Source organism: Streptomyces sp. NPDC050546, from assembly GCF_044457425.1.
In the GTDB taxonomy this organism is placed as follows: Bacteria; Actinomycetota; Actinomycetes; order Streptomycetales; family Streptomycetaceae; genus Streptomyces.
Window position 1 is genome coordinate 57,308 of record NZ_JBITGX010000015.1, and the last position, 57,384, is coordinate 114,691.

Genomic DNA, 57,384 nt, shown 5'->3' on the forward strand with positions numbered 1-57,384 from the left:
CGCCGCGGTGTTGTCCACGGCGACCCTGTTCATGGGCTACGGCCCGCACGTCGTACGCCAGCTCGTCACCCTCCGGCGGCTGCCCCCGGCACCGCCGGACACCCTGGTGCGCGCCATCGCGATCGTGCTGGGCGCGGTCCCCGAGATGCTGCCGCCCGACTACGAGGTGCTGCGCAGGCTCTGCGACAGCGAGCAGCCGCTGCTCGCCGGCATCGCCGAGTGTGTCGCCACCTACGTCTGGGAGTACGAGCACGACATCGACCGCGCGCACGCCTCGGCGCGGCGGATCATCGCCGCACTCGGGCCGGTCGACAACCCGTTCCTGCACGTCATGGGCCACGCCAGGCTGGGCGAGCTGTGCCTGAGGACGGAGCAGGGCGAGGCCGCGTACGAGCATCTCAAGGCGGCGCTGGAGGCACTGCCGCGGCTCGGTGACGAACACGACTCCATCGGCGTACGCAGTGGCCTCGTCCTCGCCTGCCTGCACCGCGGCGATCCCGACGAGGCCGAGTACTGGCTACGGCAGGCGGAGGGCCACAACGCCCCGCTGCAGGACGACTTCCACAGCCCCGGCCTCGGCGGGCGCGCCGAGATCGCGCTCGCCCGCGGGCTGACGGAGGTCGGGCTCGGCCTGTGGCGCAGCGCAGTGGAGGCGATGGCCGAGGTCGGGCCGGTGGACGGCGGCGATCCCTTCCTCGACCGGTGGGTGCTGCAGATCCGGTCGGCAGCGGTGACGGCGCACGCACACGTGGGCCGTCTGGAGCTGGTCGCGGAGGTCGTCGACGGGCTGCGGCAGGAGCTGCGGACCATGCTCGACGGTCCGGCCGGCTCGCCCATGGAGCTTCAATACGGGACGGCGCTGCACGCCCTCGGCATGGCAGGGCTCGCGTCCGGCGACTCCTCGGCCGTACGGATGATCGCGCTGGCCGAACGGCTGCGGGTGCTGCGCGACTACCAGCCCACGATGTCGGCGGCCCGGGCCCGGCGGGCGGCCGAGAAGGCCGACAGGGCGGCCTACGCCGACGCGGTGTCGGAGTACGCCGCCCTGGAGCGGAACGAGTTGCGGGATGCGGCCCGCGCTGTCATGGCGGTCGCCGCTACTTCGGGTCGCGGTTGAACTGCGCCGTCGACCAGCGGTAGCCGAGTGCGCTCAGGCCGACGCACCAGGCGACGGCGATCCAGCCGTTGTTGCCGATCTCGGTACCGAGGAGCAGACCGCGCAGGGTTTCGATGGCGGGGGTGAAGGGCTGGTACTCGGCGATCGGCTGGAACCAGCCCGGCATGGTGTCAGCCGGGATGAAGGCGCTGGAGATGAGCGGGAGAAGGATCAGCGGCATGGCCATGTTGCTGGCCGCCTCGGGGTTGGGACTGGCCATGCCCATGCCGACGGCGATCCAGGTGAGGGCGAGGGAGAACAGGGCGAGCAGGCCGAACGCCGCGAGCCATTCCAGCGGGGTGGCGTCGGTGGAGCGGAAACCCATCGCGACGGCGACGACACTGACCAGGACCAGGCTGGCGAGCACCTGCAGCACGCTGCCGACGACGTGCCCGATGAGCAGAGAGCCCCGGTAGATCGCCATCGTCCGGAAGCGGGCGATGAGGCCCTCGGTCATGTCCATGGAGACGGCGATCGCGGCCCCGATCACCGTGCTGCCGATGGTCATCATCAGCAGGCCCGGGACGATGTAGGCGATGTAGTCGGAGCGGTCGGCGCCGCTGCCACCGATGCCCGCGCTCATCACGTCGCCGAAGATGTAGACGAAGAGCAGCAGCAGCATGATCGGCGTGAGCAGCAGGTTCAGCGTCATCGACGGATAGCGGCGGGCGTGCAGCAGGTTGCGGCGCAGCATCGTGGACGAGTCGCGGACGGCGAGGGAGAGGGAGCTCATCGGACGTTCTCCTTGGGCTGGCTGGGCTGACTGGGGACGGTGGTGGGGCCGGTCAGGGCGAAGAACACGTCGTCGAGGTCGGGGGTGTGCACGGTCAGCTCGTCCGCCTCGACACCGGCCGTGTCGAGCCAGTCGAGGATGGAGCGCAACTCGCGCTGGCTGCCGTCGCTCGGAATCTGCAGCGCCAGTGCCTCGTCGTCGCGGGTGACCTCGCGCAGCGCGGCGGCGGCCGACCGGTAGACGTCCGGGTCGGTGAAGCGCAGCCGCACATGCCCGCCGGGGATGAGCCGCTTGAGTTCCTCGGCGCTGCCCTCGGCGGCGATCCCGCCGTCGTTCAGCACCGCGATGCGGTCGGCGAGTTCGTCGGCTTCCTCCAGGTACTGGGTGGTGAGGAAGACGGTCGCCCCGTCGGAGACCAGCTCGCGGATGATGCCCCACATGGTGTGACGGGAGCGGGGGTCGAGTCCGGTGGTGGGCTCGTCGAGGAAGATGATCCGCGGGTTCCCGACCAGGGTCATGGCGATGTCGAGGCGGCGCTTCATGCCGCCGGAGTAGGTGGAGGCGGGCTTCTTCGCGGCGTCGGTGAGGTCGAATCGCTCCAGCAGCTCGGCGGCCACCCGCCGTCCCTCCTGCCTGGACAGGTGGTGGAGGTCCGCCATGAGGAGCATGTTCTCCTCGCCGGTGATCAGCCCGTCGACGGCGGAGAACTGCCCGGTGACACCGATCGCGGCCCGCACGGCCTGCGGGGCGGCGGCCAGGTCGTGTCCGCCCACCCGCAGTTCACCGGCGTCGGCGGTGATGAGGGTGGAGAGGATCTTGACGGCGGTGGTCTTGCCGGCGCCGTTCGGACCGAGCAGGGAGAAGACCGTGCCGGCCGGCACCGCCAGGTCGATGCCGTCGAGGACCGTCTTGTCCCCGTAGGCCTTGCGCAGTCCCTTGGCCGAGATGGCGAGGGAGCGCGATGTCGTTGTGGTCATGCCGCAGAGCTTGCGGCAGGGCGCATTCAGCGCGGTTTCACCATGGTTTCAGCGCCCTGGAACCGGGCGGGGCGGGAAACGGGGCCGACGGGAAACGGGGCCGACGGGAAACGGGGCCGGCGGGAATTCTCGAACCTCATCCGTCACTCGCGTTTCAGGCATCGGTGTTTCGGACAACTCCTGCCGCCCGACAGCGGCTTCAACGCGGCGTTCCCGTGTCCGAGCCCTTGCCGTGTCCGGGGCCGTACGCGTCCGGAATCGCTCGCGTTCGATTCCCGTGCCGGGTCGTTAGGCCGTGCACCGCCGAGCCACCCAGGCGCGGCATCGACCCTGAGGAGGCATGCAGGTGACTGTGACCGACACCTCGACCGACAACGCGAAGACGCCGCCCCCTCCACCGCCGGCCACCATCAGCTTCGAGGGGAAGTTCGGCAAGAACCCGCTGGCGGACGCCGGTTTCGGCGCGATGTGCCGTCGGCTGCCCTCCGTGCTCGTACACACCGCCCGGATGGCCTGGGCCGTCGACAGGCCCGCCGTCCTCCTGCTCCTCGCCTGCCAGTTGCTCACCGGCACCGCGGCCGCCGTCGTTCTGGCCTTCACCGCACTGGCGATGACCCACATCCTCGGCGCCGGGACCGTGTCCGAACGCCTGCACGCGGCGCTGCCCGCCCTGATCGTCGTGACGGCGGCCGCCGCCATCGGCCGCGTCAGCAGTGCCCTGTCCTCGTACGCCGACGGAAGGATCACCCCGCTGCTGATGACCGAGGCGGACATCGCGCTCGTGACCGCCGTGTGCCGAGTGGAGTCGAGCGCCTACGGCGAGGACGGCTTCGCCGACCGGCAGGAGGCCGCCGAGATCGGCGTCACCCGCACCCGGCTGATGGTCCAGGACGCCCAGCGCTTCATGTCGGCCCTGATCCGTATGATCGCCGCGAGCGGCGTGGTCACGACACTGCACCCGCTGCTGCTTCCCCTGCTCCTGCTGGCCGTCCTCCCGGCCGGCGCCGGAGCCGTCCTGTCCGCACGCGTCGACTACGAGACCCACTACCTCAACCTCGGCGACCGCAACGTGCGCTCCATGATGCGCTGGTGGGCCACCTACTCCCGCTTCGGCGACGAGGTCCGCGCCAACGGCATGACCGGCTACCTCACCTACTGGTACCGCGCCCTGTCCGACCGGATCGACCGGCGCACCCTGACCGCCGCGCCGCGCATGCTGCACATCTCCCTGGGCGCCGGCGCCCTGGGCGGGACCTTCCTGCTGTGCACCTGGTCCGCCCTCGCCTGGCTGGCCGCCACCGGCCGTGTCGCCCTGCCCGTCGCGGCCACCGCGGTGATCGCCGTCCAGACCACACTGGCCGCCCTGTCCCAGTTCGTCATCCACGGCGCCGCCCTGTTCCACACCTCGCTCTACCTCGCCGACATGCGCTCCTTCCTCGACATGGCGCAGGAACGCGCCCCCAGGCGCGGGGGAGCTGCCATCCCGGAACGCGTGGACCGGATCCGCCTCGACGACGTCGTCTTCCAGTACCCGGGCAAGGAGGAACCCGCCGTGGCGGGCGTGTCGCTCACGCTGCGCCGCGGCGAGATCCTGGCCGTCGTCGGCGAGAACGGCTCGGGCAAGTCGACCCTGACCAAACTCCTCACCGGCATCCTGCTCGCCGACAAGGGCCGCGTCCTGTGGGACGACGTCGACCTCGCCCAGGCCGATCCGGACGCCGTGTGGAACCGCACCGCGCTCGTCCCGCAGAACTTCGCCTGCTGGCCCCTGCGCGCCCGCGAGAACATCACCCTGGGCCAGCCACGGACGCATGACGACGGACCGGTGTGGGATGTCGTCGACGCCGTCGGCATGCGCGAGGCGATCGAGAAACTGCCCCGGGGACTCGACACCCTTCTCGCCAAGGAACTGTGGGGCGGTGCCGAGCTGTCCGGCGGGCAGTGGCAGCGCCTGGCGTGCGGCCGCGTGCTCTACCGGCGGACCCCGCTGCTGATCCTGGACGAACCGACCTCGCAGATGGACGCCCGCGGCGAGCACGCCATCTTCCTGGAGATCAAGCGCGTCGCCGCCGAGCGCATGACGATCGTCGTCACCCACCAACTCGAGAACACCAGGCTCGCCGACCGCATCCTCGTCATGGACCGGGGCCGTGTCATCGAACAGGGCACGTACGAGGACCTGGCGAACGCCGGAGGACTCTTCGCGGAACTCCTCTCCCTGTCGCAGGACCGGTGAGGCCCTCCGCCTTCACGCCCTCACGGCCGGGCCGCCGGTTCGGTGGCGGGTGAGGCCGTGGCGGGGCGCCTGCCGACGGCGGGAGCGAGGACGATCGCCACGGCGGTGAAGGCGAGGACGACGATCATGGCGACGCGCAGCCCGTAGTGCTCGCCGAGGAAACCGAGACACGGGGGCCCGACGAGGAACGCGACATAGCCGATCATCGCCACGAGGCTGACACGCGCGGCCGAGTCGGGCCCCGAGTCCCCGGCCGCCGAGAGGGTGACCGGGAAGCCGAGCGAGGCTCCCAGGCCCCAGAGGAGCACGGCGGCCCCCGCGAGGACGGCCGAGTCGGCGAAGACGACGACGGCGATACCCAGAGTCGCGCAGACGGCGCTGGCCCGGACGACGGGGGCGCGGCCGAGCCGGTCGATGAGGAGTCCGCCGCCGAAACGGCCGATGGTCATGGCGGCGGCGAAGCCCGTGTAGACGGCTGACCCCAGGGCGGGATCCATGCCGTGGCCGTCGACCATGAGCAGGGGCAGCCAGTCGTTGGCGGAGCCCTCGGCCAGCGCCATGGCGAGGATGACACCGCCGATCAGCAGCAGCCGCGGGTCCTTCCAGACCCGCACCTCGGCCGGTGCGGAGCCGGCGTCAGGCCGCGAGCCGCCGTCGTCCCGGGTCTTGCCGACCGCGTGGGGGATGGCACGGAAGGCATGGGCGAACATGACCGCCGTGACGGCGGCCATACCGGTCAGGTGCCACTGCACCGGCCACGAGACAGCGGTGCACAGAATGCCGAAGGCGGCCCCCACGACAGTGCCCAGGCTGAAGAACCCATGGAGCGTGGGCAGTACGGTCCGCCCCGTGATCCGCTCGACGTCGGCGCCGTCGATGTTGATCGCCACCTCCCCACCGCCCATTCCGGCCCCGAAGAGGAACAGCCCGGCGGTGGTCGCGGGCGCGGAGGACAGCATCGTCCCACCGCCTATGACCGCCATGCTCAGAATGACCAGCAGCGTCGCGACGCCCATGACGGGCCGGGTGCCGAACCTGGCCACCAGCGTTCCGGAACTGAGAATGCCGATCATCGAGCCGACCGAGAGCCCGAACAGGACGATGCCCATCTGCGCCGTCGAGACGTCGAGCTGGTCCCGGATGTCGGGCGTCCGGGTCACCCACGAGGAGATCGACAGTCCGGGTATGAGGAAGAAGAGGAACAGCGCCGCTCGGCGGCGGCGGGTGGCCGGGTCCATCAAGAAGCTCGCTCTTTCACGCGTGTCGGAGAACTGGTCACAGGATCGCCGCGAGCGCGTCCAGTGACGCCAGGTGGTCGTCGCCCACCGGGGTGAGGACGGCGCTGGTGACGCCCGCGTCGAACAACTCCCTGACCCTGGACCGGGCCTGCCCCGGGGTGCCGGCGACGGCGAGTTGCCCCACCCAGTCGTCCGGCAGGGCGCGGGCGAAGTCCTGGGGGCTGTCGCAGCGGGACCGCAGGGCGACGAGTTCGTCGTAGAAGGGGAGCGGGGCGATGTGGGGCCGCCAGTCCGGTTCTCCCACCACTTCGAGGGCGGGGCGGACCGCTGCCAGGGCGACGGCGGGGTCCTCGTCGACCGCCGCGACGTTGTAGGCGACCAGACGGTGTGCGCGAGTCGGGGCGATGTGCTGGAGGGCCTCTCGAACATAGGCGGGGGTGACCGGCTCCGCGAGGAGAGTGCCGTCGGCCACGTCACCGGAGACGGCCAGGGACTTGGGGCCGCGCACCCCGGCCAGGACGACGGGGGCCGTGACCGGTGTCGCGGTCTCGTGCAGGTGTGTGCCGTCGATGCGGACGTACTGCCCGTCGTGGTGCACGGGCCTGCCGCTCAGGACCGCCTTCAGGACGGTGATGTACTCGCTCAGGAGCGTGAGGGGGCTCTTGGGCCATGCCCCGACGCCGCGCATCCACGCGGGCATGCCGTGGCCGACGGCGATGTCCACGCGATCGGGATGCAGTTGGACGAGAGTCGCGATCTCCATCGCGGCGAAGGCGGCATTGCGGGCGGCGGCCGGCAGCAGCCCGACTCCGACGCGGATCCGCGTCGTGGCGGCGAGGACGGTGGCCGCCTGCACCAGCCCGCCCCGGTAGCCGAGGTCCTCCACCACCCACAGCTCGTCGAAGCCGTGCTCCTCCGCCCGCCGGGCGAAGGTGACGATGTCCCGTGCCGGGATGTCGCGGGGCAAGAGGGCGCCGATCGCGCCGTCCCGATTCGTCATGGTGATCTCATCCTCCGCAGGTTCACGTCGTCATCGTCCAGCGGCCGACCAGGGACATGCCGGGAGTCCGATCGTAGTCATTGGGTGATACACCGGGTGCGCGGACGGATCGCTTTCCACGCACAAAGATGCGCCAGGTCGTCGTTGACCGGCACTCCGGGCCAGGGCCAGGGTGAAAGGGACATCAATTCCGGTCACCTTTTTCCGGTCACCGAATGGCGTGCGGGAGGCCGCGATGCTCCAGACAGAAACCCGGGAAGACACCGGGCTCGGGGAAGGCCTCTTCTTCCAGCGCTGCCTCTGGTGCGGCACTCCCGCCTACCGGCGCTCGTACTGCCGTGCGTGCGGCGCCGCGGCCTTCGGCCGGGAACGCAGCGCGGGTGCCGGAGTGGTGGTCCGCCGTAACGGCCAGGTCCAGCAGAACACCTGGTTCGTCGCGATGGACGAGGGCTTCAACCTGCTCTGCCAGGTGACCGGCACGGCACCGGTCGTCGTGGCGGTGGGCGCCCGGGTGACTGTCGTACGAGCCGTCGCTCCCCACGGCCAGGGCCTGCCCGTGGTCGAAGTCGTCCACCCGGAAACGCCTTCGCGCCATGGGTGGTGACAGGTACACCGCTCCCGCGGAGCCATGGACCGGCGGGACGATCAGAGAGGAGGGTGCGTGAGCACCCAGGACAACATGCCGGACGGACGGGGCGCACTGGGCGGGGTGCGCATCGCCGACTTCTCCCGGGTTCTCGCGGGGCCCTACGCCACCATGCTCCTCGCCGACCTGGGCGCCGACGTGGTCAAGATCGAGCGGCCGGGCACCGGGGACGACACCCGGGCCTGGCAGCCGCCGGCGGACCACGACGGCACGTCGACCTATTTCCTGAGCGTGAACCGGAACAAGCGGTCGGTCGTTCTGGACCTGGCCACGGAGTCCGGCCGCGAACAGGCGCGGACCCTGGTCGCCGAGTGCGACGTGGTCGTGGAGAACTTCCGGCCCGGCACGATGGAACGGCTCGGGCTGGGTCATCGTGAACTCCGGGCCCTGCACCCGGGGTTGGTCTACTGCTCGATCAGCGGTTTCGGCAGCGGCGCGGGCGCGGCGATCCCCGGTTACGACCTGCTCGTGCAGGCCGTCGGCGGGCTGATGAGCGTGACCGGGGAGGCGTCGGGTGAGCCGGTGAAGGCAGGTGTGGCCCTGGTCGACGTGATCACCGGACTGCACGCCTCGCTCGGCATCCTCGCGGCTCTCCGGCACCGGGACGCCACCGGGCAGGGCCAGCACGTGGAGGTGAACCTCCTCAGTTCGCTGCTGTCGGCCATGGTCAACCAGGCATCGGCCTTCGCGGTCGCCGGTGTGGTTCCGGGCCGTATGGGCAACGCGCACCCGAGCATCGCCCCGTACGAGACCTTCCCGACCGCCGATCGCCCGATCGCGATCGCGGTGGGCAACGACAAGCAGTTCGCGGCCCTCGCCGACCTCGTGGGGGATCCCGGTCTCGCGCTCGACGAACGCTTCCGCGCCAACGCCGACCGCGTCGCCCACCGCGGCGAACTGCGGGGCGTCCTGACGGAACGACTGGGCGCCGCAGGCGCGGACCACTGGTCGGCGGTCCTGCTGGCCGCGGGCGTGCCCGCAGGCCCCGTCAACACCCTCGACGAGGCATTCGACTTCGCCCGGAAGCTCGGCCTCCCCGGCATCGTCGACCTCCCGGCCGCACTCGCCGATGAGGCAAGCGGCCCCTTCCGGCAGGTCGCCGGCCCCATCGCGCTGAGCGCCACACCCGCGACGTACCGCCTGCCGCCACCGAGCCTGGGCCAGCACACGACGGAGCTTCTCCCTCCGCGCTGACCATCCCTCCCACCCCTCACCTCCGAACCCACCACCGCTACCACCAGGAGCACACGATGAGCGGCGCCAAGCCGATGAAGGACCCCCTCGACCTGCTCGACATCGCCTCCGTCCTCTCCGACGAGGAACGTGAGATCCAGTCCACCGTCGCCAGGTTCCTCGCCGACCGGGTGCGCCCGCACATCGGGGAGTGGTTCGAGAACGCGCACTTCGCCCGCGAACTCGCCCCCGAACTGGGCAAGCTCGGCGTTCTCGGCATGCATCTCGAAGGGTACGGCTGCGCCGGGACGAACGCCGTCAGCTACGGCCTCGCCTGTCTGGAGCTGGAGGCGGCCGACTCCGGCTTCCGCAGCTTCGTCTCCGTACAGGGCTCGCTGTCGATGTTCTCCATCTGGAAGTGGGGTTCGCAGGAGCAGAAGCAGGAGTGGCTGCCCCGGCTTGCCGCCGGTGAGGCGATCGGCTGCTTCGGCCTCACCGAGCCCGACTTCGGCAGCAACCCGTCCGGAATGCGCACCCGGGCCGTCCGCGACGGCGACGACTGGATCCTGAACGGCTCCAAGATGTGGATCACCAACGGCGGCATCGCCGACGTGGCCACCGTCTGGGCACAGACCGAGGACGGAATCCGCGGTTTCCTCGTACCGCGCGGCACCCCCGGCTTCACCACACAGGACATCAAGCAGAAGATGTCGCTGCGCGCCTCGATCACCTCGGAGCTGTACTTCGACCAGGTACGGCTGCCCGACTCCGCGCGACTGCCGCTCGCGGAGGGCCTGCGCGGCCCGCTGTCCTGCCTGAACGAGGCCCGCTTCGGCATCCTCTTCGGCGCGGTCGGCGCGGCCCGTGACTCGATCCAGACGGCCATCGACTACGCCGACTCCCGGGTGCAGTTCGACAAGCCGATCAGCGCCTTCCAGCTCACCCAGAGGAAGCTCGCCGACATGACCGTGTCCCTGGGCAATTCCGCGCTGCTCGCCCTGCATCTGGGCCGGCTCAAGGACCAGGGCCGTATCCGGCCGGAGCAGATCAGCGTGGGCAAGCTCAGCAACGTCCGGGAAGCCATCGCCATCGCGCGGGAGTGCCGCACCGTCCTCGGCGCCAACGGCATCTCCCTGGAGTACTCACCGCTGCGCCACGCCAACAACCTCGAGTCCGTCCTCACCTACGAGGGCACCAGCGAGATGCACACGCTCGTCGTGGGCCAGGCGATCACCGGCTACCCGGCGTTCCGCTGACCACCGCAGACCGAAGGAAGACGACCGTGAACATCGTCGTACTCGTCAAGCAGGTCCCGGACACCGCAGCCGAGCGCACCCTGGCCGGAACCGGCCACCTCCTCGACCGCGAGAGCGCCGATCTCGTCCTGGACGAGATCAACGAGCGTGCCGCGGAGGCGGCCCTGACGCTGAAGGAGACGGTCGGTGCCGAGGTCACCGTCGTCTCCATGGGGCCCGAATCGGCGCTGGACGCCCTCCGCAAGGTCCTGGCGATGGGTGCCGATCGAGGGATCCACATCTGCGACGACAGGCTTGCCGGTGCCGATGTCGTGACCACCGCGAAGGTCCTGGCAGCCGCCGTGCGGACGGTGGAGGACGCCGACCTGGTGCTCGCGGGCAACGCCACGACCGACGGACAGGCGAGCGCGGTCCCGGCCATCGTGGCGGAACTGCTCGGCGTGCCGCAGCTGACGCATGCGCGGGAGCTGACCGTGGAGCCGGGGCGGGTGTGCGCGGAGCGCGAGACGGAACACGGCGAGGCGACGCTGGACGCACCACTGCCGGCGCTGGTCAGCGTCACCGAGAAGATCAACGAACCGCGCTACCCCTCCTTCAAGGGGATCATGGCCGCCAAGAAGAAGCCCGTGAGGACGGTCGACCTCGACGACCTGTTCCCCGACGCGGACACCGGGTTCCTCGTGACCCGCACCCGGGTGGTGGACGCCGTCCCGCGTCCCGCCCGGGCAGCCGGAGTACGCGTCACCGACGACGGCTCGGCCGGCCGGCGACTGGCCGGATACCTCATCGCCCAGAAGCTCGTCTGAACCGCCCGACCCTCGTCTGAACCGCCCGACCAAGGAGCAGCCGCCCATGCCCGATGTCCTCGTCCTCGTCGACCACGACGGGAAACGTGTCCGCAGAACCACGCACGAACTCCTCGCAGCCGCACGGCGACTGGGCGACCCGGCCGCGGTGGTCGTGGGCACCCCCGGCACCGCGGCACGCCTCCGGGAGGACCTCGCCCGGCACGGCGCCACCAGCGTCTACGCCGCCGAATCCCCCGAAGCCGACCGGTTTCTCGCCACACCGGCCGTCGACGCCCTGGAGCTCGCGGCCGGGGACGCCTCCCCTGCCGCCGTTCTGGTCTCCGCGACGACGGAGGGCAGGGAAGTGGCCGGGCGTCTCGCCGCTCGGCTCGACGCCGGGCTGCTGATCGACGTGTCCGGCGTCGACCCGTCCGGCGTGGTGACCCAGGTCGTCTTCGGCGGGTCGTACACCGTGCGCGCACAGGTCACGCACGGCATGCCGGTGATGGCCCTGCGGCCGGGTTCCTTCGAACCGCAGGAGCGTCCCGAGCTGCCGGAGGAGCGTCAGCTCGCTCTGCCACCCGTCGACCCGGCGGCATCCGCCCGCGTCACCGCTCGTCGCGCGGCGCCCGGGGGCGACCGCCCGGCCCTCACCGAGGCGGACGTCGTCGTCTCCGGCGGACGCGGGGTCGGAGGAGCGGACGGCTTCAAGGTGGTGGAGGAACTGGCCGACGCCCTGGGAGGCGCGGTGGGTGCCTCACGGGCCGCGGTGGACGCCGGCTACTACCCCCACCAGTACCAAGTGGGGCAGACCGGCAAGTCCGTCTCCCCTCAGCTGTACATCGCCCTGGGCATCTCCGGGGCCATTCAGCACCTCGCGGGGATGCAGACCTCCAAGACGATCGTCGCCGTCAACAAGGACCCCGAGGCCCCGATTCTCGGCCTGGCCGACTTCGGCGTGGTGGGCGATCTGTTCGCGGTGGCCCCCGTGCTCACCCAGGAGATGGCGGCCCGCCGCGCGGGCCGCTGAGTCCCCGGAATTCCGGGGCAAAAGCTCCCGGCCCCCTCCGTCACATGAACGGAGGGGGCCGGGAGCTTCTCGCATGCCGGACCTCGGACCGTGAGGCGGCCTCTGATGCTTCGTCACGCGGCTCGGTAGCTGAAGAATCCCTGCCCCGACTTGCGGCCCAGCAGACCCGACTCGACCATGCGGCGCAGCAGCGGGGGAGGGGCGTACAGCGGCTCCCGGTACTCCTCGTACAGGGCCTCGCCGATCGCCGCCACGGTGTCAAGGCCTATGAGGTCGGCCAGGCGCAGCGGGCCCATGGGGTGGGCGCAGCCGGCGGTCATCCCGGTGTCGATGTCCTCCGCCGTCGCCGTACCGGAGCCGACCATCCGCACGGCCGCCAGCAGGTAGGGAACCAGCAGCGAGTTGACCACGAAACCGGCGCGGTCCTGCGCGACGATCGTCCTCTTGCCCAGGATCTCGCTCGCGAAGGCACGTACCCGCAGCTCGGTGTCCTTCGAGGTGTGCAGCGAGGGCACGACCTCGACCAGTGGCATGACCGGGACCGGGTTGAAGAAGTGCAGGCCGACCACTGTCGCAGGGCGTCCGGCCGCCGCCGCGAGCCGGGCGATGGGGATCGAGGAGGTGTTGCTGGCCAGGACGGCAGCCGGGTCCCTGACCACCTCGCCCAGCCGCCGGAACAGTTCCGTCTTCGCCCGCTCGTCCTCGACGGCGGCCTCGATGACCAGCTCCGCACCGCCCAGGAGGGAGAGGTCGTCGGTGACCGAGATCCCGGCCAGGGCGTGTGCGCGGTCCTCGGGTGCGAGGGCACCGCGCTTCTCCGCCTTCAGCAGGGAGTCCGCCACGCCCGCCAGGCCGGCCCGGGCCCTGTCCTCGGTCAGGTCGCACAACGTGACGCGCAGCCCGGCCCGGGCACACACCTCGGTGATGCCCTGGCCCATCTGGCCCGCGCCCACGACGCCCACATGCTTGATCGCTGTCATCTCATTCTCCGCCTGTCCTCCGTCGTCGGGCGGCCGATCGACGCCGCCACGATGTGTGCCGCGGTGTCGAGCGTAGGCCGGGTAGACCCCCTCTGACCTGCTCGAACAGTGCGTCATCCACGTACAAACGTGCGCCGGTTCGAAGGCGGGATCGGCGTTTCAGGCCGCGGCCGTCGCGGCGGCCGCCTCCCTCAGCCGGCGGATCACGCCGCGCACCGCGGGCGAGGTCTCCCTCTTGCGGTAGGCCCCGACCAGCCGGGTGGTCAGCGCCACGTCCGCCAGGGGCCGGTACGCCACTCCCGGAATCCGCACGCGGCGCAGCGAATCGGGGACCAGGGCCACCGCGAGACCGCCGCCCACCAGTGTCAGAGCCGCGATGTAGTCCCGCACCGGGGGAGCGCACCGCGGACCGAACCCGCCCTGCTCCGCCACGTCGAGGATCTGGTCACGGCAGCCGTACTCCTCGTCGAAGTGCGGGGCCACGAAGCACTCGTCGCGCAGCTTCGCCGCCGGCACCGCGTCGTACGCGGCCAACGGCGCGGCGGCCGGCAGCGCCAGGACCACCTGCTCCGTGAGCAGGCAGGTGGCCGTGACGTCGGGTGGGTACTCCGGCCGCCAGCGCAGAAAGCCGACGTCGATGTCCCCGCAGGCCAGCGCCTCCAGTTGGGCAGGCGTCTCCAACTCACGCACCTGTACCGTCAGTTCGGTACCGGGAGCCGCGCAGCGGGTGAGGACGTCGGTCAGCACCCCGGAGAACGCTGCCGAGGCGACGTAGGCGATCTGCGCGTGCCCCAGCTCCCCACGGCCCGCGCGCCGGCCCACCGCCTCGGCCCGTGCCGCCTGGGCCAGGGTCGACCGGGCTTCCTCGAGGAAGAGCCGCCCGGCGCTGGTCAGGGCAGGGCGTGTACGCCGTCCGCGGTCGATGAGCCGCACGCCCAGGTGTGACTCCAGCGCTCTGATCTGGGCGCTGAGCGCGGACGGCGCGAGGTGCAGCCGGTCCGAGGCCCGTGCGAAGTGCAGTTCCTCCGCGACGACGACGAACGATTCCAGCCAGCGCAGTTCCACCGGTACCTCCTCCGTCCTGCCGGGACACCCCGCGGCGGCGTCAGGGCAGAACAGGTCCGCCGCGGGGTGAGTATGGGGGATCGGCGCCTCAGGGGATCACGACGTAGTTGCTGAATCCGCCGTCGAAGTCCGTGGCGCGTCCCGAGATCGCCTCGTTGACCTCGGACAGCGGGAAGGGCTTGGTGATCAGGTACGACAGGTCGAGCGCTCCGGTCGCCACCATGTCGGCGACCTCCTGGCCCTGCGCGGTGGTGAACCAGTTGGAGCCGATCAGCTGCACCTGCTCGTCCATCAGCCACTTCACGTCCACGGGCAGCCGGTCGGCCACACCGCCGACGTTGACCACCCTGCCGCCGCGGCGGACGCCCTGCATGGAGTCGAGCATCGTCTCCACAGGGGCCTTGGCACCGAGCGCGCTGATGACGAAGTCGGCCCCCTCGCCGCCGGTGCGGGACCTGGCCCACTCACCGGTGGACCCCTCGCCCAGCCGCATCACCTCGATCCGGTCCGGGGCCAACTCCACGACCCGCTTGAGGAGTTCCTCGTTGCGGCCGGTGCCGAGGACCCTGGAGACACCCGAGGCCAGCGCGAGCAGGGCGGAGGCGACGCCGAGCGTGCCGGTGATCCCGTCGATCAGCGCGACCTGACCCGGGCCGGCCGCGGCGTGCCTCAGAGCGCCGTAGGAGGTGCCGATGTAGCCGAGCTTGCCGGCCTGCTCGAACGTCATGGTGTCGGGGATGTTGACGATCGAGTACTGCGGAGCCGTCATGTACTCGGCGAAGCCACCGTACGGGTAGAGGTCGAAGATCCGCTGACCGTCGCGGGACGTGCTGAAGTAGCCGTTCAGAGTGAAGTAGCGGCACCGGCTGAGTTCACCGCCGCGGCACACCTGACAGCTCCCGCAGGACCGCAGAGGACTCACATAGACCCTGTCCCCGGGCTTGGTGTTGAGGACGGCCTCACCGACCGCCTCGACCACACCCGCGGGATCCAGCCCGAAGATCGCGGGCAGCTGGGGCAACGGCTGGTGCGGATACCAGGTCGGCCAGTTGTTGATCACGTTGGCCATGTTCGGCACGATTCCGCATGCCTTGACCCGCACCAGCACATCGGTCGGCCTCGGGGTGGGCACGTCGAGCGTGTCCACTCTCATCGGCTCACCGAGCCGGTGCAGTCGTGCGGCGAGCATTTTCGCCATTGAAATACTCCTGAGAAGACGGGCCGTACGGTGCCGAATTACCGGGAACGGGGGAAAGGATTCGGGTAGTTGTCCTCGAGGTCGATGTCCAGCAGACCCATGATGCGGACGCCGGAGTTGTACCAGGCGATGGACAGCGAGAGTTCGACCATCTGCCGGTCGGTCAGATGAGCGGCCGCGGCGCGCCAGGTCTCCTCCGAGACGTCGACCTGGAGCGTGGACTCCCTGGCGAGCCGCATGACCGCCCGCTCCGTCTCGTCGAACAGGCCGGAGGACTCGAAGTCGGCCACCGCCGCGAGCTGTTCGCCGGTCAGCCCGGCCTTGAGCCCGTGCGACTGGTGGTGGGCCACCTCGTACGCGGACCGGGTCGCGTGGCCCACGGTCAGAATGGCCAGCTCGCGCAGCCTCGGGCTGAGGTCGGCGGCGCGCAGCGAGTTGGCGTAGGTCAGGAAGGCGTCCAGCTGAGCCGGCGCATGGGTCAGGGCGAGGAAGATGTTCGCCGTCGGTACCTTGCGTTCGGCTTCCAGCCGGTCGTACAGGGGCTTCTGCGACTCGTCCGCGTCCTCGCGGCGCAGATAGGAAACTCGTGCCATGTCGTCTCCTCGGGGGACGGGAAGGTCAGTGCGGGGACTGCTCGAGCAGGAAGCGCTCGAGCGTCAGCGGATTCGGGGGGTCGGCGGGCGGGGTCTGCCGCACCCCCGCGAAGGGCGACGCCTCGAAGTACCACTTCTCCAGCGCCGGGAACCCCCAGCGGACGTTCGTGCTGAGCGATCCCGCGTCCCACCGCACGGGCTCGATCTCGGTGTCGATCGTCTGGTAGTGGGCGTTGAAGACCTCCACCCGGTGCCCGTCGGGGTCACGGAGGTAGGTGAAGAGCATCCCGCCCGGACCGTGCCGCCCCGGGCCCCGCTCGACGCCCTCGCCGTAGCCGAGGATGCCCGCCCAGTCGCAGGCGGTGAAGATGTCACGGCTCTCGGAGACGGTGTAGGCGAAGTGATGGAGCGCGGGGCCGGTGTTCTCCACGAGCGCCAGGTCCAGGGTGGTGCCCTTGCGGTACATGAACGAGCTGAGCAGCTTGTCGCCGTGTGCCAGGTACTCGGAGTTCCGGAATCCGAGCTCTCCGTAGAACGCGGTCAGCTCGTAGGTGTTCGGCGCGAAGGTCTGGAAGTGGTCCAGCCGCTGGGCGTGGGCTCCCCGGTAGTGCTCGAAGTCGATGTGCAGTCTCGGCCGGGTCTCCATGTGCGCGCAGAGTTCGAGCGGGGTGCCGAAAGGGTCGGCGACATGCAGCGTGCGGCCCTGGTAGGGGAGGTCGACCCACTCCGCGGGCAGACCCCGGTCGCGGAACCACGTGTAGGCGATGTCGAGATCCTCGTCGAAGAAGACGCGGAAACCGATCCTCCGGCAGGCGCCGGCCTCCTCCTCGTCCAGCTCCAGTACGAGGCTGTGGTGGCATGCCTCGGCGAGACCGCGGAGGTGGCAGGTGCGCTCGTCCTCGTCGCTGACGACGAGCCCGAGGGCCTTCACGTAGAAATTCCGGCTCTCGGCGAGGTCGGCGACGGTGAGACGCACATGGGAGGCGCGGGTGATGTTGAAACTCGGGCGCAGATTGACGGGTGGCAGCATGCTGGTCTCCGTGCTCCGATCAGCTCTTCATTTCGATGACTTTAATACTTCTGGGCGGTTTTACGGTTTGGTCGTGGAAGGCCCGGAACCGGAGAATGTGAAAGCGGACCAACCACTGAATTCCGCGGATTCGCCGAGGGACTCCTCGATGCGCAGCACCTCGTTCCACTTGGCCATCCGCTCGGAGCGGGTGAACGAGCCCACCTTCAGCTGGCCGGCGTTCCAGCCGACGCTCAGATGCGCGATGGTGACGTCCTCGGTCTCCCCGGACCGGGCCGAGACGACGGTGCCGAATCCGGCGTCCTTTCCGGCGCGCAGCGCCTGGAACGCCTCCGTGACCGTGCCGGCCTGGTTCGGCTTGACGAGGACGGCGTTCGCCGCCCCGCCGGTGGCCGCCGCCTCCACCCGCTTGGCGTTCGTGACCAGGTAGTCGTCGCCGATCACCTGGCAGCGGTGGCCGTGGCGCCGGGTGAACTCCACCATGCCGTCGGTGTCGTCCTCGCCCACCGGGTCCTCGACGGACAGGATCGGATACTGCTCGATCCAGTCGCCCAGCATGTCGATCAGCGCCGCGGTGTCCAGCGTGCGGTCGTCCAGAGCCAGCGTGTACCGCCCGCCACTGCCGAACTGCGAGGCCGCGACGTCCAGCGAGATGCCGACCTGCGCCAGGGGTTCGAACCCCGCCGCCTCGATCGCCCGGGTGAGCGTCTCGAGTGCCTCCTCGTTGGAGTCGAACGCGGGCCAGTAGCCGCCTTCGTCGGCGACGCCCTGGGCCTTCCCGGCCCCGCGCATGAGGCTTCCTGCCGCCCGGTAGATCTCCGCGGTCCAGTCCAGGGCCTCGGAGAAACTCCGTGCCGCGGGGCACATCACCATGAAGTCCTGGACGTCGACGCGGCGGTCGGCATGGGCGCCGCCGCCGAAGATCTGGATCTCCGGCAGCGGGATGCGGACCGGCCGTTCGCCCGCCAGGTGCCGCCACAGCGGTACGCCCGCCGAGGCGGCGGCGGCGTGCAGCACCGCCATGGACGTGGCGACGATCGCGTTGCCGCCCAGGCGAGAGCGGTCGGGCGTTCCGTCGAGGTCCACCAGCAGCCGGTCGACGGCTTCCTGATCGGCCGCGTCGCGGTCCAGCAGAGCGGGCGTGATCTCGCCGTTCACCGAACCGACCGCGCGGCGCACGTCGAGGCCGCCGAAGCGACTGCCGCCGTCCCGCAGGTCGAGCGCCTCACCCTGCCCCGTCGAGGCGCCTGCCGGTGCGATGGCACGGCCGGTCGCGCCGTCCGCCAGACGCACCTCGACCTCCACCGTCGGACGCCCGCGGGAATCCCACACCCTGCGGCCGTGGAGTTTGGCGATCCGCGCGTCTGTCATGGCGGTGCAACCTTTCGAAGATCGGACGATCGGGGCACCGAGCGGTGCCCGCGCATGCCGTCAGGGGAGGGGGCGCGCCCCGCAGCCGGAGGCGTACGGATTCCGCGCGCAGGAGAAACGGGCGCGGTCCGAGGCCAGGGGCCGGTCTCAGAAGAGGTGCTCCCCGGCCGCGAGTGACCAGGGGGACGAGGAATGCTCATCCGCTGCGGCTCTGATCGTGCTAACGATAGCGCAATCGTGCGCAGTGCCGAGAGTTCTGTCAAGAGGGGCTGGCGCATGGATCTGCGGGTAGGGTGCTCGGCCCCATTCCTCTTGGGGTGACGGCACCTCCGTGCTATCGTTCGCACAACCCGCTGGTGCGACTGTGGCGCTGCGGCAGACACTCCGGCGAGCCCGCGCCGTCCTGGACGGACGGACAGCACAGGCGGCGTGGGCTCGCCGGGCTCGATCGCGGCCGCCACCGAGCACGTCGAAGGCGCCCGGAGCCGATCGCTCCGGGCGCCTCTCGCCATGAGGCCCCGCCCGTGGCGCGGCGTGACGGCGAAGAGCGGCGTGACGACGAAGAGCCGTCTCCGAACTCAGGCGGCCCCGGACCGAGCCTTCCCGCCCGCAGGTGGAGCCGTGCTGCCGCGCAGTACGAGCGAGCCGGGGGAGACCGAGGTGTAGGGGCCGTCGTTGCTCGGCTTGGTCTTGAGGCGGCGCATCATCCACAGCGCGCAGCCGGTGGCCATCTCCTGGATGGGCAGGCCGGTGGTGGTGAGTCCGGGGCCCCACCAGGAGAATCCGGGCTCGTCTCCGAATCCGACCACGGACAGCTCCTCGGGCACCTTCACGCCCTGCCCGGACAGCTCCTCGAGGACGCCCAGGGTGAGCTGGATCGAGCCCAGCACGAGCGCGGTGGGCGTGTCCGGCCCCTGGAGCAGCCGGCGCACCGTTTCGCGGCCGTGCTCCATCGACGACGGCGGTCCCAGTGCCGTGCGCCCCGCATCGTCCGGCAGGCCTCCTTCGCGCAGGGCGCTGCGGAAGCCGCGCAGCCGCTCCGCGCCCGTGGGCAGCTCTTCCGGGCCGCCGAGGTAGGCGATGCGGGTATGTCCCTGGGCCACCAGGTGGGCCGTGGCCCGGCGCAGCGCCTCGTGGTCGTCCACGCCGAACCACTGTGAACCGAGGGACGGGTGGCGGCGCAGGAGCTGCAAGTGAGGCAGGGCACGCAGGAGTTTGACGGACTCGCTGTGCGGGCGGGCGGTGGGCACGATGATGACGCCGGCCACGCGGTTCGCGGACAGCTCCCGCAGATGGCGCAGCTCCGCCGTCCGGTCGTCGTCGGTCTCCGAGAGCATCAGCTGGAAGCCCTCGGCCTCCATGTTCTTGGACAGCTCGTGCGCGATGGTCGAGTAGAAGCTGTTGCGGATGTCCGGGATCACCAGCGCCACCACGTTACTGGACGCTCCGCGCATCATCCGGGCCGCGCGGTTGCCGACGTAGCCCATGTCGGAAGCGGCCTGCCTGACGCGGAACTTCGTCTCCTCGCTGATGCGCGGATCGTCGGCGAGTGCCCGCCCCACCGTCGACACGGAGACTCCGAGGCGCTCGGCGATGTCCCTGGTCGTGATCACGTAAGGAGTCCCCTCGGCTGACTGTCCCGTGCCGTCACTGTGCGTGTGCCAACGATAGCAGTGACACGGTCGTGCTAACGTTAGCATCGCTGGATGGGCCGTGCAGCCGCCCTCGGCTGCCCAGTTGCGGAGGTGTCCGTGCGGATCGTCAGATATGCCGTCGGTGGTGTGCATTACTACGGAGAACTCGAACCCGGTGGCGTCACCATCGCCAGATACGAGGGTGATCCCTTCACCGGGCTTTCCCCCACGGGGCGCATCGACCAGGCCGCCGAGGCCGTCATTCTCCCGCCGGTCGAGCGCCCCCGGATTTTCGGGTTCGCCTACAACTACGCCTCACATGTCGACGAGACCGACCGTGAGATTCCCGAGGTTCCGGTGTGTTTCATGAAGCCGAGCACGGCGGTGGTGGGGCCGGGGGAGGCGATCGTGTATCCGGCCGATGGCGAACTCATCCATTTCGAAGGTGAGTTGGTGGTCGTCATCGGAAAGGAAGCGCGTCATGTGAAACCCTCCGAGGCGCCGGAGTACATCCTCGGCTATACCTGCGGCAACGACGTCAGCGACCGCGTCGTCCAGCGCAAGGAGAGCGCATTCGGAACGCTTCTCATCGGCAAGGGCCAGGACACCTTCGCTCCCCTCGGGCCCGTCATCGCGACCGGACTCGACCCTTCGGCGCTCTCCCTGACCACCCGGGTGAACGGCGCCGTCACGCAGTCCGCGAGCACGGCCGATCTGCTGCTGCCGGTTCCGGGAATCGTCAGCTACCTCAGCCGATATCTGACACTGCTGCCAGGAGACGTGATCATGACCGGCACACCTTCCGGTGTCGGTCCGATACGCCCGGGGGACGAGGTCGAAGTGGAGATCGAGGGCATCGGCGTGCTGCGCAATCCGGTCGTGGCCGAGAGCCGTTGACGGCCGGCCGCAGGCGTCGGCCACGATAGGGCCTGCCCACCGCTCGGCGGTGGGCAGGCCCTCGGTGTGCCGGCGGGTGTGCCGCTAGCGGATCGCGTTGTTGAACCGCGCGGGACGGACGAAGGCCAGTGCGGCGACGCCCGCCAGCGGGAGGACCGTGACCTGGAGCAACCCCGCCCGGCTCCAGCCGAAGGTCTCCACCAGGGCGGCGAAGAGCAGGCCCGAGAAGGCCGCCGGGCCGTAGTAGCTGCTGACGAAGAGCCCCGAGGCGCGTCCGATCTGCGACGGGCGCACGGCCCGCTGCATCGCGCTGTTGGTGTTGGGATAGACGAAGCCCAGTCCGAAGGCGCCCATGAGGAAGGCGAGTACGCACTGCGGCCCCACGGCGGCCCGCGTCTCGTAGATGCACATGCTGATGACCGAGACGGCCAGCAGGCTGAGGATCAGCAGATTGCGCTGGTTCACGCGGTCGCCGAGCCAGCCCCCGAGCACGGCCGTCATGCCCCCGAAGCCGAGGCAGCTCATGGCCAGAGCGGCCTGCCCGGCGGAGTAGTGCAGCGAGCTGATGAGGTAGGTCGGATACAGGCCGAGGAACCCGTAGACGGCCACGCCGCTGACGACGGAGTGGACGGTCAGGGCGATCGTGTTGCGGTTGTAGGCGGAGGCCGGCATGTAGTCGTAGGTCCTGGCGGAGGCGACCCGCTCGACGGAGCGCTCGGTCAGTCCGGCCTTGACGAGGAACAGGGAGGCGGCGGCGATCAGCAGCCCGGCCGTGCCGAACAGGTAGAAGGGCGCGTGCCAGGTGCCGTGCATGCTCATGAGCTCGACGCCGATCAGCGGGGCGATGAACACGCCGACGGAGTAGCCGACGCCGATCACCCCGAAGACGAGGCCGCGCCGGTGGGCGAAGTAGGCGCCCATCGCCGCGAAGATGGCGGCGGACTGCATGCCCTCACCGAAGCCGGAGACGACCCGGTACAGGGTCATGTCGGCGAGCCCGGTCGCCAGCGGTGTGGCCATCGTGCCCAGGGAGTAGATCACGATGCTGACCAGCAGGACCGTCTTGCGGCGGAAGCGGTCCAGGAGATAGCCCGCGGGCAGGCCGGCCAGGGCCATGCCGAGGGTGAAGTTCGTTGCCAGCAGCCCGCCCTGCTCCAGGGAGAACCCGTACTCCGCACGGATGTCGGGCAGCAGGGGCGGAAAGACCTGGCGGTCCATCGCGTTGACCATGTAGGAGAGGACGATCAGCAGAAAGCCGACCCCGGTCATGGCCCGGGAAAGGGGCGGACGGCTGTCTTCCGGTGTTCTGTCGGCGGGGACTGCGTCGAGGTCGGCTTGCGCTGTGTGAGTCATGGCGGCTCCTGAGGAGGAATGTGCCGCGGCAGGGCGCGGCGGACGCATCGCCGGTACGGGGTCCGTACCGGCGGCGGCAACGGAATGCGGTGAGGCGGGAAGCGGTGAGCTGAACACGGACTGCGTCGGCCGGGCGTCGGCGAGCGGCCGCCGGCCGGCGGCAAGGGGGCGATGTGCTGCCGTGCGGATCGGATACCGCATGCGGAATTCAGCCGTATTTCGCCCGTCGGGGACGTCCGTGGCTATGGCGTCTTCGACAGCCGGACTTCGTGCGGACTCTTATGGGGTCACACGGTCGGCATTGGCAGAACCATGGAGGCAAGTCCGTTGCGCGTCAAGATGTCGACGCCGGAATTCTTCGGCCTTCTCCGCTCTTCGCGCTCTTGACGAGTGGAAGTGCGCCAGTGCTATCGTTAGCATCACGTGGCTATGACAGAGTGATGCGACGTGTCCCGGCATCTCGCGACCCCGGGTGCGGCGCCCGAGACCGACCAAAAGTCGGGGGCGCCGGCACCCCACCCCAGCCCGGTGAACCTCTCCTATCTCACCCGCGCACGATTCTGCGAGGACGACCTTCCATGAAACCACCGAGCCGCCCCGGCACCGTGCTGCTCACCGACCACGCCTGGCCCGATGACTCCGTCGAGCGGTCCGTCGTCGAGCGGGCGGGCCACACCCTGGTGACCGGCCCCGCCGAACCCGCCTCCGCCGAGGTGATCGAGGAACTGGTCGCCGAGCACCGCCCCGCGGGCATCCTGACCTGCTGGGCGCCCGTCTCCGCCACCGCGATCGGCACCTCGCCGGAGCTGCGGGTCGTCGCCAGGCTCGGCGTGGGGCTGGACAACATCGCCGTGTCCACGGCCACCGAGCACGGGGTGTGGGTCACCAACGTGCCCGACTACTGCGTGGAGGAGGTCTCCGACCACGCCGTCGGCATGGTGCTCGCCTGGACCCGCGGACTGGCCGCGTTCGACCGGGAGGTCCGCGCGGGCCGCTGGAACCCCGCGAGTGCCCGGCTGCGCCGACTGGCGACGCTGACCTGCGGCGTCGTCGGCTACGGGAGGATCGGGCGGGCCACCACACGCAAGCTCGGCACTTTCGGCTGCCGGATACTGGCCCACGACCCGCACCCGCCGAAGGACGTCCCCGGTGTGGAGATGGTGGCGTTGGACGAACTGCTGCGCCGCAGTGACGTGGTGATCCTCCACCTGCCGCTCACACCGGAGACGTTCCATGTCATCGGAGCCGAACAGCTGGACCTGATGCGGCCGGGCGGTCTGCTGGTCAACGTCAGCCGGGGTGGCCTGGTCGACACGGATGCGGTGATCAAGGCGCTCGACAGCGGGCACCTGGACGGTGCCGCTTTCGACGTCCTGGAGACCGAGCCGCACGTCCCGGCGGGACTGTCGGCACAGCCCGGGGCGCTGCTCACCCCGCACGTCGCCTTCTCCTCCGACGCGTCGGTGACGGAACTGCGCCGCCGCGCCGCCGAGGAAGTCGTGCGCATCCTGGCGGACCAAGCGCCGGCTCACCCCTGCAACACCCCTCATGGCCTGCCCGCCGGTCCGGGTGAACGGCGATGAGCGCGGCTTCGGCGGAGGTCGGTCCTGGCCCCGTGCCCGACACCGCGCTGACGGACTTCCTGAGGGCCGAGGGTCTCGCCGTGCCCGGTGAGACCGCGACCTGGACACCATTGGCCGGCGGTGTCTCCTCCGACCTGTGGCGCGTGGACCTGCCGGGACGTTCCCTCTGCGTCAAACGCGCCCTGGCGAGGCTGAAGGTCGCGGCCGACTGGGAGGCACCGGTGTCGCGCAACGCCTGCGAATGGGCGTGGATGCGGTTCGCGTCCCGGCACCGCCCGGACAGCGTGCCGGAGCTGCTGGCCCACGACCCCGGAGCGGGCCTCTTCGCCATGGCCTACCTGCCCCCCGAGCGGTATCCGGTGTGGAAGGCGCAGTTGCTGTACGGCGAGGTGCGGGTGGCGACCGCTGCGGCGGTCGGGAAGCTGCTCGGCAGCCTGCACGCGGCCAGCGCGGGCGATGCCGCCCTCGCCGAGGAGTTCGCGACCGACGACAACTTCCACGCCCTGCGCATCGAGCCGTACCTGCTGGCCACCGCCGCCGCACACCCCGGCCTCGGCGATGTCCTCCAGGGCCTGGCCGACCGTACCGCCGGCACGCACCTTGTCCTGGTGCACGGAGACGTCAGCCCCAAGAACATCCTCGTCGGCCCGTCGGGGCCCGTGCTGCTGGACGCCGAGTGCGCCTGGTACGGGGACCCGGCCTTCGACCTCGCCTTCTGCGTCAACCACCTGCTCCTGAAGAGCTTGGTGGTACCGGGGGGCCGCGACGACCTCCTGCGGTCGGCTCGCGTGCTGGCCGCCGAGTACGTCGAGCGCGTCGACTGGGAGCCCCGCGCCGCCCTTCAGCAGCGCGCCGCGACCCTGCTGCCGGCGCTGCTGCTCGCGCGGGTGGACGGCAAGTCCCCCGTGGAGTACCTCACCCACGAGGGCCATCGGATGCATGTGCGCGCGGTCGCGTCGACGCTTCTGCGAGCGCCCGTGTCCACGGTCGCGGACGTCGTGGCCGCCTGGGAATCGGCCCTCGCGGCGCAGACCGAACCGGGCACGCGGCCCTGCTGACAACGGAAGCGACGGTCCGGTGACCGGCTCGACGGTCCGCCGGACGTCAGCGAGGAGAGACGTATGCGCAGAGTCGTCACCGGCCACGACGAGAACGGCAGGTCGGTCGTCGTCAGCGACGGCCCGATCCCGCGCAGCCGGGAGTTCACCAGCCTGCCGGGCTGGGTGTCCCGGCTGCCCTGGGCCACCGAACCCGGTCAGCGGCTCAGCAGGACCGGGGAGGACCCCACTCCCGAGGTCACCAGTCTGCTCCCGGCGCCCGGCGGCACGCGGTTCATCGTGCTGACCTTCCCGCCGGAATCGGCGCTGGCCGACCCGGCGTTCGACCCGGCGGCCTTCGATCAGGAGCAGCGGGCCGACTCGCCCGGCATCGCCGAGCTCATCGAACCCGACGGTATGCACGCCACGGCGACCGTGGACTACGGCATCGTGCTGACGGGCGAGATCGTTCTCGAACTGGACGACGGCCGGTGCACGCCGCTCTCGGCCGGGGACATCGTGGTCCAGAACGGCACCCGTCACGCCTGGCGCAACCGCAGTGGGCTGGCGGCAACGATGGCCTTCGTCCTCATCGGCGCGGACGACGGCTGAGCGACCGGCTGGGAGTCGTACCGGCGCGTCAGGGAGCGGCGTCGAGGTCCACCTCGATGTCCTCGGCGTCGGTCCAGAAGCCGTCGTCCGCGTCCTGGAGGCGGGCGGCGGCGTGATTCATGTGGAGGCGTGCGGCCGTACGGGCCGCCTCGGCGTCGCGCGCCTCGACGGCGGCGAGGATGGCGTGGTGCTCCGCCCGGACCGCTTCGATGAAGTCGTTCCGGCGTGCCTCGTTCGCCCGCGTGACGCGGATACCGCTGCGCGACACATCACCCAGGTACCGCAGGGTCGAGACCAGGACCGTGTTCCCGGTCGACTCGGCGATGGACCGGTGGTAGGCGAGGTCCTCGTCCACGCCGTCGCCGCCGGCCGCGACCGCCGAGGCGATCGCGTCCAGGGCCTGACGCATCCGTGCGAGGTCGAGGGGCGTGGCCCGGGTGGCCGCGAGATGGGCCGCCTCCCCCTCCATGGCACGGCGCACCTCCACGATCTGCAGCACCTTCGCCTTGGTGTCGGCGGCCTCCAGATCGAGCGGGCGGGTGCGGCGCGGCAGGACGAACACGCCGATGCCCTGACGCGGTTCGATCAGACCCGCGTTACGCAGCCGCGACAGGGCCTCGCGCACCACCGTGCGGCTGACGCCCAACTGCCTGACCAGCTCGACCTCGGTCGGCAGTCGGTCGCCCTCGGCCAGCCGCCCCGACTCGATCTCCTCCGAGAGGGTCGCGGCGACCTGATCCGCGAGCCGGACGGGACCGCTTACCTTGGAAAACATGGTTTTCAGTCTATAGGCCCGGGTCTGGTCGTTCCGCTGTCCGCTACGCCTTGACCAGGACCGCGTCGGGGTGGCCGGCGAGGTAGTCCCGCACCACCGATTCGAAGCTCGGGTCGGGCTCCAGCCCGAGCGCGGCGGCGCGCGTGTTGTCGAAGACGGAGGGCCACGATCCCACGACGGCCTCCACGTCCGGATCGGGCGCGACGGTCACCAGATCGGCCGCGGCGTCCCCCGCCACGCGCCGCAGCGTGGCCAGCATCTCGGCGACCGAGACCGTGAGCGCGGGGAGGTTGACGGGCAGTCCGCCGTCGAGCCGGCCCCGCCCGCCGCCGCGCTCGGCTTCCGCGACGCGGAGGATCCCCTCGACCGTGCGCCGCGGTGACGCCAGGGCCACCCGCAGGTCGGGGCGTACGGGGCAGATCGCCGGGAGTCCCGCGAGCGGCTCGCGGACGATGCCCGACAGAAAGCCGGAGGCGGCGGCGTTCGGCTTGCCGGGACGTACGGACACCGTCATCAGCCGGGCGACGCGCCCGTCGATGAAGCCCCGGCGTGTGTAGTCCGCGACCAGCTGCTCACAGATGAGCTTCTGGATCCCGTAGCTCGACCGGGGCGTGGGCAGCGTGGACTCGCTGACCACCGGCGGGAGCGGCAGTGCCGGGTCTGAGCCGTAGACCGCGACGCTGCTGGAGAACACCAGGCGCGGTGCCGGTCCGCCGGAGGCCGACTGGGCCCGGGCGGCTTCGAGGAGGGCGCGGGTGGTGTCCAGGTTGGCGCTCATCCCGAGATCGAAGTCGGCCTCGCACTCGGCGGAGACGGCCGCGGCGAGGTGGATCAGCACGTCCACCGGCTCCGCGAACACCTCGTCGAGACACTCGACCAGGTCACCCCGCACGATCTCCACCAGGGGATCAGCGGCCTGCGCCGCCCCGGGCGGGACGAAACGGTCGGTGAGCACCAGTTGATCGATCGGCGTACCACCGAGCGTCCGGGTCCTCAGCAGGGTGTCGGTGATCTCGCGTCCCAGAAAGCCGAAGCCGCCGGTGATGACGATCCTCATGCCTTGTCTCCTCGGTAGTGGTTCAGCCAGCCGAGTCCCTCGCTCGTGCCGGCCCGGGGGATGTACTCGCAGCCGATCCACCCGTCGAAGCCCAGGTCGTCGACGACGCCGAACAGATGCCGGACGTCGAGCTCGCCGCTGTCCGGCTCGTGGCGGTCCGGCACGCCGGCGATCTGCAGATGACCGACCCGGCCGGTCGGCAGGTCGCGGCGCAGCGTCGTCGTGAGATCGCCTTCGACGATCTGGCAGTGGTACAGGTCGAGTTGCACCTTGAGATTCGGAGCGCCCACCTCCTGTACCACCGCGTGGGCCTCCGCCTGCCGGGACAGGAAGTAGCCGGGCATGTCGCGGCCGTTGATCGGCTCGACCAGGATGTCGACGTCCGACTCGGCGGCCCGCTCCGCCGCCCACTCCAGGTTGGCCAGGTAGGTGTCGCGGTGCTGGGCCAGCTCCTTCGGAGTCAGGTCCGGCGGCACGAGACCGGCCATCACGTGCAGCCGCGGGCAGTCCAGTGCGGCTGCGTACTCGAGAGCTTGGGCGATCCCGGAGCGGACCTCCGTCTCGCGGCCGGGCAGTGCCGCGATGCCGCGTTCTCCGGACTCCCATGCCCCGGGAGGTGCGTTGAAGAGCACCTGCTCGAGGCCGTGGTCGTCCAGCCGGCGCCGCAACTCCTTGCTGTCGTGGGCGTAGGGGAAGAGGTATTCGACGGCGGTGAAGCCGTCCGCCGAGGCCGCGGCGAAGCGGTCGGGGAAGTCGTGCTCGGGATACATCATGGACAGGTTCGCTGCGAACCTCGGCATGCTGGCTCCTGTGAGGGGACCGGGAGGACCGGTCAGCGGTTGACGGTCTGCTTGTCGGTGGTGAGCACCGCGGCGGCGCCGACGACGAGACTGAGCGCCAGGACGTACATCGGGAGCGATGTCGAGCCGGTGGCGTCCTTCACCGCGCCGATCATGTAGGGACTGACGAAGCCGGCGAGGTTGCCGACCGAGTTGATCACGGCGAGGCCGACCGCGGCGGCGGTACCGCCGAGGAACGCGGTGGGCAGCGACCAGAACAGCGGCGAGCAGGTCAGCACACCGGCCGCGGCGACGGACAGCGCGACCAGGGACAGTGCGGTGGACCCGGACCAGCCGGCCGCAAGCGAGAAGCCGACGGCGCCCATGAGGCTCGGGACGACCAGGTGCCAGCGCCGCTCGCGGTGCTTGTCCGCCGAACGCCCGAACAGGTTCATCGCGACGAGAGCCGCCAGGAACGGCACCGCGCTGAGCACGCCGATCGCGAGGTTCCCCTCGATGCCCGTGGACTCGATGAACGTGGGCATCCAGAAGGTCAGGGCGTACTGCCCCATCACGAAGCAGAAGTAGATGAGGCACATCAGCCACACCTTCGGCTCGCGGAAGGCGTCCCAGACCCGGCCGTGCACGGTCTGGTGCGTGGCGTCCTCGGCGATCGCCCGCTCGACGACGTCCTTCTCCTCGTCGGTGAGCCACTTCGCGTCGCGCACGCTGTTGTCGAGGTAGAACAGGGTGGCCACGCCGATCAGGAGGGCGGGGATCGCCTCCAGCAGGAACATCCACTGCCAGCCCTGCCAGCCGTTCACACCCTGGAACCGGTCCATGATCCAGCCGGACAGCGGGTTGCCGAAGATGCCGGCCACCGGGATGGCGGACATGAACATCGCGATCACCCGGGCCCGACGCCGCGACGGGAACCAGTACGTGCAGTACAGGATCACCCCCGGGTAGAACCCCGCCTCGGCGGCACCGAGGAGAAACCGCAGGACGTAGAACATCGTCTCGTTGTGGACGAACATGAACGACGCCGAGACGACGCCCCAGCTGATCATGATCCGGGCGATCCAGGTGCGGGCGCCGACGCGTTGCAGCATCAGGTTCGACGGCACCTCGAAGAGGAAGTAGCCGATGAAGAACAGGCCGGCGCCGAGGCCGTACGCCGCCTCGCTGAACCCGAGGTCGTCGGACATCTGGAGCTTCGCGAAGCCGACGTTGACCCGGTCCAGGTAGGAGACGACGTAACAGAGGACGAGGAAGGGGACGATACGCCGTACGACCTTGCGGAAGACGGCGTTCTCACGGGCGGCGTCGGGGGCGGTGGACGCCGATATAGGCATGGACATGGCGATCCTTTGAGCGGCTCAGGGGAATTCTCCGGCAGGGGAGAAGGGGTTCACCACGCGGCGTTGAACGTGGACCTCAGTTCATCGAGCGCGTGATCGGGGAGCGGCTCGGGGCGACGGTCGGTCAGGAGCCAGAGACGTGCCGTCTCCTCGAGTTCTTCGAGGACGGCGAGAGCGGTGGCCGCGTCGGGGCCCCAGACCACGGGGCCCAGCCGGTCCAGCAGCACCGCCCTGATGGGCGTGCGGCTCGCTGCGTGGTCGGCGATGAGGGCGGTCACCAGGTCGGCCACGCGGGGGTCGCCGGGCCGGTGGTAGGGGATGAGCGGGACGTGCCCGACCTTCATCACGTAGTACGGCGTGACGGGCGGCAGCACGTCCTCGGCGCTCCACACACCGGCCAGCGTGAGCGCGACCAGGTGTGTGGAGTGGGTGTGGACGACGAACCGGGCCGTGGGGTCGGCGGCGCAGATGCGCCGGTGGAGCGTCAGGGTCTTGCTGGCACGGTCGCCCGCGACCTGTTCACCTGCGGCGTCGACCAGCGCCAGGCGGCCGGGTTCGAGGAATCCCAGGGCGGCGTCGGTGGGCGTGATCAGATGGTGGTCGCCGACCTTGGCGCTGATGTTGCCCGCGCTGGCGTGGACGTAGCCCCGGGCGAACAGGCTGGTGCCCACCCGGACGATCTCGTCGCGGGCCTGCTCGACGCCTTCGTCAAGCGCTGTCGGCTGCGGATTCATACGGCCTCCTCGTCCAGGAGCGCGAAGGAGCGGGTGAAGAAGTCGGGCCCGCCGAAGTTGCCGGACTTGAGCGTGATGTGGAGTGTGTCTCCGCCCGGAAGCGCCGCCGCGCACCAGGGCACTCCGGGGTCGATCTGCGGCCCGATCCGGAGGCCGGTGATGCCGAGCGCCTGGACGACCGCCCCCGAGGTCTCACCTCCCGCGACGACCAGTCGGCGCACGCCGCGCTCCACGAGCCCCTGGGCGACGCGGGCGAGCGTCCGCTCCACGAGCTCACCGGCTTCGGCGGCACCCAGCCGGCCCTGGACGGTCCGGACCGTGTCGGCGGACTCGGTGGAGTAGACGAGCACCGGACCGTCGTCCAGGTGCGACTCGGCGAAGGCCAGGGCCTGCCCGACCACGTCCTCGCCGGCGGCCACGCGCAGCGGGTCCACGCTGAAGGCGGGCCGTCCTGTGCGCAGGTACTCGAGGACCTGACGGTTGGTGGCAGTCGAGACCGAGCCGGAGACGACGGCTCGGTGACCGCCGGGAGGCGGCAGTTCCGCGGCGGCGCGGGTCGGCTTGAACCCCCAGTTGGCGGGCAGGCCGATCGCCAGCCCCGAGCCGGCGGTCACCAGCGGGAACCCCTGGACGGCCGCGCCAAGGCGCACCAGGTCGTCGTTGGAGACGGCGTCGACGACGGCGAGCCCGAAGCCGCCCTCACGCAGGGCGTCGACGCGGGCTCGGATGGCCTCGACGCCGTCGGCGACGACCGTGTGGTCGATGAGGCCGACCTGCCGCGTGGTCTGCGCGCCGAGGACGGAGACCAGGTTGGAGTCGGTCATCGGGGTGAGCGGGTGGTGGCGCATGCCGCTGTCGCTGAGCAGCACGTCGCCGACGAAGAGATGCCCCTTGAAGATCGTGCGCCCGTTGTCGGGGAACGCCGGCGTCGCGACCGTGAAGCCGGTGCCCAGCGCGTCCATCAGGGCCTCGGTCACCGGCCCGATGTTGCCGGCCGGAGTCGAGTCGAAGGTGGAGCAGTACTTGAAGTAGATCTGCTCGGCGCCCAGGGACCGCAGCCAGGCCAGTGCCCGCAGCGACGCCTCGACGGCGTCGGCCGCCGGGACGGTCCGCGACTTGAGGGCGATGACCACCGCGTCCGCGTCGATCGCCTCCTCGACGCCGGCCGGTGGTGTGTCGATCAGCTGGACCACCCGCATGCCCGCGCGCACCAGGTTGTTGGCGAGGTCCGTGGCACCGGTGAAGTCGTCGGCGATGCATCCGAGACGGATTCCCATGTCAGGCCTCCACCGGCTTCGGCAGGTCGACGCCCGGGAAGATCTTGATGACCGCGCTGTCGTCCTCGGCGCCCAGTCCGGACGCCGAGGCCTGGAGGAACATCTGGTGGGCGGTCGCGGCAAGGGGGAGAGGGAACCGCTCCGGCCGGGCGGCGTCCAGCACGAGCCCGAGGTCCTTGACGAAGATGTCGACGGCCGACAGCGGCGTGTAGTCACCGTCGAGCACATGGGCCATGCGGTTCTCGAACATCCAGGAGTTGCCGGCGCTGTGCGTGATGACCTCGTAGAGCGCCTCGGCGGGAACGCCCGCCTTGATGCCGAGGGCCATCGCCTCGGCCGCGGCGGCGATGTGCACGCCCGCCAGCAGCTGATTGACGATCTTGACCTTCGAGCCTAGCCCCGCGTGCTCGCCCAGGCGGTAGACGGTGCTGCTCATGGCCTCGAGCACCGGGTCGGCGAGGGCGTACGCCTCGATGGAGCCCGACGTCATCATGGTGAGTTCACCGGCCGCGGCGCGAGCGGCGCCGCCGGAGATGGGAGCGTCCAGGTACAGCACGCCCCGTTCGGCCAGGCGGCCTTCGAGCGCGGCGGACCAGCCCGGATCGACCGTGGAGCACATGACGAAGACGGAGCCGGGGCGGAGCCGGCCGGCCGCGCCCCCGGCACCGAACAGCACGGTCTCGACCTGCGCGGCGTTCACCACCACACCGACCAGGACGTCCACCGCGGCCGCCAGCTCGCCACAGGTCCCGAACGCCGTCCCGCCGTCGCGGGCGAAGTCCGCGGCCGTCTCAGGACGCAGGTCGTGAACGCCGACGTCGTACCCTGCCGCCCGCAGGCTCCGGGCCATTCCGAGGCCCATGGCTCCTAGACCCACCACGCCCACGCGCGGTCGTTCGGGCTTGTTCTGGTCGCTCATGCCCATCCTCGCCTTGCTGTGCCGTCCGGAAGGCGGTTGCACTCAACCGCCCGCCGCGAGATCAGGTCATATGATGACCTGAGGACAGCAAAATGCGACGTGTGATGTCCGTCACTCACCCTCTTCGCGTGGGGGCGCCTCACCTCGGCGGGTACGGCATGGAGAAGATCGACCTGCCAGTCCACCAGCTCCTGGAAGGAACCGACGAGATCATGCGCGTCATCGCGGCCCGAGGCCTGACGGAGGCACTCGGATGACCGACGTCCAGTTCCGTACGACGGGCCGTGCCGCCCACATCCTCCTCAACCGGCCCAAAGCCCTCAACGCCCTCACTCACGCCATGGTGCGCCGCATCGACGAGGCCCTGACCGACTGGGAGCGGGACCCGGCCGTCGAGACCGTCGTCATCACCGGAGCGGGGGAGCGCGGCCTGTGCGCGGGCGGCGACATCCGCGGTATCCACGACGACGCCCGTGACGGGGACGGCACCGCCTCGGCCGCGTTCTGGCACGCCGAGTACCACCTCAACGCCCGCATCGCCCGCTACCCCAGGCCCTACGTCGCCGTCATGGACGGCATCGTCATGGGCGGCGGCGTCGGTGTCTCCGCGCACGGCAGCGTCCGTGTCGTCACCGAGCGGTCGAGGATCGCCATGCCCGAGACCGGCATCGGCTTCGTCCCGGACGTCGGCGGCACCTATCTGCTCGGCCGCGCCCCGGGCGAACTCGGCACCCACCTCGCGCTGACGGGCGCCCAGATCGGCGCCGGTGACGCACTGCTGTGCGGCCTCGCCGACCACTACGTACCCTCCGAGGCGCTGGGGCGGTTCGTCGACGACCTCGCCGAGATGCCCGTAGAGCAAGCCCTGGACCGGCATGTGGAGCCCGCACCGGAAGGGGAACTGGCGGGACAGCGGGAGTGGATCGACTCCTGCTTCGCCTCCGGCACGGTCGAGGAGATCGTCGAGCGGCTGCTCGCGCACGGCGACCCGGCGGCCAAGGAAACCGCCGAGACCCTGCTGGCCAGGTCGCCCACTTCGCTCAAGGTCACCCTCACCGCCCTGCGCCGCGCCCGCCGGCTCGGCTCGCTGGAGCGGGTGCTGGAGCAGGAGTACCGGGTCTCCTGCGCGTCCCTGACCACGCCCGACCTGGTCGAGGGGATCCGCGCCCAGGTCATCGACAAGGACCGCGAACCCCGCTGGTCACCGGCGACTCTCGGCGAGGTCACCGACGCCGACGTGGAGCGCTTCTTCGCACCCCTCGGCGAGCGCGAACTCGGCCTCGACGGATCCGAGTAGAGGCCGGGCACGGCCGCGGGCTGGTGCGACGTGGTGTGCGACAAGGGCCGGGGAAAGGCGTACCCGAGCACAGCTGTGCTGGTAGGCGCCCAGTAGAGTGCCCCTCTGTCGCCACGACAGCTGCCCCCGAATCCCGAGGTACCGCGCAGTGAACCCCGCACGTCCCGCACCGACCGCCGCCGTGACCGTTGTCGGGATCGGGGCCGACGGCTGGGAGGGCCTGACGGACGTCTCTCGTGCCGCGCTGAGCGAGGCCGAGGTCCTGATCGGCGGCCCGCGTCAGCTGGACCTGCTGCCTCCGCACTGCGCCGGGGAGCGGATCGCCTGGCCCTCGCCCCTGCGTCCCGCGGTCCCCGGCCTGCTCGCGGCACACGCCGGCCGCCGGATCGCCGTACTGGCCAGCGGGGACCCCATGTTCTACGGCATCGGACGCGCCCTCGCGGAGGAGGTCGGGGAAGCGGGCGCCCTGCGCGTCCTGCCCCACCCCTCCTCCGTCTCCCACGCCGCCGCCCGCCTCGGCTGGCCGCTGGAGGACGTCGAGGTCGTCACGCTCGTCGGCCGGCCCGCCGCCCGTCTCGCCGCCGCCCTGCACGACGGCCGGCGGATCCTCGTCCTCAGCGCGGGCGCCGGCACACCCGGCGAGGTCGCCGCCCTGCTGCGGGACCGGGGATTCGGGGCGAGCCGGATGCGGGTCCTGGAGCAACTCGGCGGCGCGCGGGAGCGCATGACCGACGAGGCCACCGCGGACGACTGGCCGGAGGCGCGGCCACCCGGCGACCCCCTCAACATCGTCGCCGTCACCTGCCACCGCGCCCCGGACGCCCCGCGCCTCGGCGCCGTGCCCGGCCTCCCGGACGACGCGTACGAGCACGACGGGCAGCTCACCAAGCGGCACGTCCGCGCCGTCACGCTCGGCACACTCGCCCCCGCCCCCGGGGAACTGCTGTGGGACATCGGAGGCGGCTCGGGCTCGATCGCCATCGAGTGGATGCGCACCCACCCCTCGTGCCGCGCGATCACCGTCGAGCGGGACCCGGTGCGCGCCGCACGCATCATCCGCAACGCCGACCGCCTCGGCGTGCCCGGCCTGCGGGTCGTCACGGGCGCCGCGCCCGCCGCCCTGGCCGAACTGCCCCCGCCCGACGCCGTGTTCGTCGGCGGCGGTCTCACCGCGCCCGGCCTCCTCGACGCCTGCTGGGAGGCCCTGCCGGCCGGTGGGCGGCTGGTCGCCAACACCGTGACGCTGGAGTCCGAGGCGCTCCTCGCCGGCGCCCACCGTCGTCACGGCGGCGAACTGGTGCGGCTCGCGGTGGCGCACGCGGTGCCCGTGGGCGGCTTCACCGGGTGGCGGCAGGCGATGCCCGTGACCCAGTGGGCCGTACAGAAGACCCTCGACACCCCTTCGGGAGCCAACAGATGACCGTGTACTTCATCGGCGCCGGACCCGGTGCCGCCGATCTGATCACCGTGCGCGGCGCCCGCACCCTCGGGGCCTGCCGGGTCTGCCTCTACGCGGGCAGCCTGGTCCCGCGCGAGCTGCTGGCCGAATGTCCGCCGGACGCGCGGCTGGTGGACACCGCGCAGCTCACCCTGGACGAGATCACCGCCGAACTGGTCCGCGCCCACGACGAGGGGCACGACGTGGCGCGGCTGCACTCCGGGGACCCGTCGGTGTTCAGCGCGGTCGCCGAGCAGATGCGACGGCTGGACGCGGCCCAAGTGCCCTACGAGGTGGTCCCGGGCGTCCCGGCCTTCGCCGCCGCGGCGGCGGCCCTGAAACGGGAGCTGACCGTGCCCACCGTCGGCCAGACCGTGATCCTCACCCGCGTCGCCCAGCGTGCCACCGCCATGCCCGACGGGGAGGACCTGGCCACCCTCGGCCGCAGCGGCGCGCTGATCGTGCTGCACCTGGCCGCCGGTTACGTGGACCGCGTGGTCGGCGAACTCCTCCCGCACTACGGCGCCGACTGCCCGGCCGCCGTCGTCGCCTACGCCTCCCGTCCGGACGAGGTGATCATCCGCGGCACCCTCGACGAGATCGCCGGGAAGACCAAGGAGGCCGGTGTGCTGCGCACGGCCGTGATCATGGTCGGGCGGACGCTGGGGGCGGAGGGGTTCCGGGACAGCCACCTCTACTCGGCGGAGCGGGAGCGTCACGTGTGCTGAACGGCTCGGGGAGGCACTTCCGGCACCCGGGCGCTCAGGCCACGGAGCTGCGCCTTCAGGCCACCGAGCTGCGCCCCACCACCGTGCCCGCCCGGTCGATGCAGATCACGTCCACCGTGACCGGCGCACCGCGCAGCACGGCCAGCGCCTCGTCACGAGCGGTCCTGGCGACCAGGTCACCCAGCGGCACACCGGCGGCCATGCACGACTGCAGGGCCGCGAGACCGGTGTTGGCCTCGGCCACCTCGGCCCGCAGCGCCTCGTCCGCACCGCCCTGCCGGGCCAGTTCGGCGAGGAAGCCCTTGTCGACCTGGGAACGGCCGGAGTGCAGGTCGAGATGGCCGGCGGCGAGCTTGGACAGCTTGGCGAAGCCACCGCAGATCGTCAGACGGTGCACGGGATGGCGGCGGATGTACTTCAGCACGGCGCCCGCGAAGTCGCCCATGTCGAGCAGGGCGTCCTCGGGCAGCCCGTACTCGGCGACGACCGTCTTCTCCGACGTCGAACCGGTGCACCCGGCGACATGCCTACGGCCCGCGGCCCGCGCCACGTCCACACCCCGGCGGATGGAGTCGATCCACGCCGAGCAGGAGTACGGCACCACGATCCCGGTGGTGCCGAGGACGGACAGGCCGCCCAGGATGCCCAGCCGCGGGTTCCAGGTGGAGCGGGCGATCTCCTCGCCGTGGTCGACGGAGACGGTGATCTCTACGTCGCCGCTGCCACCGTGCCGGGCGGCGACCTCGGCCACGTGCTCGCGCATCATCCGGCGGGGCACGGGGTTCACGGCGGGCTCGCCGACCGGCAGCGGCAGGCCGGGGCGGGTGATCGTCCCGACCCCGGGCCCCGCCCTGAAGACCACCCCGGCCCCGGCGGGCAGCCGCCGTACCGTGGCCCGGACCAGCGCGCCGTGCGTGACATCCGGGTCGTCGCCCGCGTCCTTCACGACGCCCGCCATCGCGTATCCGGCGCCCAGCTCCTCGGCCGCCAGCGCGAACGACGGCGTCTGCCCCTTGGGCAGGGTGATCGTCACCGGGTCGGGGTACTCCCCGGTCAGCAGCGCCGTGTACGCGGCCGTCGTGGCCGCCGTCGCACAGGCGCCGGTGGTCCACCCGTGCCGCAGGCCGGTGTGCTCCAGCTGGGCCCTGCGGCCACCCTTCACTTCGCTGCTCATGAACGGACCTGGACTCCCATGCACGTACTGATACTCGGCGGGACCACGGAAGCCCGCCGCCTCGCCGAACTGCTCCACGGCACACCCGGCCTGACCGTGACCAGCTCCCTCGCCGGGCGGGTGGCCGGCCCCCGGCTGCCCCCGGGCGAGGTCCGGATCGGCGGCTTCGGCGGCGTGGAGGGGCTGACCGCGTGGCTCACCGAGCACCGGGTGGACGCACTCATCGACGCCACCCACCCTTTCGCAGGGACGATCAGTTTCCACGCGGCACGGGCCGCCGCCACAGCCCATGTTCCCCTGCTCGCGGTGCGGCGCCCCGGCTGGGTCCCGGTAGCCGGTGACGACTGGCGCGAGGTCGGCTCCCTGGACGAGGCCGCGACGCTGCTGCCCACGCTCGGCCGCCGCGTGTTCCTCACCACCGGGCGCATGGGCCTGGCCGCCTTCGCCGCCCTGGACGACCTGTGGTTCCTCGTCCGTTCCGTCGACGCGCCCGAGGCCCCCCACCCGCTCCGCATGGAGGTACTGCTCGACCGCGGCCCCTTCACCCTCGACGGCGAGCGCGAGCTGCTGCGCCGCCATCGCGTCGACGTCGTCGTGACGAAGGACAGCGGAGGAGCCGCCACGGCACCCAAGCTCACGGCCGCGCGGGAGGCCGGGCTGCCGGTGGTCGTGGTCCGCAGGCCGCCGGTTCCCGGAGAGGTGGAGGTGGTGGGGGAGCCGGAGGAAGCGGTCCGGTGGATCAGGAGCCGGCGCACTTTCCCGGCTGCTGGCTGAAACCTGACGGGGGCTTTGCCGCCTCGGTCTTGTACCTGCAACATGCTCGCAGAAGTCTGGAGGGTGCGGCTGAGAACAGCCGATCGCCGACACGTAAGGCCCGCGCCTCCATGACCATCGCTCACGCATCCGCCCGCACCACGATGACCCGCAAGGAGTGGACGAGCCTCGGCGGAATGGCCGCGTTCATCCTCGCGCTGCACCTCATCGGCTGGTTCACGCTCGTGGTGATCGTCGCCCCGGAGCACTACAGCCTGGGCGAGCGGACCTTCGGCATCGGGATCGGCGTCACGGCCTACACCCTGGGCATGCGGCACGCCTTCGACGCCGATCACATCGCCGCCATCGACAACACGACCCGCAAGCTGATGAGCGAGGGGCAACGCCCCCTGTCGGTCGGCTTCTGGTTCTCGCTCGGGCACTCCTCGATCGTCTTCCTCCTCGCCTTCCTGCTCTCCCTCGGCGTGAAGGCACTGGCCGGACCGGTCGCGAACGACGACTCCACCCTGCACGGTCTCGCCGGCTGGATCGGCACCACCGTCTCCGGGACGTTCCTGTACATCATCGCGATCATCAACCTGGTGATCATGGTGGGGATCTGGAAGGTCTTCCGGCAGATGCGCTCGGGCCACTTCGACGAGGCGGCACTGGAGGAGCAGCTCGACAACCGGGGGTTCATGAACCGCGTCCTCGGCCGCCTGATGAAGTCGATCACCAAGCCGTGGCAGATGTACCCCCTGGGCCTGCTCTTCGGCCTGGGCTTCGACACGGCGACCGAGATCGCCCTGCTGGTGCTGGCCGGTTCGGGCGCGGCGTCCGGCCTGCCCTGGTACGCGATCCTGTGCCTGCCGGTCCTGTTCGCGGCCGGCATGTCGCTGCTCGACACCATCGACGGCACGTTCATGAACTTCGCCTACGGCTGGGCGTTCTCCAAGCCGGTCCGCAAGGTCTACTACAACCTCACCGTCACCGGCCTGTCGGTCGCCGTGGCCCTCCTCATCGGCACGGTCGAACTGCTCGGCCTGATCGCGGAGAAGGCGGATCTGCACGGCCCGTTCTGGGACTGGGTGTCCGGCCTGGACCTGAACGTCATCGGCTACGTCATCGTGGGGCTGTTCTTCGCCACCTGGGCCGTGGCCCTGGTGGTGTGGAAGGCCGCCCGCATCGAGGAGAAGTGGACGGCGGGCCTGGCGCGGACCACCCCGGCCCCCGCCTCGGCCGCTGCCCCGGCCCCTGCCTCGGCCGCTGTCCCGGCCGAGGAGGGCTGACCCGCGGCGCCGCCGCCCGCGCTCACGCCTCCGGATAGCGCCGAGGGGTCCAGACGATCTCCTCGCCGTCCCCGCGCCGTACGGCCCGCGTCTGCGAGGACCCGACCAGCAGGATCGTGCGCATGTCGACCTCGGCCGGGTCCAGGTCGGCCAGCCGCACGATCCGGACCCGCTCACCCGAGCCGCCCACGTCCCGTGCCACCACCACCGGGGTGTCCGGCGCCCGGTGCTCCAGCAGCAGCTCCCGTGCCTTGCCCACCTGCCAGGTACGGCTGCGGGAACCGGGGTTGTACAGCGCCAGCACCAGGTCGGCCGAGGCGGCCGCGCCCAGCCGCTCGGCGATGACCTCCCACGGCTTGAGCCGGTCGGAGAGCGAGAGGACGGCGTAGTCGTGCCCGAGCGGGGCGCCCGCGCGGGCCGCCGCCGCGTTGGCGGCCGTCACACCCGGCAGCACCCGCACCACGACGTCCGCGTACTCCTTCTGCGACGCGACCTCCAGCACGGCCGTCGCCATGGCGAAGACGCCCGGGTCGCCGCCCGAGACGACCGCGACCCGCCGCCCGCGCCGGGCCAGATCCAGGGCGAACTCGGCGCGCTCCGACTCGACCCGGTTGTCCGAACCGTGCCGGACCTGCCCGGGACGTCGCGGCACCCGGTCGAGATAGGTCGTGTAGCCGACCAGGTCGTCGGCGGCGGCCAGCGCACCCCGCGTCTCGGGCGTCAGCCACAGCGGACCGGCAGGCCCGGTACCGACCACCACGACCTCGCCCCGCTCCCGGGCCTCGGGCCGCTCGGCGTCGACCCGGCTGGGCAGCACGGCCACCGAGAAGTACGGCACCGACTCCGGGTCCACGTCCGCCAGTTCGGCGAGCCGCTCCCCGGCCATGGTGGCCCGCTCGACATAGCGGGCCTCGCCGAGCCGCCCCGAACTCTCCAGCGCGCCGCGCACCTTGGTGAAGGTCCGCCCCAGCTTCATCACCACGGCCACGTCGGTCGCGGCGAGCCGTGCGGTCAGCTCCTCCTCCGGCAGCGTGCCCGGCAGGATGGTCAGCACCTCCTCGCCCTCGGCGAGCGGGGTGCCCAGCCGGGCTGCGGCGGCGGACACGGACGTGACGCCGGGGACGACCTCGGTGTCGTAGCGGTCGACCAGCCGCTTGTGCATGTGCATGTAGGAGCCGTAGAAGAGCGGATCGCCCTCGGCGAGGACCGCGACCGTCCGTCCCGCGTCCAGGTGCGCGGCGAGCCGCGCCGACGCCTCGGCGTAGAACTCCTCCATCGCGCCCTTGTAGCCACCGGGGTGGTCGGTGGTCTCGGTCGTGACCGGGTAGACCAGCCGCTCCTCGATGTGGTCGGCGCGGATGTGCTTCGCCGCGATCGAGCGCGCGATGGAACGGCCGTGCCGCGCACTGTGGTACGCGATCACGTCCGCCTCGGCGATGGCCTCCACGGCCCGTACGGTCATCAGGGACGGGTCACCGGGGCCGAGCCCCACCCCGTACAGCTTGCCGCTCACTCTTCCTCACTCGCGATCGCGTTGAGCGCGGCGGCCGCGATGGCACTGCCCCCGCGTCGGCCGCGCACGACCAGGTGCTCCAGGCCCGACGGGTGTGCGGCCAGCGCGTCCTTGGACTCGGCGGCCCCGACGAAACCGACCGGGACACCGATGACGGCGGCAGGCCGGGGCGCCCCCTCCTCGATCATCTCCAGCAGCCGGAACAGGGCGGTGGGCGCGTTGCCGACGGCGACCACCGAGCCCTCCAGCCGGTCCCGCCACAGCTCCATCGCGGCGGCGCTGCGCGTGGTGCCCAGCTTCGCCGCCAGCTCCGGCACGGACGGGTCGGAGAGCGTGCACAGCACGTCGTTGCCGGCGGGCAGCCGCTTGCGCGTCACACCGCTGGCCACCATCTGTACGTCGGTGAAGATGGGCGCGCCGCCGCGCAGGGCCTCACGGGCGCGGGCCACGACGGCCGGGGTGTAGGCCAGGTCCCGTACGAGGTCGACCATCCCGCAGGCGTGGATCATCCGGACCGTGACCTGGCTGACGTCGGCGGGCAGGGCCGTGAGGTCCGCCTCCGCGCGGATGGTGGCGAAGGACTGGCGGTAGATGGCCGGGCCGTCCTTCTCGTAGTCGTACGTGGTCACGGTGTCCTTCTCGCTGCCTTCGGTCGTCGTAGGGGTCATGTCGTCGTAGGTGTCATCAGATGATCGCCGCCAGGGCGCCGGCGAGTCGGGCGGGGTCGTCGATCGAGGTGGTCGCGGGTTTCCGGCCGCTCACGGCGGTGGAGAGCAGGTAGCCGCCTTCCGGAGCGGCGACCACATCGACGCGGTCGCCCCGGGGGTGCCCGCAGCGGCGTTCGCACCCGGACCAGTACAAGGGGAGGCCTCCCGGCCCGATCGCGTCGAGGGCCCCGGCCGCGTCGGCCCGTACGTCCGCCCGTGACTTGGCGCAGCCGGGCCTGCCGATACAGGCGCCGACGCGCAGCCAGGGGGAGCCGGGATCGGTGACGAGGCCGGTGGCGGCGAGCCGGGCGAGGGATTCGTCCGGGTCCGTTCCATGTGTGGGAAGAACCACACCGCGCCACGGGGTGAGACGCAGCTCACCGTCGGCGACGTGCGTCAGTTCACGCCACTGCTGCGCCGAGAGCCGTCCCAGGGGAACGTGTACGGAGAGGCCGGCCCCGATGGCTCCGGGTGGCGGGCCGGCCGTGCGTCCGGTCTCCCGGTCCCGCCGCTGGTGCCGGACACCCTCCGCTCGCAGCCGCCGACCGACCGCCTCGAGCAACTCGCCGCCGGAAAGCGACAGTTCATCCACGCGCCAGACACGGTCCCCGCTCGTCCGGGCCGCCTCCAGGAAGGCCTCCGCGGCCACCAGCGCCGCCCGGGCCGCTTCCGCGACACCGACGTGCAGCGCCTCTCCGGCCGTCCCGAGCGCGAGTTCCGCGCCGCCGTCCGCCGTCGCCCGTACCGTCACATCGGCATCGAGTCCGGCCACGTCGCCGCGTCCGTCGTCGAGGGCGAACAGAAAGCGTCCCGACAGGTCACGCGCCGCCTCGCTCGCGCACAACGCCGTGTCCAGGGCCGTCAGCCAGGGGCGTACGTCCAGCACGCCCCGCCCGTCGAGACCGGACAGCGGCGAGGCCACGATGTTGCGCACCCGCTCGTGCCCACGCGAGGGCAGCAGCCCGGCCGCGTCCAGCAACTCGGCCAGCTCCCCGGCGCATCCGCCGGGCAGACCCCGCAGTTGCGCGTTGCCGCGTGAGGTCAGATGCAGGTCTCCGTCGCCCAGCCGTTCGGCCGCGGCCACGAGAGTCTCCGCCTGCGCAACGGTCAGCACACCGCCGGGAATCCGGACGCGAGCGAGCGCTCCGTCGTCCGCCGCGTGCAGCCGCAGCGTCCCCGGACAGGCGTCACCGCGGTCGCGTGGGACCGCTGTGGCCTGGGTCGATGAGCGCTGGGCAGCCGTGGACATGGCGGCGAGCATACCTACCATCACACCTGGTGTATGCCGTGCCCTCTTCCCCTGGCACTTACTATGATCGCGGCGGATCATCCGGTCCGCCATCGCCACGAAGGCGACAGGGGAGGAAGCCCGGTGCGAGTCCGGCGCGGTCCCGCCACTGTGAGTCCGGCCCATGCGGCCGGGCGAGTCAGGAACTCCCTTCCCCGAGCGCTCGGCCCAGCCCGAGCAGGGGAGACCCCATTTCGAACCACCCGGGGCGCGGACACCCCGAGGAAGGCCGACGCCGCATGATCCTTCTCCTGTCGACGTCCGACACCGATCTGCTGAGCGCCCGCGCGGCCGCGGGTCCGGTGCCCTACCGCTTCGCCAACCCCTCCCGTCTCGCCCTCGACGACCTCCCCGGCCTCCTCGACGGGGTCGACCTGGTCGTCGTCCGCCTCCTCGGCGGCATCCGGGCCTGGCAGGACGGCCTCGACCTGCTCCTGGCCGACGGCCGCCCGGTGGTCGTCCTCACCGGCGAACAGGCCCCCGATGCCCAGCTCATGGAAGCCTCCACGGTCCCCGTCGGCATCGCCGCCGAGGCGCACGCCTACCTCGCCCACGGCGGTCCCGCCAACCTGGAGCAGCTCGCCCGCTTCCTCTCCGACACGGTCCTGCTGACCGGCCACGGCTTCGAGGCACCGGCGGCGGCACCCACCTGGGGCCCGCTGGAGCGCACGCCCCGCGACGGCGCCGACGGTCCGACCGTCGCCGTGCTCTACTACCGGGCCCACCACATGAGCGGCAACACCGCCTTCGTCGCCGCCCTGTGCGACGCGATCGAGGACGGGGGCGGCCGGGCCCTGCCCCTGTACGTCGCCTCCCTGCGCGCCCCCGAGCCCGAGCTGGTCGAGGAACTCCGCGCCGCCGACGTGATCATCACCACGGTCCTCGCCGCGGGCGGCACCAAGCCCGCCCAGGCGTCGGCCGGTGGCGACGACGAGTCCTGGGACGCCGGAGCGCTCACCGAGCTGGACGTCCCGATCCTCCAGGCCCTGTGCCTCACGGGCTCGCGTGCCGCCTGGGAGGAGAACGACGAGGGCGTCTCCCCGCTCGACGCGGCCAGCCAGATCGCCGTCCCCGAGTTCGACGGCCGCCTCATCACCGTCCCCTTCTCCTTCAAGGAGATCGACGAGGACGGCCTCCCGGCCTATATCGCCGACCCCGAGCGCGCGGCCCGCGTCGCCGGAATCGCCGTACGCCACGCCCGGCTCCGCCACATCCAGCCGGCCGACAAGCGCCTCGCGCTGGTCCTCTCCGCCTACCCGACCAAGCACTCCCGCATCGGCAACGCGGTCGGCCTCGACACCCCCGCCAGCGCCGTGGCCCTGCTGCGCCGTCTGCGCGAGGAGGGCTACGACTTCGGCACGGACGCCGAGGTGCCGGGCCTCGCCTCCGGCGACGGCGACGAGCTGATCCGTGCCCTGATCGAGGCGGGCGGCCACGACCAGGAGTGGCTCACCGAGGAGCAGCTGGCCCGCAACCCGGTGCGCATCCCGGCGGCCGACTACCGCCGCTGGTACGCCACGCTCCCCGAGGAGCTGCGCACGTCGGTGGAGGAGCACTGGGGTCCGGCGCCGGGCGAGATGTTCGTCGACCGCAGCCGCAACCCGGAGGGCGACATCGTTCTCGCGGCCCTGCGCTTCGGGAACCTGCTGATCCTCATCCAGCCCCCGCGCGGCTTCGGCGAGAACCCCATCGCCATCTACCACGACCCGGACCTCCCGCCCTCCCACCACTACCTGGCCGCCTACCGCTGGATCGCCGCCCGGGCAGAGGACGGCGGTTTTGGCGCCGACGCGATGATCCACCTCGGCAAGCACGGCAACCTGGAGTGGCTGCCCGGCAAGAACGCCGGCCTGTCCGCCGCCTGCGGCCCCGACGCCGCCCTCGGCGACCTCCCCCTGATCTACCCGTTCCTGGTCAACGACCCCGGCGAGGGCACCCAGGCCAAGCGCCGTGTGCACGCCACCCTCGTCGACCACCTCGTCCCGCCCATGGCCCGCGCCGACTCCTACGGCGACATCGCGCGCCTGGAGCAACTCCTCGACGAGTACGCCCAGATCTCCTCCATGGACCCCGCCAAGCTCCCGGCGATCCGCGCCCAGATCTGGACCCTCATCCAGGCGGCGAAGCTCGACCACGACCTCGGCATGGACGACCGCCCCGACGACGACGGCTTCGACGACTTCCTGCTCCACGTCGACGGCTGGCTCTGCGAGGTCAAGGACGCCCAGATCCGCGACGGTCTGCACGTCCTCGGCAACCCGCCCACCGGCGCCGACCACGTCAACCTGGTCCTCGCCGTCCTGCGCGCACGGCAGATCTGGGGCGGCACCACCGCCCTGCCCGGCCTGCGCGAGGCGCTGGGCCTCGACGAGTCCGCCGCCACCCGCACCACCGCCGACGCGGCGGAGGAGAAGGCCCGCACGCTGGTCCAGGCGATGGAGGACGCGGGCTGGGACCCGGCCGCCGTCCCCACCGAGCACGGCGAACAGGTCGCCGCGATCCTGGAGTTCGCGGCCCGCGAGGTCGTGCCCCGCCTCGCCGGGACCACCGCGGAGATCGACCACGCGGTCCACGCCCTGAACGGCGGCTTCGTGCCTGCGGGCCCCTCCGGCTCCCCGCTGCGCGGACTGGTCAACGTCCTGCCGACCGGCCGCAACTTCTACTCCGTCGACCCCAAGGCCGTCCCCTCCCGCCTCGCCTGGGAGACCGGCCAGGCACTCGCGGACTCCCTGCTGGAGCGCTACCGCGCCGACAACGGCGAATGGCCCACCTCCGTCGGCCTGTCCCTGTGGGGCACCAGCGCCATGCGCACGGCGGGCGACGACGTGGCCGAGGCCCTCGCCCTGCTCGGCATCCGCCCCGTCTGGGACGACGCCTCCCGCCGTGTGACCGGGCTGGAGCCCGTCCCCGCCGAGGAGCTGGGCCGCCCCCGCATCGACGTCACCCTGCGGATCTCCGGCTTCTTCCGGGACGCCTTCCCGCACACCATCGGACTGCTCGACGACGCCGTACGCCTGGCGGCGTCACTGGACGAGCCGGCCTCGGTGAACCACGTCCGGGCCCACGTCGAGGCCGACCTGGCCGAACACGGCGACGAACGCCGCGCCACCACGCGCATCTTCGGCTCCCGCCCCGGCACCTACGGCGCCGGACTGCTCCAGCTCATCGACTCCCGCGACTGGCGCACCGACGCCGACCTGGCCGAGGTCTACACGGTCTGGGGCGGCTACGCCTACGGCCGTGAACTCGACGGCCGCCCGGCCCGCGAGGAGATGGAGACGGCCTACAAGCGCATCGAGGTCGCCGCCAAGAACACGGACACGCGCGAGCACGACATCGCCGACTCCGACGACTACTTCCAGTACCACGGCGGCATGGTCGCCACCGTCCGTGCCCTGCGCGGCACGGCGCCCGAGGCGTACATCGGCGACTCCACCCGCCCCGAGACGGTCCGCACCCGCACCCTCGTGGAGGAGACCTCGCGCGTCTTCCGCGCCCGCGTGGTCAACCCCAAGTGGATCGAGGCGATGCGCCGCCACGGCTACAAGGGCGCCTTCGAACTCGCCGCCACGGTGGACTACCTGTTCGGCTACGACGCCACGACCGGCGTGATCGCCGACTGGATGTACGACAAGCTCACCGAGACGTACGTCCTGGACGAGACCAACCGCGAGTTCCTCCAGCAGGCCAACCCCTGGGCCCTGCACGGCATCGCCGAGCGGCTGCTGGAGGCCGAGTCGCGCGGCATGTGGGAGAAGCCCGATCCGGCGGTGCTTGAAGGGCTGCGGCAGGTCTACCTGGAGACGGAAGGGAACCTCGAGGGCGAGGACTGACCACCTGGGCCGGGTGCCTGACCGAAAGGCGGTCAGGCACCGTCGACCACACCTACACCTCGATCTGCGAGCCCATGATGACCGTACGGTCGCGGGGCAGGCCGAAGTACTCTGCGGCGTCGGCCGTGATGTAGGAGGTGGCGACGAACAGCCGCTTGCGCCAGGGCGCCATCGTCGGGGCCTTCCCGCGCCGGATCTCGATCTTCGACAGGAAGTAGGACGCCTGGTCGAGCTGGAGCGGCCCTTCGGTGTCGGCCGGGTCGAGCCGGGCCAGGGTGCCGGGCACGTCCGGTGTCTCCATGTAGCCGAACCGGGCGGTGACGTGGATGATCCCGTCGTCCGCGTACCCGAGGTCGTCGACGGCGATCCGCTGGTCGGCCTGGACGCGGGGCACGGGCTCGGTCCTGATGGACAGGATCACGACATGGTCGTGCCGCACGTGGTTGTGCTCGACGTTGGCCACCATCGCCAGGGGCGCGGTCTCCTTCCCCCGGTTCAGGAAGACGGCCGTGCCGGGCGTCCGGACCGTCGGCTCGTCGCCCGTACGGAGGCGTTCGACGAACTCGGGCAGCGGGCCTTCCTGGCGCGCCCGTTCCTCGGTGACCAGTGCCCGGCCGCGTTGCCAGGTCGTCATGACGGTGAACGCGGTGAGGCCGATCAGCAGCGGCAGCCATGCACCGTGGACGAGCTTGGTCAGGTTGGCCGCCACGAACAGCAGGTCCACGAAGAGGAGCACACCCGCGCCGACGGCGAGCAGCCACCGGGGTGTACCCCACCTGGCTCGGGCGACGTAGAAGAACAGCAGGGTGGTGATGGTGATGGTGCCGGTGACCGCCATGCCGAACGCGTAGGCCAGCGCCTCGGAGGCGCGGAAGGCGAAGACCAGGGTGAGGACCGAGACCATCAGGAGCCAGTTGATCCAGGGGACGTAGATCTGGCCGATGGTGGACTCGGAGGTGTGCGCGATGCGCAGCCTCGGCAGATAGCCCAGCTGGGCCGCCTGGGAGGCGACCGAGTACGCACCGGTGATCACCGCCTGGGAGGCGATCACGGTCGCGGCCGTGGCGAGCACGACCATCGGCCAGCGTCCCCAGCCCGGCACCAGCAGGAAGAACGGGCTGCTGATGTGGTCCGGGTCGTCGAGGATCAGGGCGCCCTGGCCCAGGTAGCTGAGAACGCAGGCGGGCAGGACGAGGAACAGCCAGCCCCGGGTGATCGCCCGGCGGCCGAAGTGCCCCATGTCCGCGTAGAGCGCCTCGGCGCCGGTGACCGCGAGGACGATCGCGGCCAGGGCGAAGAAGGCGGTGCCCCAGTGGCCGAACAGGAAACCCAGCGCGTACGTCGGTGACAGCGCCTTGAGGATGTCCGGGTGGTCGGCGATACCGACGCCGCCGCACGCGCCGATGGCCACGAACCAGACGATCATGACCGGGCCGAACACCCGTCCCACCGCGGCGGTTCCCCTGCGCTGCACCAGGAACAGCAGCACGATGATCACCGCGGTGATGGGCACGACCGCGTCCTCCAGCGACGGCTGGACGACTTTCAGACCCTCGACCGCGGACAGCACCGAGATCGCCGGTGTGATCATGCTGTCGCCGAAGAACAGCGACGCACCGAAGATGCCGAGCGCGGCCAAGGCGGCGGCGGCCCGGCGCCCACGCTGTGAACTCAGCAGCCTCAGCAGGGTGATCAGCGCCATGATGCCGCCCTCGCCGTCGTTGTCGGCGCGCATCGCCAGCAGTACGTAGGTGACCGTGACGATGATCATCACCGACCAGAACACCAGGGACACCACCCCGTACACATTGTCCGTGCTGACCGGGACCGGGTGCGGGTCGCTCGGATTGAACACCGTCTGGAGGGTGTAGATCGGGCTGGTCCCGATGTCGCCGAAGACCACGCCGAGAGCACCGACGACCACCGCGAGCCGCACCGTGTCGTGCGTGTTCGTCCGGCGGGCCTCGGGTGCCGGCGACGCGGACCCGTCGTCCGGCGCGGGTCCCTGCCGGCGCTCGGCCATGGTGCTCCTCCTCGTGCGGGCCGCTGAGGCATGGCCCCGGGGCGTCGGGGCGGACGATACCGAGCCCGATCGAATCGGCGAAGACGCCGAGGCGACACGATATTTGATTCTTTCCGTTGCTCATGCGAACGGGTGATTGAAGTCCGGTCGAATACCGGGAGGATTACCGGTCGACCTTCGGCCGTTGTCGCGTGACAATACTTGCCGGAATCAACTCGGGGCCGGCCGGGCCATACGATAAGGGCGTTCGTAGCGGCCGGCGGGGGCGAGAATTCCGACAGTTGACGGCAGGTCTGAATGTCGGAGCGAATGCCGTGGGGTGTTCGGGGAGAGGGAGAGCATGGACAAGGCGGGGACCGCGATCCAGGATCCGGGCGTAGTGCCGGGGGAGCCGGAGCTACGGCGGTTGCTGGCCGGGCTGACGGCGGTGCGCGACGGCGACTTCGGCACCCGGCTGCCGGAGGAGGCCGGCGGCCTGCTCGGCGAGATCGCGTCCGTGTTCAACGGCATGGTCGACCAGTTGTCGCTGTTCACCTCAGAGGTGACCCGAGTGGCACGCGAGGTCGGTACCGAGGGCACGCTGGGCGGCCAGGCCCAGGTACCGGGGGTTTCCGGAACGTGGGCCGACCTGACCGACTCCGTCAACGCCATGGCCGGCAATCTGACCACCCAGGTGCGTGACATCGCCCAGGTGGCCACCGCTGTCGCCAAGGGCGACCTGTCGCAGAAGATCGACGTGGACGCGCGCGGCGAGATCCTGGAGTTGAAGAACACCATCAACACGATGGTGGATCAGCTTTCGGCGTTCGCGGACGAGGTCACGCGGGTGGCGCGGGAGGTGGGGACCGAGGGGCGGCTCGGTGGTCAGGCGGATGTCAAGGGTGTGCGGGGTACCTGGCGGGACCTGACGGACTCGGTGAACTTCATGGCGGGGAACCTGACCGGTCAGGTGCGCTCCATCGCCCAGGTGGCCACCGCCGTCGCCAAGGGGGATCTCTCCCAGAAGATCACCGTCGATGCCCGGGGCGAGATCCTGGAGTTGAAGAACACCATCAACACGATGGTGGACCAGCTCTCGGCGTTCGCGGACGAGGTCACGCGGGTGGCGCGGGAGGTGGGGACCGAGGGCCGGCTCGGTGGTCAGGCGGATGTCAAGGGTGTGCGGGGTACCTGGCGCGACCTGACCGACTCGGTGAACTTCATGGCGGACAACCTGACCGCCCAGGTCCGCTCCATCGCCGAAGTGACCACGGCCGTGGCGCAGGGCGATCTGTCGCAGAAGATCCGCGTGGACGCCCGGGGCGAGATCCTGAAGCTGAAGGAGACCATCAACACGATGGTCGACCAACTGTCGTCCTTCGCCGACGAGGTCACCAGGGTCTCCCGTGAGGTGGGCACCGAGGGCAACCTCGGCGGCCAGGCCACCGTGCGCGGGGTCTCCGGCACCTGGAAGGACCTCACCGACAACGTCAACGTGATGGCCTCCAACCTGACCGGCCAGGTCCGCTCCATCGCCCAGGTGGCCACGGCCGTGGCCCGCGGCGACCTGTCCCAGAAGATCACGGTGGAGGCCAAGGGCGAGGTCGCCGCGCTGGCGGGGACGATCAACACCATGGTCGACACCCTGTCCGCCTTCGCCGACGAGGTGACCCGCGTGGCCCGGGAGGTCGGCACCGAGGGACGGCTCGGCGGCCAGGCCCAGGTGCCCAACGTCGCCGGGACGTGGAAGGACCTCACCGACAACGTCAACTCGATGGCGAACAACCTGACGGGGCAGGTCCGCAACATCGCGCTGGTGACCACCGCCGTCGCCAACGGCGACCTGTCCAAGAAGATCGACGTCGACGCACGCGGCGAGATCCTGGAACTCAAGACCACGATCAACACGATGGTCGACCAGCTCTCGTCGTTCGCCGCCGAGGTCACCCGCGTGGCGCGGGAGGTCGGCAGCGAGGGCCGGCTCGGTGGTCAGGCCGAGGTCGAGGGCGTCTCGGGCACCTGGAAGCGGCTCACCGAGAACGTGAACGAGCTGGCGGGCAACCTGACCCGGCAGGTCCGGGCGATCGCCGAGGTGGCCAGTGCCGTCGCCGAGGGCGACCTCACCCGGTCGATCACGGTGGACGCCTCCGGCGAGGTGGCCGAACTCAAGGACAACATCAACGCGATGGTGGAGTCCCTGCGCGACACGACCCAGGCCAACCAGGAACAGGACTGGCTCAAGTCCAACCTGGCCCGGGTGTCCTCCCTCATGCAGGGCCACCGTGACCTGGACGTCGTCGCCGAGCTCATCATGGACGAGCTGACCCCGCTGGTCTCCGCGCAGTACGGGGCGTTCTACCTGGCCGAGGAGACCGGTACCGGCGTCGAGCTGCGGCTCATCGGCTCCTACGGCTACCCCGCCGACGCCGACCGCCTGGAGCGCGTTCCCCTCGGCCACACCCTGATCGGCCAGGCGGCACGCAGCCGCCGCACCATCACCGTGGACGAGCTCCCGGCCGACTACGTGACCATCTCGTCCGGGCTCGGCAGGACGACTCCGACCTCGCTGACGGTGCTGCCCCTCACCGTCGAGGAGCAGGTGCTCGGCGTCATCGAGCTGGCCTCGGTCACCCGCTTCACCCAGATCCACCAGGACTTCCTGGGGCAGCTGAGGGAGACCATCGGCGTCAACGTCAACACCATCCTCGCCAACGCCCGCACCGACGAACTGCTCGACGAGTCCCAGCGGCTGGCCGAGGAACTGCGTGTCCGCTCCGACGAGTTGCAGGTCCGCCAGGGCGAGCTGCAGCGGTCCAACGCGGAGCTGGAGGAGAAGGCCACCCTGCTGGCCACGCAGAACCGGGACATCGAGGCGAAGAACCTGCAGATCGAACAGGCCCGCCAGGAACTGGAGGACCGCGCCAAGCAACTGTCACTGGCCTCCAAGTACAAGTCGGAGTTCCTGGCCAACATGAGCCACGAACTGCGCACCCCGCTCAACAGCCTCCTCATCCTCGCCCAGTTGCTCGCCCAGAACCCCTCCCGGAACCTGACGCCGAAGCAGGTGGAGTACGCGGGCATCATCCACTCCGCCGGCTCCGACCTGCTGCAGCTCATCAACGACATCCTCGACCTGTCGAAGGTCGAGGCGGGCAAGATGGACATCGCCCCCGAACGCGTCCCGCTGCGCCGCCTCCTGGACTACGTCGAGGCCACCTTCCGGCCGATGACCACCCAGAAGGGCCTGACCTTCGCCATCACCAGGGCTCCGGGCGCGCCCGCCGACCTCGTCACGGACGACGCGCGGCTGCGCCAGGTGCTGCGCAACCTGCTCTCCAACGCGGTGAAGTTCACCGAGCGAGGCAGCGTCGAGCTGCACATCGAACCGGCGGCCGACGACGACGTGCCCGGGAACGTGCACCGTGGCGGGCCCGTGGTGGCCTTCCGCGTCGAGGACACGGGCATCGGCATTCCCGAGCAGCAGCTGGAGACCATCTTCGGCGCCTTCCAGCAGGCGGACGGCACCATGAGCCGCAAATACGGCGGCACCGGTCTGGGCCTGTCCATCACCCGGGAGATCGCGCATCTGCTGGGCGGCGCGGTGACCGTGGACAGCAACCCGGGACAGGGCAGCACCTTCACGCTCTACCTTCCGGTGGCGCGCGCCGACTTCGAGGAGCTCCCCGCCGCACCGCGGCAGGACGGCACGCACGACGACGACAGCGCCGACACACCGGCCGAGGGACAGCGTCCGGGCACGGCCCCCGCACTCCCGGTACCGCACACACGGCGGCTGCTGATCGTCGAGGAGCGCGTGCGCGGGCTGCTCTCCGTGGTCGCCGAGAGCGCGGTCGCCGACCTGGACCACAGCCGTGCCGCACGGGACCAGCACGACGCCGTGGAGATCGTCACGGCCATGGACGCCCAGGAGGCGGCTTCCGCCCTGGCCGCGGGGCCGTGCCACTGCGTCGTCCTCAGCATGGACCTGCCCGACGGCGAGGGCCCGCGGCTGCTCGAGGCCGTGGACGGCGACGCCGCGCTGGCCACCGTTCCGGTCCTCGTCCACAACAACCACCGTCCGAGCGCGGCTCAGGAGGCCGACCTGCAGGCCCGGGCGGACAACCGCCCCCTGGAGGTGCTGTCGAGCCTGGACGAGCTGAAGGAACGGATCACCCTGCACCTGTCGGCCGAGCAGCCCGGGGACGTGGTGCCGCTCGTGCGGATGGAGGAGAGCCTGGGCACGGCGCCGGAGGTCGACGTCACCCTGGCGGGGCACACGGTGCTCGTCGTCGACGACGACGCGCGCAACCTGTTCGCCCTCAGCGGCATCCTCGAACTGCACGGCCTGCGTGTGCTGCACGCGGAGAACGGCCGCAAGAGCATCGACATCCTCACCGCCCACCCCGAGATCCGGCTCGTGCTGATGGACGTGATGATGCCGGAGATGGACGGGTACGCCGCGACCGCCGAGATCAGGAAGATGCCCGAGTACCGGGGCCTGCCGATCGTCGCCGTCACCGCCAAGGCCATGCCGGGCGACCGGGAGAAGAGCCTGGCGGCCGGCGCCAGCGACTACGTGACCAAGCCCGTCGACGCGAACGACCTCATCGCCCGCGTGCGGCACTGGCTGTCCTCGTGACGCCGAAACCCACAGACATCACGACGCCTCCCACACGGTGTGCGGGTCAGAAGGAGCAAGCGTCCACGTGAGCAACACCGATCTGTCCGGGGCCCCCTCCCGGGACGATGAGCCGCGACGGCAGGGCGCCGCGGCGGGCCCGCCGGCCGCCGAGCCCGCCGAGGGCGACGTCATGCCAGTCGCCGAGCCGCCCGGCGGACCGCTGACCTCTCCGGTCGGCCGGCTGGCCGTCACCGTGGAACGGCTGCGCCACGAGGTGCAAGCGGCGCACGCCGCGGCCGATGGACGCGCCCTCATGGACCTCGCCAAAGGCGTCCTCGTCGAGCGCCTGCACTGCGGTCCCGCCGAAGCCGCCCGGCAACTGGCCGAACTCGCCGAACAGTCGGCGATGACCCCTCTAGAGCTGGCCGTCGACATCATCAACCAGGCGGCACACGACCGCCTGACCGAAGTCGCGGTCGACTTCGCGACGGCGGTGCGGGACACCCCGCCCGCCATGCCGTCCGCCCCGTCCGCCGCCGTACGGCTGCGCACGGCGGAGAGCAGTGCCCTGGCCGCCGAGGACACCCAGGCCGTCGCCGACTCCCTGCTGCAGCACGCGCTGGAACCGCTCGGGGCGACCGGGGTGGCGATCTGGGCGGCCGGCGCCGACGGCTCCCTGACACTCGCGGGCAGCTCCGGGTTTCCCGAGGGCGAGGCGGAGCGCTGGCGCTATGTGCCGCCGGGCGTGGCGACCGTCGCCCGCACCGCGCTGACCGAGCGCAGGCCCGAGTGGACCCGGTCCCTGGCAGCCGGACCTCCGTCCATCGGCCGCACCCACCACCCCGACGGCGGACGGGTCGCCGTCCCCACGGGCGTGGGCGGGCGGATCCACGGCGTGCTCGAGATCTGCTGGCCCACCCCGCTGGTCGAGCAACCACCCGCCGTCGTCCGCCAGTTCGAGGCACTCGCGGAACTGTGCGCCCACACCCTGGAGATCCACTCTCCCTCCTCCTCCCCGCCGCTCGACGGCCCGGCACCGAGGACCGGCCTGTCGGAACTGACGGACCTGGCCGACTCGCTGTACGATCCCGCGCTGGTGCTGATCCCTCAGGTGGACGACACCGGACATCTCACCGACTTCCGCATCCACCACGTCAACCACCGCTTCCGCGACCCCGCGGGGCGCCCCCGCAGCACCGTCGACGGCGCACTGCTGCTGGAGGCGTATCCCCTGGCGGCCGACGAGAGCGGCCTCTTCAGTCATCTGGAACGGGTCTACGCCACGGGCGAGCCGTTCCGGGCCGGTCACATGACACTCACCGCGCTCGTGGACCAGGTGCCGCTGTCGTCCGTCGCGGAGGTCAGCATGACCCGGCACGGCGACAGCGTGCTGCTGATCTGGCGTATCGAGGACGAGGTGGCACGCCTGGCCAACCTGCTCGAGCACGCGCAACGCCTGGGCCGGATCGGCGGTTTCGAGGAGAACTTCGTCACGGGCGAGATCACCTGGAACAGCCAGCTGTTCGCCCTCTACGGCAGGGCGGAGTCCGACGGGCCCGCCCCCGTCGAGGAACTGCGGGCCCACGCCCACCCGGACGACGCCGTCGCCATCGGACGCTTCCTGCGGACCGTGCTGCACCACCGCAAGCCGGCATCGGAGGCCTTCCGTCTGCTGCGCCCGGACGGGGTGACCCGCCACATCCGGGTGGTCGCCGAACCCGTCGTGGACATCGACGACAGCCTGCTCGCCGTGCGCGGCGCCTACCAGGACGTCTCGGCACAGCACTGGACGGAGGTCGCCCTCGCCGCCACCCGCGACCAACTCGCCCACTCGGAACAGCAGTCCGCGGAGCGGAACCGGCTGGCCCTGCAACTTCAGCAGGCCATCATGCCCTCCACGGCGGCGCCCCTGGACGCGCCTGGACTGCGCACGGCCGTGCGTTACCGGCCCGCCGAGACCGATCACCTCGTGGGCGGTGACTGGTACGACGCCGTGGTCCTGCCCTCGAAGCACATCCTGCTGAGCGTCGGGGACGTCGCCGGGCACGGCATCGAGGCGGCCACCAGCATGGTCGTGCTCCGCAACGCCCTGCGCGGCCTCGCCGTCACCGGAGCGGGCCCGGCACAACTGCTGTCCTGGCTGAACAGCGTCGCCCACCACCTCTCCGACTCGGTGACGGCGACCGCGGTCTGCGCGCTGTACGACCCCTCCCGCCGGGTCCTGCGCTGGGCCCGCGCCGGGCATCTGCCGCCGGTTCTCGTACGGGACGGAGAGGCGACCACCCTGCCCCTGCTCAAGGGGCTGCTGCTCGGCGCGGCGTCGGACATCACCTACCAGGAGGCCGAGATGCGGCTGGAGATCGGCGACACGTTGCTGATGTACACCGACGGTCTGGTGGAACGCAGGGACCGCTCCATGGAGGAGTCACTGAAGCACCTCCTGGTGACCGCCAGCGCCAAGAAGACCACCCTCGACCAGCGCCTCGACCATCTGCTCACCTACAGCAGATCCGACACGGACGACGACACCTGCATCATCAGCATCGAAGTCATGCGGGCGTCGGCGTCAGGCCGTCACGGGTGAGCGGCGATCCCAGAAGGTGTACTCCGGCCGGCGTCGCTCCGGGACGTAGGTCTCGGCGTGATTGCCTGAGTCGCTCGTTCTACGTAGCGCTCCGGCCATGTGTGACAGGCGCCATAGGCGCCCTCCGGAACTCGGCTGACGGCCCGTCCGACCTCTGAACCGGTGCGGCGCGATCCCGGCGACGTCGTACGACGTGACCTGGAGACGCGGTTGATGGACGAGGCCCAGCAGTCCCCTTCGAACGGCGTGAGCGCGGGCCTGCGGAAAGCGGCGCCCCCGCCCGCCCTCTGCGGTTTCCTCCTGCTGCTGGTGCTGATCTTCGCGGTGTCCTACGCCGTCGGCGTCGGCGCCGGCCCTGTCGCACCCGGGATGCACGGCGACAGCACGAGCGGCGACGGCGGCGACCCGGGTGATGGCGACGGCGGCGACCCGGGCGATGGCGGCGGCATGGGAGAGATGGACGGCATGCAGGGGGGACACGGCTGATGGGGGCCGAACCGGGGGCCGTTCTGGTGACGACCGACCTGACCGTCGGCGGCATGACCTGCGCGGCCTGTGTGGCCCGGGTCGAGAAGAAGCTCGCCAAGCTGGACGGGGTCACCGCGACCGTCAATCTGGCCACCGGCACGGCTCGCGTGAGCCATCCGGCGGACATCGGTCCGGAGGAACTCGTCGCGACCGTCGAGAAAGCGGGCTACACCGCCGCCCTGCCCGAGCCGCCCGAGACGCGGGAGCCGGCGGACGATGACGGCGACGATGCCGAGGGCACCCGGCGGGAACGGCACCGGCTGGTCGTCACCGCCCTGCTCGCGTCGCCCGTGCTGGTCCTGTCCATGGCCCCCGCGCTGCAGTTCCGCAACTGGCAGTGGCTGTGCTTCGTGCTCGCCGCACCCGTGGCCGTATGGGGTGCCTGGCCCTTCCACACACGGGCGGTCCGGGGGCTGCGCCACTCGGCGGCGACCATGGACACGCTCGTCTCGCTGGGCGTGGCGGCGTCCTTCGCCTGGTCGGCGTACGCGCTCTTCCTCGGGGGCGCGGGCGACCCCGGGATGCGGATGCCGTTCACCCTCGTGCCCACCGCCTCGGACGGCGTCGCGCACATCTACCTCGAAGCGGCCGTGGGCGTACCGCTGTTCGTGCTCGCCGGGCGGTATCTGGAGGCGCGGGCGCGGCACGGAACCGGGGAGGCACTGCGGTCGCTGGCCGGGCTCGCGGCCAAGGAGGTCTCCGTCCGGACGGACGACGGCTCGGAACGACTCGTCCCGATCGAGGAGCTGAGGGCCGGAGAGGTCTTCCTCGTACGGCCGGGCGAGCGGGTCGCCACCGACGGGCAGGTGACGGAAGGCAGTTCGGCCGTCGACCTGTCCCTGGTCACCGGCGAGAGCGAGCCCGTGGAAGTCGGACCGGGATCAGCGGTGGTGGGCGGAGCCGTCAACTCCGGCGGCCTGCTGCTGGTCCGCGCCACGGCCGTCGGAGCCGGCACACAACTCGCCCGGATCACCCGGCTGGTGACCGAGGCGCAGGCCGGGAAGGCGCGCGCCCAGCGGCTGGCCGACTCGGTGGCCGGGGTGTTCGTGCCGGTCGTGCTCGCTCTGGCCGTCACCGCGCTCGGGTTCTGGCTGGGCGCCGGTGCCGATCCGCAGGCCGCGCTCACCGCGTGCGTCGCGGT

Annotated in this window: 46 protein-coding genes and 1 riboswitch (2 of these 47 only partly in view); of the genes, 22 read left to right on the forward strand and 24 right to left on the reverse strand. The window is 71.2% G+C overall.

What is annotated here, in order from left to right; all coding sequences use genetic code 11:
• On the forward strand, positions 1-1,117 hold the final stretch of the coding sequence (locus ACIBK5_RS32060; RefSeq protein ID WP_399025015.1) for an ATP-binding protein. Its footprint begins 2,024 nt before the window's first position; the window shows 1,117 of its 3,141 coding nt (coding positions 2,025-3,141); its start codon lies off the left edge, out of view; it ends in the stop codon at positions 1,115-1,117.
• On the opposite strand, the gene ACIBK5_RS32065 is transcribed toward ACIBK5_RS32060, so the two are convergent.
• Together ACIBK5_RS32065 and ACIBK5_RS32070 are read right to left on the reverse strand one after the other, a co-directional pair.
• Positions 1,098-1,889, reverse strand: a complete 792-nt coding sequence (locus ACIBK5_RS32065) for an ABC transporter permease (protein ID WP_399025017.1) — start codon at positions 1,887-1,889, stop codon at positions 1,098-1,100. The genes ACIBK5_RS32060 and ACIBK5_RS32065 overlap by 20 nt on opposite strands.
• A complete protein-coding gene (locus ACIBK5_RS32070) occupies positions 1,886-2,866 on the reverse strand; it encodes an ATP-binding cassette domain-containing protein (protein WP_399025019.1) in 981 nt (326 codons plus the stop codon). Before ACIBK5_RS32070 ends, ACIBK5_RS32065 begins: the two co-directional genes overlap by 4 nt.
• Before the next feature lie 346 nt (positions 2,867-3,212).
• Between ACIBK5_RS32070 and ACIBK5_RS32075 the strand changes: the two genes are divergently transcribed.
• A complete protein-coding gene (locus ACIBK5_RS32075) occupies positions 3,213-5,102 on the forward strand; it encodes an ATP-binding cassette domain-containing protein (protein WP_399025021.1) in 1,890 nt (629 codons plus the stop codon).
• Between the two features lie 20 nt (positions 5,103-5,122).
• Here the strand turns inward: ACIBK5_RS32075 and ACIBK5_RS32080 are convergent, their stop codons facing one another.
• Both ACIBK5_RS32080 and ACIBK5_RS32085 read right to left on the reverse strand, forming a co-directional pair.
• The gene (locus tag ACIBK5_RS32080) at positions 5,123-6,340 is read right to left on the reverse strand and encodes an MFS transporter (protein WP_399025023.1); all 1,218 of its coding nucleotides are present in this window, start codon (positions 6,338-6,340) and stop codon (positions 5,123-5,125) included.
• A gap of 37 nt (positions 6,341-6,377) precedes the next feature.
• Positions 6,378-7,340 carry an LLM class flavin-dependent oxidoreductase gene (locus ACIBK5_RS32085; protein ID WP_399025025.1) on the reverse strand — a complete coding sequence of 321 codons (963 nt, stop codon included), beginning with the start codon at positions 7,338-7,340 and terminating at the stop codon, positions 6,378-6,380.
• Between the two features lie 235 nt (positions 7,341-7,575).
• On the opposite strand from ACIBK5_RS32085, the gene ACIBK5_RS32090 reads away from it, so the two are divergent.
• The 5 genes from ACIBK5_RS32090 (at position 7,576) to ACIBK5_RS32110 (ending at position 12,233) form a co-directional block, all read left to right on the forward strand.
• Positions 7,576-7,944 carry a Zn-ribbon domain-containing OB-fold protein gene (locus ACIBK5_RS32090; RefSeq protein ID WP_399025027.1) on the forward strand — a complete coding sequence of 123 codons (369 nt, stop codon included), beginning with the start codon at positions 7,576-7,578 and terminating at the stop codon, positions 7,942-7,944.
• A gap of 75 nt (positions 7,945-8,019) precedes the next feature.
• Positions 8,020-9,180: a CaiB/BaiF CoA transferase family protein gene (locus ACIBK5_RS32095; protein ID WP_399025298.1), complete on the forward strand. Its 1,161-nt coding sequence runs from the start codon at positions 8,020-8,022 to the stop codon at positions 9,178-9,180.
• Between the two features lie 56 nt (positions 9,181-9,236).
• Positions 9,237-10,415 carry an acyl-CoA dehydrogenase family protein gene (locus ACIBK5_RS32100; RefSeq protein WP_399025029.1) on the forward strand — a complete coding sequence of 393 codons (1,179 nt, stop codon included), beginning with the start codon at positions 9,237-9,239 and terminating at the stop codon, positions 10,413-10,415.
• A gap of 26 nt (positions 10,416-10,441) precedes the next feature.
• The gene (locus ACIBK5_RS32105) at positions 10,442-11,221 is read left to right on the forward strand and encodes an electron transfer flavoprotein subunit beta/FixA family protein (RefSeq protein WP_399025031.1); all 780 of its coding nucleotides are present in this window, start codon (positions 10,442-10,444) and stop codon (positions 11,219-11,221) included.
• Positions 11,222-11,267: 46 nt separating this feature from the next.
• Positions 11,268-12,233: an electron transfer flavoprotein subunit alpha/FixB family protein gene (locus tag ACIBK5_RS32110; protein WP_399025033.1), complete on the forward strand. Its 966-nt coding sequence runs from the start codon at positions 11,268-11,270 to the stop codon at positions 12,231-12,233.
• 113 nt (positions 12,234-12,346) lie between these two features.
• On the opposite strand, the gene ACIBK5_RS32115 is transcribed toward ACIBK5_RS32110, so the two are convergent.
• The 7 genes from ACIBK5_RS32115 to ACIBK5_RS32145 form a co-directional block, all read right to left on the reverse strand.
• Entirely contained in the window at positions 12,347-13,213 is an 867-nt protein-coding gene (locus tag ACIBK5_RS32115) for a 3-hydroxybutyryl-CoA dehydrogenase (protein WP_399025035.1), read from the reverse strand.
• A gap of 159 nt (positions 13,214-13,372) precedes the next feature.
• On the reverse strand, positions 13,373-14,278 hold the full coding sequence (locus ACIBK5_RS32120) for a LysR substrate-binding domain-containing protein (protein ID WP_399025037.1): 906 nt from the start codon (positions 14,276-14,278) through the stop codon (positions 13,373-13,375).
• Between the two features lie 88 nt (positions 14,279-14,366).
• A complete protein-coding gene (locus tag ACIBK5_RS32125; protein WP_399025039.1) occupies positions 14,367-15,476 on the reverse strand; it encodes an alcohol dehydrogenase catalytic domain-containing protein in 1,110 nt (369 codons plus the stop codon).
• A gap of 38 nt (positions 15,477-15,514) precedes the next feature.
• Positions 15,515-16,069 (reverse strand): carboxymuconolactone decarboxylase family protein, encoded by a 555-nt coding sequence (locus ACIBK5_RS32130; protein ID WP_399025041.1) that lies wholly within the window; start codon positions 16,067-16,069, stop codon positions 15,515-15,517.
• 25 nt (positions 16,070-16,094) lie between these two features.
• Positions 16,095-17,099 carry a VOC family protein gene (locus ACIBK5_RS32135; protein ID WP_399025043.1) on the reverse strand — a complete coding sequence of 335 codons (1,005 nt, stop codon included), beginning with the start codon at positions 17,097-17,099 and terminating at the stop codon, positions 16,095-16,097.
• A 60-nt stretch (positions 17,100-17,159) separates the two neighbouring features.
• Positions 17,160-18,470 carry a phosphopyruvate hydratase gene (gene eno, locus ACIBK5_RS32140; protein WP_399025045.1) on the reverse strand — a complete coding sequence of 437 codons (1,311 nt, stop codon included), beginning with the start codon at positions 18,468-18,470 and terminating at the stop codon, positions 17,160-17,162.
• 578 nt (positions 18,471-19,048) lie between these two features.
• On the reverse strand, positions 19,049-20,083 hold the full coding sequence (locus tag ACIBK5_RS32145) for a LacI family DNA-binding transcriptional regulator (protein ID WP_399025047.1): 1,035 nt from the start codon (positions 20,081-20,083) through the stop codon (positions 19,049-19,051).
• A 93-nt stretch (positions 20,084-20,176) separates the two neighbouring features.
• On the opposite strand from ACIBK5_RS32145, the gene ACIBK5_RS32150 reads away from it, so the two are divergent.
• Positions 20,177-21,001 (forward strand): fumarylacetoacetate hydrolase family protein, encoded by an 825-nt coding sequence (locus ACIBK5_RS32150; protein WP_399025049.1) that lies wholly within the window; start codon positions 20,177-20,179, stop codon positions 20,999-21,001.
• 84 nt (positions 21,002-21,085) lie between these two features.
• Here ACIBK5_RS32150 and ACIBK5_RS32155 read toward each other — a convergent pair whose 3' ends face one another.
• Positions 21,086-22,354, reverse strand: coding sequence for an MFS transporter (locus tag ACIBK5_RS32155; protein WP_399025051.1), 1,269 nt, complete (start codon positions 22,352-22,354; stop codon positions 21,086-21,088).
• A 578-nt stretch (positions 22,355-22,932) separates the two neighbouring features.
• On the opposite strand from ACIBK5_RS32155, the gene ACIBK5_RS32160 reads away from it, so the two are divergent.
• The 3 genes from ACIBK5_RS32160 to ACIBK5_RS32170 all read left to right on the forward strand — a co-directional run bounded on the left by ACIBK5_RS32160 (position 22,933) and on the right by ACIBK5_RS32170 (position 25,586).
• Positions 22,933-23,937: a C-terminal binding protein gene (locus ACIBK5_RS32160; protein ID WP_399025053.1), complete on the forward strand. Its 1,005-nt coding sequence runs from the start codon at positions 22,933-22,935 to the stop codon at positions 23,935-23,937.
• Positions 23,934-24,995: a phosphotransferase family protein gene (locus tag ACIBK5_RS32165; RefSeq protein ID WP_399025055.1), complete on the forward strand. Its 1,062-nt coding sequence runs from the start codon at positions 23,934-23,936 to the stop codon at positions 24,993-24,995. Before ACIBK5_RS32160 ends, ACIBK5_RS32165 begins: the two co-directional genes overlap by 4 nt.
• A 63-nt stretch (positions 24,996-25,058) precedes the next feature.
• Positions 25,059-25,586, forward strand: coding sequence for a cupin domain-containing protein (locus tag ACIBK5_RS32170; RefSeq protein WP_399025057.1), 528 nt, complete (start codon positions 25,059-25,061; stop codon positions 25,584-25,586).
• Positions 25,587-25,614: 28 nt separating this feature from the next.
• Here ACIBK5_RS32170 and ACIBK5_RS32175 read toward each other — a convergent pair whose 3' ends face one another.
• The 7 genes from ACIBK5_RS32175 to ltnD are packed head-to-tail and all read right to left on the reverse strand — an operon-like array spanning position 25,615 to position 32,488.
• Complete coding sequence (locus ACIBK5_RS32175; RefSeq protein ID WP_399025059.1) at positions 25,615-26,361, reverse strand: FadR/GntR family transcriptional regulator; 747 nt, start codon at positions 26,359-26,361, stop codon at positions 25,615-25,617.
• Between the two features lie 43 nt (positions 26,362-26,404).
• Positions 26,405-27,418, reverse strand: a complete 1,014-nt coding sequence (gene denD, locus ACIBK5_RS32180; protein ID WP_399025062.1) for a D-erythronate dehydrogenase — start codon at positions 27,416-27,418, stop codon at positions 26,405-26,407.
• A complete protein-coding gene (gene otnI, locus ACIBK5_RS32185) occupies positions 27,415-28,218 on the reverse strand; it encodes a 2-oxo-tetronate isomerase (protein ID WP_399025064.1) in 804 nt (267 codons plus the stop codon). Before otnI ends, denD begins: the two co-directional genes overlap by 4 nt.
• Positions 28,219-28,250: 32 nt before the next feature.
• A complete protein-coding gene (locus ACIBK5_RS32190) occupies positions 28,251-29,552 on the reverse strand; it encodes an MFS transporter (RefSeq protein WP_399025066.1) in 1,302 nt (433 codons plus the stop codon).
• Between the two features lie 56 nt (positions 29,553-29,608).
• Positions 29,609-30,292 carry an aldolase gene (locus tag ACIBK5_RS32195; protein WP_399025068.1) on the reverse strand — a complete coding sequence of 228 codons (684 nt, stop codon included), beginning with the start codon at positions 30,290-30,292 and terminating at the stop codon, positions 29,609-29,611.
• Entirely contained in the window at positions 30,289-31,569 is a 1,281-nt protein-coding gene (gene otnK / locus ACIBK5_RS32200) for a 3-oxo-tetronate kinase (protein ID WP_399025070.1), read from the reverse strand. Before otnK ends, ACIBK5_RS32195 begins: the two co-directional genes overlap by 4 nt.
• Position 31,570: 1 nt before the next feature.
• Complete coding sequence (gene ltnD / locus ACIBK5_RS32205; RefSeq protein ID WP_399025072.1) at positions 31,571-32,488, reverse strand: L-threonate dehydrogenase; 918 nt, start codon at positions 32,486-32,488, stop codon at positions 31,571-31,573.
• Positions 32,489-32,616: 128 nt separating this feature from the next.
• Between ltnD and ACIBK5_RS32210 the strand changes: the two genes are divergently transcribed.
• The 4 genes from ACIBK5_RS32210 (at position 32,617) to cobM (ending at position 35,951) form a co-directional block, all read left to right on the forward strand.
• Positions 32,617-32,745 (forward strand): hypothetical protein, encoded by a 129-nt coding sequence (locus ACIBK5_RS32210; protein WP_399025313.1) that lies wholly within the window; start codon positions 32,617-32,619, stop codon positions 32,743-32,745.
• Positions 32,742-33,785, forward strand: coding sequence for an enoyl-CoA hydratase/isomerase family protein (locus ACIBK5_RS32215; RefSeq protein WP_399025075.1), 1,044 nt, complete (start codon positions 32,742-32,744; stop codon positions 33,783-33,785). Before ACIBK5_RS32210 ends, ACIBK5_RS32215 begins: the two co-directional genes overlap by 4 nt.
• A 148-nt stretch (positions 33,786-33,933) precedes the next feature.
• Positions 33,934-35,205: a precorrin-6y C5,15-methyltransferase (decarboxylating) subunit CbiE gene (cbiE, locus tag ACIBK5_RS32220; RefSeq protein WP_399025076.1), complete on the forward strand. Its 1,272-nt coding sequence runs from the start codon at positions 33,934-33,936 to the stop codon at positions 35,203-35,205.
• Positions 35,202-35,951 carry a precorrin-4 C(11)-methyltransferase gene (gene cobM / locus ACIBK5_RS32225; protein ID WP_399025078.1) on the forward strand — a complete coding sequence of 250 codons (750 nt, stop codon included), beginning with the start codon at positions 35,202-35,204 and terminating at the stop codon, positions 35,949-35,951. The genes cbiE and cobM overlap by 4 nt, the downstream gene beginning before the upstream one ends.
• A 55-nt stretch (positions 35,952-36,006) precedes the next feature.
• On the opposite strand, the gene ACIBK5_RS32230 is transcribed toward cobM, so the two are convergent.
• Positions 36,007-37,125: a cobalt-precorrin-5B (C(1))-methyltransferase gene (locus ACIBK5_RS32230; protein WP_399025080.1), complete on the reverse strand. Its 1,119-nt coding sequence runs from the start codon at positions 37,123-37,125 to the stop codon at positions 36,007-36,009.
• 18 nt (positions 37,126-37,143) lie between these two features.
• Here ACIBK5_RS32230 and ACIBK5_RS32235 point away from each other — a divergent pair, with 18 nt between their 5' ends.
• A complete protein-coding gene (locus ACIBK5_RS32235; protein WP_399025082.1) occupies positions 37,144-37,899 on the forward strand; it encodes a cobalt-precorrin-6A reductase in 756 nt (251 codons plus the stop codon).
• Positions 37,900-38,009: 110 nt separating this feature from the next.
• Positions 38,010-39,167, forward strand: a complete 1,158-nt coding sequence (locus ACIBK5_RS32240; protein WP_399025084.1) for a HoxN/HupN/NixA family nickel/cobalt transporter — start codon at positions 38,010-38,012, stop codon at positions 39,165-39,167.
• A 22-nt stretch (positions 39,168-39,189) separates the two neighbouring features.
• Here the strand turns inward: ACIBK5_RS32240 and ACIBK5_RS32245 are convergent, their stop codons facing one another.
• Genes ACIBK5_RS32245 through cobG form a run of 3 tightly spaced genes read right to left on the reverse strand, consistent with a single transcriptional unit; the run spans position 39,190 to position 42,648 of the window.
• The gene (locus ACIBK5_RS32245) at positions 39,190-40,680 is read right to left on the reverse strand and encodes a precorrin-2 C(20)-methyltransferase (RefSeq protein WP_399025086.1); all 1,491 of its coding nucleotides are present in this window, start codon (positions 40,678-40,680) and stop codon (positions 39,190-39,192) included.
• Complete coding sequence (locus tag ACIBK5_RS32250) at positions 40,677-41,348, reverse strand: precorrin-8X methylmutase (RefSeq protein WP_399025088.1); 672 nt, start codon at positions 41,346-41,348, stop codon at positions 40,677-40,679. Before ACIBK5_RS32250 ends, ACIBK5_RS32245 begins: the two co-directional genes overlap by 4 nt.
• Positions 41,349-41,364: 16 nt before the next feature.
• Positions 41,365-42,648 carry a precorrin-3B synthase gene (gene cobG / locus ACIBK5_RS32255; protein ID WP_399025300.1) on the reverse strand — a complete coding sequence of 428 codons (1,284 nt, stop codon included), beginning with the start codon at positions 42,646-42,648 and terminating at the stop codon, positions 41,365-41,367.
• A gap of 100 nt (positions 42,649-42,748) precedes the next feature.
• Positions 42,749-42,824, forward strand: a riboswitch (cobalamin riboswitch).
• Between the two features lie 90 nt (positions 42,825-42,914).
• Here cobG and cobN point away from each other — a divergent pair.
• Positions 42,915-46,508, forward strand: coding sequence for a cobaltochelatase subunit CobN (gene cobN / locus ACIBK5_RS32260; RefSeq protein ID WP_399025091.1), 3,594 nt, complete (start codon positions 42,915-42,917; stop codon positions 46,506-46,508).
• Between the two features lie 52 nt (positions 46,509-46,560).
• Here cobN and ACIBK5_RS32265 read toward each other — a convergent pair whose 3' ends face one another.
• The gene (locus tag ACIBK5_RS32265; RefSeq protein WP_399025093.1) at positions 46,561-48,531 is read right to left on the reverse strand and encodes a potassium transporter Kup; all 1,971 of its coding nucleotides are present in this window, start codon (positions 48,529-48,531) and stop codon (positions 46,561-46,563) included.
• 340 nt (positions 48,532-48,871) lie between these two features.
• Between ACIBK5_RS32265 and ACIBK5_RS32270 the strand changes: the two genes are divergently transcribed.
• From ACIBK5_RS32270 to ACIBK5_RS32285, 4 genes are all read left to right on the forward strand, one after another.
• On the forward strand, positions 48,872-53,149 hold the full coding sequence (locus ACIBK5_RS32270) for a HAMP domain-containing protein (RefSeq protein WP_399025095.1): 4,278 nt from the start codon (positions 48,872-48,874) through the stop codon (positions 53,147-53,149).
• A 172-nt stretch (positions 53,150-53,321) separates the two neighbouring features.
• Positions 53,322-55,715, forward strand: coding sequence for a SpoIIE family protein phosphatase (locus ACIBK5_RS32275; RefSeq protein ID WP_399025302.1), 2,394 nt, complete (start codon positions 53,322-53,324; stop codon positions 55,713-55,715).
• Positions 55,716-55,928: 213 nt separating this feature from the next.
• On the forward strand, positions 55,929-56,201 hold the full coding sequence (locus ACIBK5_RS32280; protein WP_399025304.1) for a hypothetical protein: 273 nt from the start codon (positions 55,929-55,931) through the stop codon (positions 56,199-56,201).
• On the forward strand, positions 56,201-57,384 hold the 5' portion of the coding sequence (locus tag ACIBK5_RS32285) for a heavy metal translocating P-type ATPase (protein ID WP_399025097.1). It continues 1,096 nt past the right edge of the window; only the first 1,184 of its 2,280 coding nucleotides appear in the window; its start codon is at positions 56,201-56,203; the stop codon falls past the right edge of the window. Before ACIBK5_RS32280 ends, ACIBK5_RS32285 begins: the two co-directional genes overlap by 1 nt.

Bases quoted from the DNA above. Each gene is read 5' to 3' on its own strand.
- ACIBK5_RS32065 (WP_399025017.1), bottom strand. From the start codon at position 1,889: ATGAGCTCCCTCTCCCTCGCCGTCCGCGACTCGTCCACGATGCTGCGC.
- ACIBK5_RS32070 (WP_399025019.1), bottom strand. From the start codon at position 2,866: ATGACCACAACGACATCGCGCTCCCTCGCCATCTCGGCCAAGGGACTG.
- ACIBK5_RS32080 (WP_399025023.1), bottom strand. From the start codon at position 6,340: ATGGACCCGGCCACCCGCCGCCGCCGAGCGGCGCTGTTCCTCTTCTTC.
- ACIBK5_RS32085 (WP_399025025.1), bottom strand. From the start codon at position 7,340: ATGACGAATCGGGACGGCGCGATCGGCGCCCTCTTGCCCCGCGACATC.
- ACIBK5_RS32090 (WP_399025027.1), top strand. From the start codon at position 7,576: ATGCTCCAGACAGAAACCCGGGAAGACACCGGGCTCGGGGAAGGCCTC.
- ACIBK5_RS32095 (WP_399025298.1), top strand. From the start codon at position 8,020: ATGCCGGACGGACGGGGCGCACTGGGCGGGGTGCGCATCGCCGACTTC.
- ACIBK5_RS32100 (WP_399025029.1), top strand. From the start codon at position 9,237: ATGAGCGGCGCCAAGCCGATGAAGGACCCCCTCGACCTGCTCGACATC.
- ACIBK5_RS32110 (WP_399025033.1), top strand. From the start codon at position 11,268: ATGCCCGATGTCCTCGTCCTCGTCGACCACGACGGGAAACGTGTCCGC.
- ACIBK5_RS32115 (WP_399025035.1), bottom strand. From the start codon at position 13,213: ATGACAGCGATCAAGCATGTGGGCGTCGTGGGCGCGGGCCAGATGGGC.
- ACIBK5_RS32125 (WP_399025039.1), bottom strand. From the start codon at position 15,476: ATGGCGAAAATGCTCGCCGCACGACTGCACCGGCTCGGTGAGCCGATG.
- ACIBK5_RS32130 (WP_399025041.1), bottom strand. From the start codon at position 16,069: ATGGCACGAGTTTCCTATCTGCGCCGCGAGGACGCGGACGAGTCGCAG.
- ACIBK5_RS32135 (WP_399025043.1), bottom strand. From the start codon at position 17,099: ATGCTGCCACCCGTCAATCTGCGCCCGAGTTTCAACATCACCCGCGCC.
- eno (WP_399025045.1), bottom strand. From the start codon at position 18,470: ATGACAGACGCGCGGATCGCCAAACTCCACGGCCGCAGGGTGTGGGAT.
- ACIBK5_RS32150 (WP_399025049.1), top strand. From the start codon at position 20,177: ATGGGCCGTGCAGCCGCCCTCGGCTGCCCAGTTGCGGAGGTGTCCGTG.
- ACIBK5_RS32155 (WP_399025051.1), bottom strand. From the start codon at position 22,354: ATGACTCACACAGCGCAAGCCGACCTCGACGCAGTCCCCGCCGACAGA.
- ACIBK5_RS32160 (WP_399025053.1), top strand. From the start codon at position 22,933: ATGAAACCACCGAGCCGCCCCGGCACCGTGCTGCTCACCGACCACGCC.
- ACIBK5_RS32165 (WP_399025055.1), top strand. From the start codon at position 23,934: ATGAGCGCGGCTTCGGCGGAGGTCGGTCCTGGCCCCGTGCCCGACACC.
- ACIBK5_RS32170 (WP_399025057.1), top strand. From the start codon at position 25,059: ATGCGCAGAGTCGTCACCGGCCACGACGAGAACGGCAGGTCGGTCGTC.
- ACIBK5_RS32175 (WP_399025059.1), bottom strand. From the start codon at position 26,361: ATGTTTTCCAAGGTAAGCGGTCCCGTCCGGCTCGCGGATCAGGTCGCC.
- denD (WP_399025062.1), bottom strand. From the start codon at position 27,418: ATGAGGATCGTCATCACCGGCGGCTTCGGCTTTCTGGGACGCGAGATC.
- otnI (WP_399025064.1), bottom strand. From the start codon at position 28,218: ATGCCGAGGTTCGCAGCGAACCTGTCCATGATGTATCCCGAGCACGAC.
- ACIBK5_RS32190 (WP_399025066.1), bottom strand. From the start codon at position 29,552: ATGCCTATATCGGCGTCCACCGCCCCCGACGCCGCCCGTGAGAACGCC.
- ACIBK5_RS32195 (WP_399025068.1), bottom strand. From the start codon at position 30,292: ATGAATCCGCAGCCGACAGCGCTTGACGAAGGCGTCGAGCAGGCCCGC.
- otnK (WP_399025070.1), bottom strand. From the start codon at position 31,569: ATGGGAATCCGTCTCGGATGCATCGCCGACGACTTCACCGGTGCCACG.
- ltnD (WP_399025072.1), bottom strand. From the start codon at position 32,488: ATGAGCGACCAGAACAAGCCCGAACGACCGCGCGTGGGCGTGGTGGGT.
- ACIBK5_RS32215 (WP_399025075.1), top strand. From the start codon at position 32,742: ATGACCGACGTCCAGTTCCGTACGACGGGCCGTGCCGCCCACATCCTC.
- cobM (WP_399025078.1), top strand. From the start codon at position 35,202: ATGACCGTGTACTTCATCGGCGCCGGACCCGGTGCCGCCGATCTGATC.
- ACIBK5_RS32230 (WP_399025080.1), bottom strand. From the start codon at position 37,125: ATGAGCAGCGAAGTGAAGGGTGGCCGCAGGGCCCAGCTGGAGCACACC.
- ACIBK5_RS32235 (WP_399025082.1), top strand. From the start codon at position 37,144: ATGCACGTACTGATACTCGGCGGGACCACGGAAGCCCGCCGCCTCGCC.
- ACIBK5_RS32240 (WP_399025084.1), top strand. From the start codon at position 38,010: ATGACCATCGCTCACGCATCCGCCCGCACCACGATGACCCGCAAGGAG.
- ACIBK5_RS32250 (WP_399025088.1), bottom strand. From the start codon at position 41,348: ATGACCCCTACGACGACCGAAGGCAGCGAGAAGGACACCGTGACCACG.
- cobG (WP_399025300.1), bottom strand. From the start codon at position 42,648: ATGCTCGCCGCCATGTCCACGGCTGCCCAGCGCTCATCGACCCAGGCC.
- cobN (WP_399025091.1), top strand. From the start codon at position 42,915: ATGATCCTTCTCCTGTCGACGTCCGACACCGATCTGCTGAGCGCCCGC.
- ACIBK5_RS32265 (WP_399025093.1), bottom strand. From the start codon at position 48,531: ATGGCCGAGCGCCGGCAGGGACCCGCGCCGGACGACGGGTCCGCGTCG.
- ACIBK5_RS32270 (WP_399025095.1), top strand. From the start codon at position 48,872: ATGGACAAGGCGGGGACCGCGATCCAGGATCCGGGCGTAGTGCCGGGG.
- ACIBK5_RS32275 (WP_399025302.1), top strand. From the start codon at position 53,322: ATGCCAGTCGCCGAGCCGCCCGGCGGACCGCTGACCTCTCCGGTCGGC.
- ACIBK5_RS32280 (WP_399025304.1), top strand. From the start codon at position 55,929: ATGGACGAGGCCCAGCAGTCCCCTTCGAACGGCGTGAGCGCGGGCCTG.